The sequence below is a fragment of the Hydrogenophaga sp. NFH-34 genome (assembly GCF_021401345.1).
Classification (GTDB): Bacteria; Pseudomonadota; Gammaproteobacteria; order Burkholderiales; family Burkholderiaceae_C; genus Hydrogenophaga; species Hydrogenophaga electricum.
This window is the reverse complement of sequence record NZ_JACBGE010000028.1, coordinates 1-57,671: the sequence shown is the minus strand read 5'-3', so window position 1 is coordinate 57,671 and position 57,671 is coordinate 1. Positions and strand designations below refer to the sequence as shown.

Below are 57,671 nucleotides of genomic sequence, written 5' to 3'. Positions count from 1 at the left end.
GGCCGCCCTCGGTGCGCTGGTGGCGCTCAGCCCCTGGATCGCGGTCTGGCTGCTCAACCGCTTGCTGCCCGGCCTGTCACGCCGTCTCGGCAATGGCCAGCTCATCGCCCTGCCCCGCTTTCACACCGCCGTGGCGGTGGCCTGCGGCTTCATCCTGTGCTTCTTCGTCTTCGGCGTCATGCTCAAGCTGCAGGCCCGCTACCTGTTCGGTGTCAGTGAGGGCGACGTGCTGACCCTCACCCTGATGTTCACCTCGGCCTGGATTGCTGGCTACCTGCTGCCGGGTGCGCCAGGTGGCCTCGGCGTGCGGGAAGCCCTGGTGGTGGCCTTGCTGGGCTCGGTCGTCGGCACCGGCACCGCCATCGGCCTGAGTGTGACCATGCGGCTGGCCACCGTGCTCGGAGACGGTCTGGCGTTCCTGGTCGGCCTGTCGCTGCGCTGGCTGTCGCCCGCCGACACCGCTCCCGCGGCCCCATCCGCACCCCGCCCATGAGCGCCGCTGCGGCACGCGAGACCTGGATCGACGCCCTCAAGGGCTGGGGCATGCTGCTCATCGTGATCGGCCACGTCTGGTCGCTCAGCGATGTGCCGGTCTGGTACATGTGGATGTTCTCGTTCCACGTGCCGCTGTTCTTTTTTGCTTCCGGCCTGACCCTCAAACCCGACACCCTGCCGCTGGGCAGCTTCCTGCGCCGCCGGGTCGGCACCGTGCTGGTGCCCTACCTGTTCTACGCCCTGGTTGGCTATGGCTTCTATCTGGCCGGGTACTTTGCCGCTGCGGCAGCGGGCAAAACGGTCGCGCAGTTCGCCTACGGGCTCTGGTGGCCGCTGTTTGGGGTGTTCTACGGTTCGGTGGGCGATGGCCTGCTCGTCAACAGCCCACTCTGGTTTCTGCCCGCCCTGTTCCTCGCCCAGGGCGTCGTCTACGCCCTGCACCGCCTCGGCTGGACCTGGTGGGCACGCTACGCCGCCCTGCTGGTGCTGTTCGCGATCACAGCCACCATCGAAGAGCGCATCAAGCTGCCCATGAGCCTGCTGCCGGCCATGGGCGCTGCGGTGTTCGTGCAGATCGGTCTGGATTTCCGGCGCTGGCGGGCCTGGCCGCATTGGTCGCGCGCCACCCACTGGGGCTGGCTGGCCGGGTTGCTCGCCCTGTCGCTGCTGTCTCCCCTCAATGGGGCGGTCGGGCTGGCCGGGCCGACGGTGAACCAGCCGGTCCTGTTCCTGCTGTTCGCGCTGATCGGTATCGGCTTTTCGGTGCAACTGGCCCGGCTGCTGGACGCTGCTCTGCCCTGGCTGGCGGTGCTGGGTCGGCACAGCATGGGCATTCTGGTCACCCACATGCTGGCCATCAAAGGCGTGAAGGTGCTGATGAGCCTGGCCACGGGCATTTCGCTGGACACCATGGAGCACAGCAACGCCTGGAGCCTGGCGGTGCTCGCCATCGCGGCCGTGCTCATGGTCCCGGCCATCTGGGTGATCGAACGCTGGCTGCCCTGGACGCTGGGCAACCGCCGGCCCGCAGCGGCCGGCGCGGTTACTGGATCGCGCTGAGCGGGAACGGCCGCCAGCCACACTTCAGCGCCGTCACCGCGCTGCCGGTGCTGTCCAGGCCCACGCGGTGAAACACCCGCTCCCGGTTCATGCGGTCGCCCCAGCCACTGGTCGTGAAAAACAGGTCCACGGCTTCGCGCGTGCGCTCGTAGAACGCGGGTGTGATGCCCCGGTTCTTGTACGGAAACGCGAAATAGCGGTAGTCGAGGCCGAAGGTTTCGGTCACGTGCCGCATGCTGTCCCGCGTCTGCCGAACCTGTTCGTCCAGCGAGATTTCCCAGTAACGCGGGTGGTCGCAACTGTGCGCCCCGAGACGGAAACCGCGGCGCGCCATGTCGGCCGCCTCCTCGCGCGTGATGTAGGGTCGGTCCTGCCGGAAGTACGCGGCCAGATCGATGCCCAGGCGCTCGGCCACGGCGTCGTAGACCGCCCCGTCAGCCAGACGCACCGACATCAGCGCCTCGGCCAGGTCGGCCTGACCATACCCCGCGCCCCCCAGAATCCGGGCCACCTCGGCGCGTTCGGCCGGGGTGCGCCCGTCCAGGCACTCGACCAGCAGGCTGGCCTTGAACTTTTCCTCGACCTGAGAACCTGCCTCGCCAGCGAGAAAGTCCGTGATCAGGAAGTGGATGGCCGGCACCCCCTTGCGCTCCAGGATCGGCAACGCCACTTCGTAGGACGAGCGCAGGCCGTCGTCGAAGGTGACGAGAAAGCGGTCGGCGCCCGCGTTGGCGATGCCTTCGGGCGACAGGTCTTCGAGCGGCTTGAAATGGCGCAGCAGTTCGTCGAGCACCTGCTCGAAGCTGGCCGGCGTGTGGTAGTCGTACAGGTGTTTGATGTACGGCTTGGGCGCTTCCTCCACGGCATGGAAGATGACGATGGGCAAGGTGCGCGCCGACACGGCGCGCGAAACCCCCAGCGGGATCTGGCGCATGGTGGCGCGCAGCGAACGCGAAGCCAGTCGGAAGGCGATTTCGGAAAGGGAAGCCATGAAGTTCAGGTCCGGTAGGCGTGAAGGTGCCGGGACAGCAGCCCGGACAGCGCCACCGCCCCGGCATAGGTTCCGCGCGAGGACAGGGCCACGCCCATGACCACCGCCTTCTCCAGCCAGCGCGAATGGCGCGACTGGAGAAAGGGCCAGAGACCCTGGCGGATATTGCGCTGGATGGCAGCCAGCAGCGCCGGCTCCTGCGTGCGCGAAAGCACCATCTGGAAGAACAGGCGCAGGCTGGAGCGCGCCTGCCGGAAGCCGACGAAGTGTTGCTGGTACGGCTGGGCCGGGTCGACGTGCCGCGTCATGGCGGCCACCGCCAGCAGGATGCTGGCCGTGCGCTCGTTGACCTTCTTCTGCGCAAACCCGGCCTCGGTGGCCGACACCTCGTTGAAGCGGTAGTGGTAGAGCACCCGGGCCACGTTGAAGGCCCGCTGGCAGCGCTGGAAGTACTGCATCAGGAACAGCATGTCTTCGCCCACTGCGATGCGGGTGTCGAACCGCAGCCCCTGGCTGCGGATGATGTCCAGGCGGAACATCTTGTTGCAGCACCCGCCGCCGATGAGCTGGGTACACAGCGTGTGTTCGTACAGCCGTTCCATCGGCAGGGAGCCTGTGCCCGCCAGCACGAAGTCCTGGCTGGCATCGGGGCGAACCCGGTCGTAGCCACACACGGCCACCTCATGGGTTTCCATGGGCACACGCAAGGCCTCCAGGAAGTCCGGCTCGACGTAATCGTCGGCGTCGATGAAGGTCAGGTACGTGCCCCGCGCCCGCTCCAGCGCCAGGTTGCGGGCGGACGACACCCCACCATTGGGTTGATGGATGACCCGGATGCGGTCGTCGGCGGCCGCAAACCGGTCACAAATGGCCGCGCTGCCATCGATCGAGCCATCGTTGACCAGCAGCACCTCCCAGTCGCGCCGGTGCTGGGCCTGCACAGAGCGCAGGCACTGTTCCAGATAGGCCTCGCAGTTGTAGACCGGAATGACGATCGAAATCACGGTTCCAAGCCCCCGCCTGCAGGCGCCACCGTGTCATCGCGCCCCAACGCGCAGGAAAAAACGAACAATGCCATGCGTTATCATAGTGAGCGGCCTGCCACAGGGATCAGGCCTTTTGCCACAGCGCCAGGGCGCTTCCTGGCCGGCACCCGTTCCCGGGCACGATCCGGACACCCTGACCGATAAAAAAAGCGGCACTTTCGGCCCGAGCCGGCCCGGATCCAACCACCCACAACATGAAGATTCTTTACATCGCCGGACGGGAAGAAAGCTACTCGCGCACCCGGATCGTCATCCGTGCCCTGGAGATGCGCGGACACGAAGTAGTCAAGTGCCTGCCGCCCGACAAAGCCTTCAAGCATTATCCGCGATTGCTGCTGGATGCCCTGCGCAAGGCGCCATCCTGCGACATCGTGCTGACGGGTTTTTATGGCCAGTTGCTCACGCCGGCGATGCGGCTGCTGACCTGGAAGCCGATCGTCTTCGACATGTACATCACCACCTACGACACCATGGTGTTCGACCGTGCCAAGGCCAAGCCGGGCTCGTTCAAGGCCAAGGTGTACGCCTGGGGCGACTGGCTGTCGTACAAAGCCGCCAGCATCTCGATCCTCGACAGCGACCACGTCATCCAGCATTTCGGGCGCTATGCCCGCACGGCCACCGACAAGATGCGCCGGCTGTTCCTGGCGGTGGACAACACGGTGATCCACCCGCGCCCCCGTCAGCGCACCGACGACCGCTTCCTGGTGCACTTTCACGGGGAGTTCATCCCCTTCCATGGCGTGCGCCACATCCTGCGCGCGGCCAAGCTGCTGGAAAACGAAGGGGTCGACTTCCAGATCATCGGCCGCGGGCTGACCTTCGAGCAGGACATGGCTCTCATGAAGGAGCTGGACCTGCGCAACGTGCGCATCCTCGATCCGGTGCCCTACGCCGGCCTGGCGACGCACATGGCCGAGGCCGACATCTGCCTGGGCATCTTCGGCGAGAACGAACGTGCCGAACTGGTCATCACCAACAAGGCCAACGAAGCCATCGGCATGGGCAAACCGCTGATCACCCGGCGCAACGCCCCGGTGCAGGAGTTGCTGACCCACCGGGAAAGCGCCTACTTCGTGGAGCCCGCCAATCCGCAGGCCATCGCTGACGCCATCCTGGAGCTCAAGCGCGACCCGGCGCTGCGCCAGCGCATCGCCGAAAACGGCCACCGCAAGTTCCTCGAATACGGCACGGTGGAAAAGCTGGGCGAGGGCCTTGAACGTATTCTTCTGGAGGCCTTGGGCCGTCGAGCCTGAGCCCCGCCCTTCACGAGAGCCCTGCCATGCGACGGATCGCCCCCATCCACTGGCTTGCCCTGCTGTTTTTCCTGCAGGCGCTGTTTTTTGCCTGGTTCGTGACCCCGAACGGGGACATTCCCGATGAAAGCGGTCACTACGCCTACGTGGTGGACGTGGCCAAGGGCCGCCCCCTGCCGGTGCTGGGGCACATGGACAACGACCGCGGCATCATCTCCAACAACCTCTGGCGCGACTGGGGTGTGGAAGATGGCAGCCGGCCCAACTACATCGTCCAGCATCCGCCCCTGTACTACGCGGTCGCGGCCATTCCCTACCGGATCGCCAAAGCGGTGACGAAAGACCGCTTCCTGTGGGCCAAGGCCACGCGCATCGTCTCTGCCCTGAGCCTGGGCCTGCTGATCCTGGTGATGTTCAAGTCGCTGGTGGCGGCCCGCGTCGACGACCGGCTGGCCTTGCTGCTGGCATCCCTGTTCGGTTTTGTCCCCACGGTGACGCACCTGTCTTCAGGCATCACCAACGACATCTTCCTGACCCTGATGTGTGGCCTGGCCACCCTCTATCTGGTGCGCTTCGTGCAGGGCGAGCGCATGGCCGATGCCTACTGGTGCGCCTTCTGGCTGGCCTGCGCCGGGGCCACCAAGATGACCGCCTGGGTGCTGATCGCGGGGTTTGTCGGCATCCTGCTGTATGAAATGCGTCAGCGCTGGCTACCCTGGCTGCTGCACAGCGCCGCCCTGAGCCTGCTCTCGTTTTCGTCCGCCCTCTGGTGGATGCGCCGCAACTACTACTTCTTCGGCAACCCGTTCTACATCTCGGGCTCCGATGCCCCGCCCCTCGTGCCCGGCTACACCCGGTTGAACTACCTGGAGCAGCAGCCCTTCTTCGACTGGCTGTTCCAACATTTCTACGCCTTGGTTGGCTTTTCGGGCTACTGCAACTCGGCCGCCAACGTCGACATCCTGGTGCGCTATTGCAAGGGCGTGAAGGTGGCGGTGGTGCAAGGCCCGTCCTACTACGTCTTCATCTGGGTCAGCCTCGCCTTTTCCGCCCTGCTGCTGTGGGCGGTGCTGCGCCACACTTGGCGGCTGGCCCGCTCGGCGCCCGAGCACAGCATCGCACTGAGCGCTGCAGGGTCCGTGCAATCCGGGGTGCGCCGCGTTGCGGAGACTCTGCGCGCTCCGCGCTGGCTGCCCGCGCTGCTGACCATCGGCGGTGTGGCGGCCACAGCCTACGGATTCATCCACGTGCTCAAACTGGACCCGCGCTACACCCAGCAGATCCACACCGTCTTTGCCTTCATGACGGTCGCCGCGCTGGTGTCGCTGGCCCTGGTGGCCACCGGACGAACTGGCGATGACCGCCTGCTGGCCTACGGCCCGATCCTGATCGCGCTGTTCAGTCTGCTGCTGTTCCTCCAGGGCCACAAGGCCTACGTGATTTCCGAACGCCCGGCAGGTATCCAGGGCCGCTATCTGTTCCCCTTCATTCCGCTGCTGCTGGTGTCGTTCGGTATCGCCATCCGCGGCTACCGCTGGGCGCTGCCCGTGGTCGCGATCGCCACCGTGCTGCTGGCCTGGGCGCACACCAACGGCTACATGAACACCATCGTGCCCTGGTTCAATTCCGTACGCCTATGAAACGCCGCCTGCTCCAGTTCGCCCTGTATCTGGGCCTGCCGTTGGGGCTGGCCGTGGCCCTGTACGCGGCCACCAAAGGCAACTTCGAATCGCACTTCCAGAACTCGCTGGCCGACCAGACGGCGATGGCGTCGATCCACACGGTCATGCTCGACTCGGGCTTCACGCTGCGGCAGCCGATCGACACCACCGCCCTGAACATCCAGCGCGATGGCATTCGCGAAGCGCCCGTGTGTTTCTGGATCCGCATCGAATACGACCGAAAGCACTGGAAAACACGTGGCACCGTGCTGCTCACCCTGGTGTCGGGCGACCGCTCATGGCAGGGCCAGATCCGGTCCGAGCAGATCACCACCTACTTCCAGCCGGTCTGCATCGCGGGCTCGCGCACGCAGGACATCGAGGACCGCCCGACCCATCTGGACATCACGGTGGCCGAACCCGGGCTCAAAGGTGTGGCCATGCTGGCGCTGGGTCCCGGCAACGGCCAGAACAACGCCATCATCAATGGCCAACCCTCGGACCACACGCTGAACTACCGCCTGACGGCCAACCCCGGTCCACGGCGCGGCGACATCGTGCAACTGGGCCTCATCTTTGCTCTGGCCTGCGCCCTGCTGTTCACCGTGCTGGGCCCGCTGGTGCGGCCTCCACGCGGCTGAAACCGCCCCTTCTCATTCACCCAATCACGCCCCTTCCATGATCCTTGTTACCGGAGCGGCCGGCTTCATCGGCGCCAACTTCGTGCTCGACTGGCTGGCCCAGTCGGATGAACCCGTCATCAACCTCGACAAGCTCACCTACGCCGGCAACCTGCAAAGCCTGTCCAGCCTGGATGGCGACGCCCGCCACGTCTTTGTGCACGGCGACATTGGCGACCGCGCTCTGGTCGACCGCCTGCTGGCCGAACACCGCCCTCGCGCGGTCGTGAACTTCGCCGCCGAAAGCCACGTGGACCGATCCATCCATGGGCCCGAAGACTTCATCCAGACCAACGTGGTCGGCACCTTCCACCTGCTCGAATCGGTGCGTGCCCACTGGGGCACCCTCGAAGGCGAGGCCAGGGCGGCGTTCCGCTTCCTGCACGTCTCCACCGACGAGGTCTACGGCACGCTCAAGCCCACCGACCCACCGTTCACCGAAAACCACCCCTACGAGCCCAACAGCCCGTACTCGGCCAGCAAGGCCGCCAGCGACCACCTGGTGCGTGCCTACCACCACACCTACGGTCTGCCGGTGCTGACCACCAACTGCTCCAACAACTACGGGCCCTACCACTTCCCCGAGAAGCTCATCCCGCTGATGATCGTCAACGCGTTGGCCGGCAAGCCGCTGCCGGTGTATGGCGATGGCATGCAAGTGCGCGACTGGCTGTTCGTCAAGGACCATTGCAGCGCCATCCGCCGCGTGCTGGAAGCGGGCACCCCGGGAGAAACCTACAACGTGGGCGGCTGGAACGAGAAGCCGAACATCGAGATCGTCAACACCGTGTGTGCCCTGCTCGACGAGATGTCGCCCCGCGCCGACGGCCAGGGTTATGCCACACAGATCACCTACGTGAAAGACCGCCCGGGCCACGACCGCCGCTACGCGATCGACGCCACCAAGATCCACCGGGAACTGGGCTGGAAGCCGGCCGAGACCTTCGAAACCGGCATCCGCAAAACAGTGCGCTGGTACCTGGACAACCAGGCTTGGGTGCAGCAGGTGCAAAGCGGCGAGTACCGCCAATGGGTCGACAAGCAGTACGGAGCCAAGGCATGAGCGCGCCGACGATCCTGCTGACCGGCCGCAACGGCCAGGTGGGCTTCGAGCTGCAACGGGCCCTGGCCCCGCTGGGCAAGGTGGTGGCCGTGGGCACAGCCGACTGCGACCTGGCCGACGGTGCCGCCCTGCGCGCCCTGGTGCAATCGGTCCAGCCGGCCCTGATCGTGAACCCTGCGGCCTACACCGCCGTGGACAAGGCGGAAACCGACAGCGACAAGGCGCGCGCTGTCAACGCCGTGGCACCGGGCATCCTCGGCGAGGAAGCGGCGAAGCTGGGCGCAGCGGTCATCCACTATTCCACCGACTACGTGTACGACGGCCGCAAGGCCGGCCCTTATACCGAAGCCGACGCCACCGGACCGCAATCGGTCTACGGGCAGACCAAGCTCGATGGCGAGCAGGCGCTGGCGGCGGCCACGCCGCAGCATGTGGTGCTGCGCACGAGCTGGGTCGTGGGCGCGCACGGCGGCAACTTTGCCAAGACCATGCTGCGGCTGGCCGGCGAGCGTGAAGAACTCAAGGTGGTGGCCGATCAGTTTGGTGCGCCAACCTCGGCCGCGCTGATCGCCGACGTCACCGCCCACATCGCACACCGCTACCTGCAGCAGGGGGCCACCGGGTTTCCGTTTGGTACCTACCACCTGGCCGCCGAGGGCGAAACCAGCTGGCACGCCTACGCCCAGTTCGTCATCGGCGAAGCGCTGCGCTGCGGCAAGGCCCTGAAAGCCAGCCCGGACCGGGTGCACCCGATCCCGGCCTCCGCCTACCCCACCCCGGCCCAGCGCCCGACCAATTCCCGGCTCGACACCGCCCGCCTGCGCCAGACCTTTGGCCTGCACCTGCCACCCTGGCAGGATGGCGTGCGCCACATCCTGCAGCAAATCCTCTGACACGCATTCCCATGGCACGCAAAGGCATCATCCTCGCCGGCGGCTCCGGCACACGGCTCTATCCCGTCACCCAGGCGGTGAGCAAGCAGCTCATGCCGGTGTACGACAAGCCCATGATCTATTACCCGCTGAGCACGCTCATGCTGGCGGGCATCCGCGACATCCTGGTGATCTCCACGCCGATGGACACCCCGCGCTTCAGCGAGCTGCTGGGCGATGGCAGCCAGTGGGGCCTGAACATCCAGTACGCCGTGCAGCCCAGCCCGGACGGCCTCGCCCAGGCCTTCCTCATCGGCGAGCAGTTCATCGGCAACGACCCGTCGGCGCTGGTGCTGGGCGACAACATCTTTTACGGCCACGATTTCGCCGAGCTGCTGCGCCGCGCCAACGAGCGCGACAGCGGCGCCACGGTGTTCGCCTACCACGTGCACGATCCGGAGCGTTATGGCGTGGCCGAGTTCGACGCCCAGGGCCGCGTGCTCAGCCTCGAAGAAAAGCCCACCCAGCCCAAGAGCAGTTTCGCGGTGACGGGCCTGTATTTCTACGACAGCCAGGTGGTGGGTCTCGCTCGGGACCTGAAGCCTTCGCCGCGCGGTGAACTGGAAATCACCGACCTCAACCGCCTGTACCTTGAGCAGAACCAGTTGCAGGTGGAATTGATGGGCCGGGGCTACGCCTGGCTCGACACCGGCACCCACGACAGCCTGCTCGAAGCCGGCCAGTTCATCGCCACCCTGGAAAAACGCCAAGGGCTGAAAGTGGCCTGCCCGGAAGAAATCGCCTTCCGCCACCAGTGGATCAGCGCCACCCAGCTCGAGACACTCGCCAGACCCCTGGCCAAGAACGGGTACGGCCAGTACCTGTTGCGCACGCTCAAGGAAGCCCATCCCGGCGCGCCCCGCTGAGCCGATGGCAAGCGCCGGGCTTCCGCACCTCGCCCCAGCCTACCGCCCGGACATCGATGGCCTGCGCGCCATCGCGGTCGGGGCCGTGGTGCTGCACCACGCCTTTCCCCAGGCGTTTCCCAGCGGCTTTGTCGGTGTCGACATCTTCTTCGTCATCTCCGGCTACCTGATCAGCTCGATCATCATCGGCCAGTTGCAGGCCGGCCGTTTCTCGTTCCGGGATTTCTACGCCCGGCGCATCCGGCGCATCTTTCCGGCCCTGCTGCTGGTGCTGGTGGCGTGCCTGGGCACCGGCTGGCTGATGATGACCGCCGCCGAGTTCAAGGCGCTGGGCCGTCACGTTCTGGCCGGCACCCTGTTCGTGTCGAACTTCGGCTTTTGGCAGGAGGCCAACTACTTCGACGAATCCGCGATCTACAAGCCGCTGCTGCACCTGTGGTCGCTGGCGATCGAGGAGCAGTTCTACATCGCCTGGCCCCTGCTGCTCCTGGTTGCGTACCGTTGGCGCGCCCTGCCCTGGCTGATCGCCGGGCTGCTGCTGGCCTCGCTGGCGCTCAACCTGTGGCTGGTGCGCACGGACACCACCGCCGCGTTCTACAACCCGGCGGCCCGGTTCTGGGAAATGATGATGGGCGCCGGGCTCGCCGCCCTGCAGCTTCGCTCTGGCCATCCAAGCGCGGCCAGGCCCCACTGGCTGGTGCATGTCACCGGCGCCGCCGGTCTGGCGCTGCTGGCCGTCGTGTTCTGGCGCCTCACCCCGGCCCACGCATTCCCGGGCAAGTGGGCGCTGGCGGCCACCCTGGGCACCACGCTGCTGATCGCCGCAGGACCGCAGGCCTGGCCCAACCGGATTCTGCTGGCCTGGCGCCCCATGGTCTGGCTGGGCCTGATCAGCTACCCCCTGTATCTGTGGCACTGGCCCCTGCTGTCGCTGGCGCACATCGAGGTCGGCCGCGACCTGCCCACCCCGCTGTTGCTCGGACTGGTCGGGCTGTCGGTATCGCTGGCCACCGCGACGTATCTGGGCCTGGAACGGCCAATCCGCCGCCACGGACACCGTCTCGGCCGGCCGCTGGTGGGCGTGCTAACGGCCCTGATGGTCGCCGTGGCCGCCGCCGGCGGATGGGTATACCAACAGTCGCTGAAAGTGGACACGCTGCCGGCGCTGCTCACCACCTTGCAGACCAAGGGCGGGCGCAGCGCAGTGGCCGAAGGCTGGCGCGACGGCGACTGCATGCTCGACTACAACCTCCCGCCGAGCGCCTACAAGGCCCATTGCGTGGAAGAGCGCCGTCCGCTGATCTTTCTCTGGGGCGACTCGCACGCCGGCTCGCTCTACCCCGGCTTCAAGGCGCTGCAGGACAGCGGCCGCTACAGCTTCGGGCTCGGCGAACGGACCGGTGCCATCTGTCCGCCGATTCTGGGCCACGATCCCCGCCCCGGCTGTCAGGCCCTCAACGACGACACCATCGCGCTGATCCGGCGGACCGTGCCGGACGTCGTGGTGCTCTACGCCTGGTGGCATGAAAAGGCGGTCTACGGTCGCTACGACATCAGCGGCCTGGAAGCCACGGTGGCCGAACTCCGCAAGGCGGGCGTGCCCCGCATCGTGTTGCTGGGAGCGGTGCCTTACTGGAAAGAGAACCTGCCACGCATCCTGCTGCGCCTGTCGCGCCAGCTCGACCGGCGCGGCCGTCTACCGCTGCGGCTGGGCGACGACCACCTGGACCCCCATGTCAAGCAGGCCACGGCCGAGATGCGGCAGCGGGCGGCGGCCATGGGCATCGAATTCATTTCGGGGATGGATTACTTCTGCAACGCAGAAGGCTGCCTCACCCGCCTGGACGAAAATGCCACCGAGCCGCTGAGCTACGACTATGGGCACCTGAGCGTGCCTGCGGTCACGTACTACGTGGAGCAGATCGCACCGCAGATCCTCGGGCAGCGCTGAAGCGATTGCCATGCGGGCAGCGTGCCCGCGCGCCTGCGGCGCAGCGGCTCAGCCGGTGCTGGCGTCCGCCAGCGGTGCTGCCCGCAGGCGCCCGTCGTACAGCCGTTTGTGCATCACCTGGCGCGGCACTGCCTGGGTGTCGTGCATGAGGAACGCGAGCAGGAACTGCAGCCCCATGATCATGGGCAATGCAGCCAGCATCACCGTGCCCGGCGACGCCAGCACATGGCGCAGCGCCGACACGCTCCACTCGTAAACGCCGAAACCGATGCCGAACAGCATCAGGAACACCCCCAGCAGCAGATGCAGGGAAGCGGCCGACATGTCGCGCAGGAAATAGCTGTAGAAGATGCGCTTGCCGAAGTTGCGCAGGTGCTTGCTCAGGAACTCGCCCAGGATCGCGCGCACCTTCAGGTTGCTGACCTCGTCGGCGTAGTGCGCGTCCATCGGGATGTCCATCACCACGGCCTTGACCGTGTTGAGACGGAACAGCATGTCGCTCTCGAAGAAGTAGCGCTTGCTGATGCGATCAAATGGCAGGTGGGCCGCGACCTTGGCATGGATGGCGGTGTAGCCGTTGGTGGGATCGAAGATATCCCAGTAGCCGGTCGACACCTTGGCCATGAACGACAACGCCGCGTTGCCAATCATGCGCAGGCGCGGCATGCGGCCGATGTGGGCGAGGTCGTAGAAACGGTTGCCCTTGGTGTAGTCGGCCACCCCTTCCAGAATGGGGGCCACGAAGTGGGCAACGAGCTCCGGCGCCATCTGGCCGTCGCCGTCCACCTTGACCAGCACGTCGTGCCCGTCGGCGATGGCGGCCTGGTACCCCGCCATCGTGGCGCCCCCCACCCCGAGGTTCACGGCATTGCGGACCACGCGGACGCGGTGATCGGTGTTGTGGGCTTCGACGAAGTCCCCCGAGCCGTCAGGACAGCGGTCGTCGACCACATAGATGGCCGACACCTCGGGACCGATGCGCGCCAGCACCCCCATGATGTGCCGGGTCACCTTGTAACAAGGCAGTACCACCGCCACGGAAGGTTCATGCAGCATCAGAGGCTCCCAAAGAAAAACGTCCTGGCCAGCGGCGCCGGGCAGCGGCCAGCCCCTCCCGCACCAGGCTGGACAGAAAGGCCATGGCCATGACCACACCGACCACCACGTAGGCCGTGTAGTAGCGCGGCTGGAAGAAGTAAGGGAAGTCGGTGAACATCAGGTACACCGCCAGTGCCACCGGCAGCACCACGAACGCCGCCGCAGCGCCGAAAAACAGTCGCGCCGCGAGACTGGCGCGCCAGCGCCGGAACTCGACCACCAGCAGGTACGGGACCACCACCGCCAGCATGGTCAGGATGAAAGGGTGAAAACGCAGGAACAGCCAGGGCAGGTTCCAGTCGACCAGCGTGCGCCAGTGCAGACTGGCCGTGCTGCGGGTGAACGCGGTCCAGATGGCAACCACCCAACCGCGCCAGCCCCGCGTATCACCGAAGCCCAGCAGATAGTCGCGCATTTTGCCGTCGCTCGGATGGACCCCGCGCCACTGGTTGATGCCCACGGTGCACAGCAGGTACACCAGCACCACCACCGCCGAAAACGCCCCCACGCGCCACAGGCGCTCTCGCCAGGGCCGGGGCGATGCCAGCAACTCGGCCATGACCAGCATGACCGGCAACAGCAAGGCCGTGGGCTTGATCGTCAGGCAGATACCGGCCACCAGCCCACTTTCCAGCGCAAAGCGCCAACGACCGGCATCGGCCGTGCGCCGCACGTAACCGATCAAACCGGCCAGGCAGAACAGGAGCACAAACATCTCCTGGTTCAGCGTGATCGCGGCAAACACGAACGCCGGTGTCTGCGCGACCGCAAACACCAGGACGGCACACAGCAGCCAGGGCACCTGCAAGGCCCGCGCCAGCCAGGCGATCAACACCAGTGCGATCAGGCCCCAGGCCAGGTTGGCCAGCTTGGCCAAATGGAACAGGTTGTGCGTCTCGACCACCTGGTCGAGCAACCAGGCCATCGCCGCGGTGGCGGCATAGAAGGTGGGCAGGTAGTTGCTGGCGGTGTTTTCGTGCTCCGAGGCGCCCTGCCCCGAAGACTGGCAGTAGCCGCCGTCGACACGGTCGCCATAACAACCCCAGATGCGGAGCGACTCGTGCTGCATCCGGTCATACACCCCGGGCACGGTCTGCTGCGCGTAGATGCGCCACCAGTAATCGAAATGGGTGTGCTCGTCGAACGGCGAACGGAACTCCGGATCGAACCGGGACAACAGGTTGTACCCGCCGAACAGCAGCGACAGGGCCAGCGCCACCTAGCCCAGCCACCGCGCCCCGCACCCCCACCAGACGCCCCAGCGACGACGGCTGGCGGCTCCACAAGACTGCACACCCGAATCCACCGTCATCGTCTGTTCGTCCATCCGCTCTGGTGACGGCAACTAGCCTGCGAAACGATCATCGCCACTCAGCCTGTGCGCGCCGAATCGGCCAGGTTGACGATGAGCACACCCGCACTGATCATGCCCAGGCCCAGCCACTGCCAGCCGTTGAGCTTTTCCGAAAACACCAGCCAGCTGGCCGCAGCCATGAGCAGGTAGAAAAAGGAGCCCGAAATCGCAAAAGCCACCGAGAGCCGGGCCTGCGTCAGCACGAAGAACCAGAGCACGTAGCCCAGCACCTGCAGGCACAGCGCCCCCAGGACCCAGGGCGACATCGCCGCCGACATCAGAAAGGGCACGACGCCTTCCTGGCGGAAAACCGGTGCGATCTGGTTGATGCCGCTCTTGAGCAGGAGCTGGCTGCCAATGGTGCAGGACGACACCAGAAAAATCAGGACCACGACGTTCACGGGCGAGCGCTTCGTTAAAGGGTTGGATGGGGAACAGCCCGACAGACCTCAGGCCATCACAAAGGCGTGGCGCAGCAAGCCGGGGATCGACGCCCGCCGCCCTTCGCACAAGGCCACCAGCGCCATCACCAGGGCATTCAGGCGGGACGTGACGTGCCAGTGCGCGGCCCGCTCGGAGCGGCGCCAACCCAGCGCAGCGGCCTGCCCGCCAGCGCGAGCAAAGCAGCGCTTTTCGTCCGAAAACCGCCGGCCGTCGAACAAATTGGCATTGGAGGCGCTGCCGGAATGGCGGCGGTAGGAGAAGCACACCTCGGGCACGTACACCAGCGACTGGCCCGCAAACACCAGGTCCAGCACGAAGCCCAGATCGTGGGTCAGCTTCATGTCGTCCTGGAAATCCACCCCCGCCAACCGGTCGCGCCGGAAGCACAGCGAAGGCCAGTACAACCAGTTGCCGTGCAGCAGACCGGCCGCCAGGGCATCGCCCGACAACGCCACCGTCTGCCCGCCACCGGGCGTGAACCACTGCTGCTTCACGCGGTCGGCCAGCGTCCGCACACGCTGGCCCCGCTCGTCAATGACCTGCACGCCCGGCTGGATGACGGCCGCGTCGGGGAACTGGCGGTGCGCCTCCCGCACCACCCGGACGTACCCGGGCAGCATCACGTCGTCGCAGCCCAGCAGCACGACCAGCTCGCCCTGCGCCTCCCGCAGGCATTTGCGGTAGTTGTTGACGATGCCCAGGTTGGCCGGGTTGCGGACATAGCGGATGCGATCGTCCCCGAGGCTGGCGATCCAGTCGCCGGCCCAGGTGTCGGGGTAGGCGTCGTCCAGCACGGTCAGGCGCCACTCGGGACAATCCTGGTGCTGCACGCTGACAACCGTTTCGCGCAGCAGGGCCGGATCGCCCCAGTACGGCACAAAAATATCGATGAACATGGGTTTGGAGGGAGCCGCCAGTGCGGACGACCGCGGGTTGCGGCGAGCTGGCTGCAGCCTGTATGAGGCCAACGGGACAGCTTAGGATGATAACAACTCCGCCCTTTTATAATGCCGGGCTGATCTTCATCCCGGCCGCCAGCGCCACCGGCAAGCCCTGCCGCCCACCGCACCACCCCATGAAAGCCACCCCCCTCGCGATCCCTGAAGTCATCCTGTTCGAGCCCAAGGTGTTTGGCGACGACCGGGGCTTCTTTTTCGAGAGCTTCAACCACGCCCGCTTCGAGGAAGCCATTGGCCGGCCGGCCCGCTTCGTGCAGGACAACCACTCCAAGTCGGTCAAGGGCGTGCTGCGTGGCCTGCACTACCAGATCCAGCAGCCCCAGGGCAAGCTGGTCCGCGTGGCGCAAGGTGCGGTGTTCGATGTCGCGGTCGACATCCGCAAGTCCTCGCCCACCTTCGGGAAATGGGTCGGCGCCTTGCTGAGCGCCGAAAACAAGCACCAGCTGTGGGTCCCGGAAGGTTTTGCCCACGGGTTTGTGGTGCTCAGCGACACGGCCGAATTCCTCTACAAGACCACCGACTACTACGCCCCGGCCTTCGAGCGCAGCATCCTCTGGAACGACCCGGATCTGGCGATCGACTGGACCACCGACGTCACGCCCATCCTCTCGGGCAAGGACCAGGCGGCGGCCACCCTGAAAACGGCCGACCTGTTCGACTGACCCCTACCGGCCAGCTGATGCCCCGGGTCCCCGGGGTGGCGGCGTGTTTCCCGCGTCCATGAAGGTCCTGCACGTCTACCGCACCTACTACCCCGATCCGCCCGGCGGCCTGCAGCAGGCCATCCGGCAGATCGCGGCGGGGTGCCAGACGCTGGGCGTCGAGTCCCGCATCTTCACGCTCTCGCCCCAGCCGCAGCCCCCGGTGATCGACCGGCCCGAAGGCGCGGTGCACCGCGCCCGTTCGTATGCAGCCCCCGCCTCCTGCGACCTGGGCGGCCCCGAAGCCTTCTGGCGTTATGCCCGCAACGTGCGCTGGGCCGACATCGTGCACCTGCACTATCCCTGGCCGTTCGCCGATCTGCTGGATCTGCTGAGCCCGCAGGGCAAACCCCGGGTGATGACCTACCACTCGGACATCGTCAAGCAGAAGGTGCTGGGCAAGCTGTACCACCCGCTGATGCGCTGGACCCTCGGCCGCATGGACGCGGTGGTGGCCACCTCGCCGCGCTACGCCCAGACCAGCCCGGTGCTGACGCGCTTCGTGCGGCCCGAACGGTTGCACGCCATCCCCCTGTGCATGGCCGATGCGACGGCCGAACCCGAACTGGCCGCGGACACCGACATCCTGCAGCGGCTGTCGCTGCAGGGCCGGCCGTATGTGATGTCGCTCGGCGTGCTGCGCTACTACAAGGGCCTGCATGTGCTGGTGGAGGCCGCGCGGCAGATCCAGGGCGCCGTGGTCCTGGCCGGCAATGGCCCGGAAGAAGCCGCACTGCGCGCCCAGGTCGCGGCCCTGGGACTGGACAACGTGCACTTTGCCGGCCTGGTCAACGAAAGCGACAAGCACACGCTGCTGCGCCACTGCACGGCCCTGGCGCTGCCCTCGCACCTGCGGTCGGAAGCCTACGGCATGGTGCTGCTGGAAGCGGCGATGCACGGCAAACCCCAGGTCAGTTGCGAAATCGGCTCCGGCACGTCCTGGGTCAACCAGGACGGCGTGAGCGGCTTCGTGGTCCCCCCCGAAGACCCGGCCGCGCTCGCCACCGCCCTCAACCGCCTGCTGACCCAGCCCGCCCTGGCGCACACCCTGGGCGCGCAGGCCCGGGAACGCTACCTGCGCGACTTCACCCCGGCCGCCATGGCGCAGGCCTATCGCGGCCTCTACGAAACCGTCGCCGCTGGCTGAGCGGTACCATTGCGGGTTATCCCGCCCGGAACCTAGGATTCATCTCGCATGCCCTCTCCTCTCGTCCCCGTGGTGCTTTCCGGCGGCACCGGCTCCCGCCTGTGGCCGGTTTCGCGCGAAGCCCATCCCAAACCCTTCATGGCCATGCCCGACGGCGAAAGCCTGTTGCGCAAGACCTACGCCCGCGCCGCCCTGGCCAGCCAGGGTCAGGCCCCGCTGACCGTCACCAACCGCGAGTACTTCTTCCTCAGCCGCGACACGCTGCAGGAAGCCGGCGTCACCGGCGGCGATTTCCTGCTGGAAGCCAGTGGCCGCAACACCGCCGGCGCCATCGCCATGGCGGCCCTGCACCTGGCGCAGACACGCGGCGCCGACGCCGTGATGCTGGTGCTGCCCGCCGACCACCTGGTGCAGGATGTGCCGGCTTTCCAGGCCGCCGTGGCCCAGGCCCACTCCCTGGCCGAACAAGGCCATCTGGTGACCTTCGGCATCGTGCCGGACCGCCCCGAAACCGGCTTCGGCTACATCCAGAAAGGCGCCCCGCTGGCGAACGGCCACGCCGTCTCGCGCTTCGTGGAGAAGCCCCCACTGGCCCAGGCACAGGCCTATCTGGCCTCGGGCGAATACCTCTGGAATTCCGGCATGTTCTGCCTGGGCGTGCGCACCGTCCTCGACGAGCTGTCCCGCCACGCCCCGGACGTGCTCGAAGCCTGCCGCCGCTGCGCGACCGACCTGAAGTCGCGCGAGTTGGGCGGCGTGCACGGGCTGGAAATCCCTGATGCCGCCTACCAGGCCGTGCCCTCGATCTCGATCGACCACGCCCTGATGGAGCGCTCCGACCGCGTGGCGGTGGTGCCGGCCGACATCGGCTGGTCCGACATCGGCTCCTGGACCGCGGTGCGCGACCTGTCGCCCGCCGATGCGCGCCAGAACCGCGCCACCTCGGACGCGGTGTTCGTCGACGCCGACAGCACCTACGTCCATGGCGAACAGCGCGTGGTGGCCGCCGTGGGCACACGCAATCTGGTCATCGTCGACACGCCCGATGCCCTGCTGGTGGCCGATGCCGACCGCGTGCAGGACGTGCGCGAGGTGGTGGCCCAGCTCAAGCAGCGCCAGCACCCGGCAGCCCAGTTCCACCAGACCGTGGCCCGCCCCTGGGGCACGTACACCGTCCTGGGCGAGGGCGAGCGCTACAAGCTCAAGCGCATCGAAGTGCTGCCCGGCGCCAGCCTCAGCCTGCAGCTGCATCACCACCGCAACGAGCACTGGATCGTGGTCAGCGGCCTGGCCGAGGTCACCAACGGCGACCGCACCTTCCTGCTGCACGCCAACGAATCCACCTACATCCCGGCCGAACACCGGCACCGCCTGACCAACCCGGGCCAGGAACTGCTGGTGATGATCGAAGTGCAAAGCGGCGCTTACCTGGGCGAAGACGACATCGTCCGTTTCGAGGACAAATATGGCCGAACTCCTGCAGCCTGAAGGGGCCACGCCCGCGCAGGCCCCTGCCCATCAGATCCCGGAAGTGCCCGAGGACTGGTACCACCACGATGGCCGCACCGACATCTGGGTCGCCATGCGCAACGTGCACGTCTGGGGCGTGCTGGGCTGGCACGACATCCGCCAGCGCTACCGCCGCTCGGTGCTGGGCCCGTTCTGGTTCACGCTCAGCACCTTCATCATGATCGGGGTGCTGGGCTTCCTGTACTCCGAACTGCTCAAGCAAGAGATTTCGCAATACCTGCCCTTCCTGGGGGTCGGTCTGGTGCTGTGGCAATACCTGTCGACCAGCATCACCGAAGGCTCCAACGCCTTCATCAGCGGCAGCTTCCTGATGAAGCAGATCCGCATGCCCGCGACCATCCACGTCTGCCGCATCGTCTGGCGCAACTTCTGCATCCTGCTGCACAGCCTGCCGCCAGTGATGATCCTGTCGCTGGCCCTGGGCAACCGCCCGAATGCCGACTTCATCCTCATCATTCCCGGGCTGTTCCTGCTGCTGCTGACCGCCACCTGGATCGGCATCGTGCTGGGCATTCTGTGCCTGCGCTACCGCGACCTGCTGCCCATCGTGGCCAACATCCTGCAGGTGGCGTTCTTCTTCACCCCCATCATGTGGGCGCCCACGCTGCTCAAGGAGCGTGCCTGGATTGCCCACTACAACCCGCTGTACCACCTCATCGAGATCGTGCGCGCGCCCATGATCGGTGAGCCCATCGACCCCATCTCGTGGGTCTGGGCCATCGGCATGGTGGTGGTCGGCTTCGCGATTGCGCAGGCCCTGATGAAGACCGCCCGCCACCGCCTGGCCTACTGGATCTGACATGACCGCGAGCATTTCCGCCCACAACCTGTTCGTCGAATTCCCGATCTTCGAGAACTCTCACCGGTCGCTGAAAAAAGCCGTGCTGAACCTCTCCACCGGCGGGGTCATCGGCAAGGATGCGGGCAACCACCCGGTGGTGACCGCGCTCAACGACCTGAACTTCGAGATCCGCGACGGCGACCGCATCGGCCTGGTGGGCCACAACGGCTCGGGCAAGACCACCCTGCTGCGCGTGCTCACCGGCATCTATTCGCCCACGCGCGGCCGGCTGGACGTGCAGGGCCGCACCGCTTCGTTGCTGGAAGTGTCCTCCGGGGTCGACCCCGACGCCACCGGCTTCGAGAACATCTACCTGCGCGGCATCATGAGCGGCCTTAAACCTGCGCGCATCAAGGAACGCATCGACGAGATCGCCGAGTTCACCGAACTGGGCGACTACCTCAACCTGCCGGTGCGCACCTATTCCAGCGGCATGCTGCTGCGCCTGACCTTTGCCATTTCCACCAGCATCGACGCCGACATCCTCATCATGGACGAGTGGCTCAGCGTGGGCGACGCCTCGTTCCGCGACAAGGCGGCCAAGCGCCTCAAGGATTTGGTCGACAAGGCCTCCATCCTGGTGATCGCCTCGCACAACCCCGAGCTGATTCAGTCCATCTGCAACCGCAAACTGCAGCTCGAGCACGGCCGCATCATTGCCGACGAACCGGTGGTGGCCCCGCCGCCGGAGGCGGCACCCGCCGAGTTGGCGCAGCCCGCCGAGCCCGTGGTCTGACGCGGCCGCGCCCGAAAAGCCCATGCCCCTGAACCTCAAAGCCGATCACCCGGCCCTGCCCTACCTGGAGTGGGTCGGTGCCCGGCAGCCCCTGCGGGCGGTCAAAGGCCTGATCAGTGCCCACCTGGCTTACCCCGTGGCCGAGCACATGGAGCGGCGCGAGGTCCGGCCCAAGCTGACCGAGCTGCAACGCCACTACCGTGTGCCCTTTGCCCAGCGCCTGCAGGGCGTGCGGGACCGCGTCGCCGACACCGTGGCCTTCGCGATGCAGGCCGTGCCCTACTACCGGGACACCTTTTGCGCGCTCGGCTTCGACCCCGACAAACTGCGCCAGGACCTGCGCTGGCTGCAAGACCTGCCCTGGCTGACCAAGGACATCATCCGCGAACAGGGCGATCGCCTGCTCTCGCGCCCGCTGGCCGAGGTCCGCCACCACGCCTGCAAGACCGGCGGCTCGACCGGCCAGTCCTGCGTGATCCACTACGACCAGCCCGCCGCCGACCATTCGGCCGCGGTCACGCTGTACTGCCGCCAGCGTGTGGGCAAGACCCAGCGCAAGCCCGAGCTGCACTTCGCCTGCCGCTTTCCGGGCGACCTGGTCCCGCCCTGGCCCTCGCGCGAAGACTTCAAGTGCTTCGCGATGAACCGCAGCAACATCTTCTTCGGCGCGCTCGACGACGCCGGGCTCGAAGAGATCTGGGCCACGCTGCTGCGCCGCCGCCCCTACCTGATCCACGGCCACCCATCGACCATCTACGCCCTGGCCTGCCACATCGAAAAGACCCGTGGCAGCGCCCGGGCCTTCCGCATCTTCGAGTCCAGCGGCGAACTGATGGAAGACTACCAGCGGCACAAAATCGCGCAGGCGTTGCAGTGCCGCGTGGTCAACCGCTACGGCCTGGCCGAGCTGGGCGTGGTGGCCTACGAGCTCGAAGAAGGCATGCCGGGCATGCAGTTGCTCGACTCCGAGGCCTGGTGCGAAATGGCCCCTGTGGACAACGCCACTGTGGGCAGCGACCGCGGTGAACTCACCTTCACGGCCCTTCGCAACCGGCTCATGCCGCTGATCCGCTACCGCAGCGGCGACCTCGGCCGCGTCGAACAGCGCGAGACGGGCGTCTACCTGACCGAAGTGATCGGGCGCATCCACGACATGGTGCCCATCAACGGCGTGCCCCACGCCACGCACCACATCCAGGACGTGCTCGACCACCGCGTGGGCGGCATCCAGGAATTCCAGATCGACCTGCGCAGCGCACCACCGGTGCTGCGCATCGTGGTCGACACCCACGGCAACGCCGAACAGATCACCGAGCGCGTGCAGGCGTACTGGCCTGGTGCCTTCGACCTGCAGTTCGTGCAGCATGCCGACCTGGTGCGCGTGGGCAGCCGCGCCAAGTTCCGGCACGTGGTCACGGGCTGACGCGGCGCGCATGCTTCACGTTCTCGCTCCCGGCCCCTACCAGGACATCGCGCAACTGGTGCTCTCGGCCTGGCTGCGCAGCGGTGGCCAGGGCTCGGCCGCGCTCGGCAGCCTCGGTGCGCTCGCGGACCCGGCGCACGCGCTCCACGTGGTGATCCACCCCCGCGAGGAATGGACCGAGGCGCTGCTGGCCCTGACGCGCCGGCCCGCCAAACTGCTGCTGCTGGGCCGCCTTTCGCACGGACTGGCCACCGCCCTGGGCGTGCAACTGCCCGCCGAATGGCCGGCCGACTGGGCCGGCCACACCCTGTGCCCGCCCGCCACCGCCGGCGGGTATGCGGAGAGTGTGGCGCGGGTGGTCTATCCGGCCAATGCCCCCCGCATCGCCGGCCAGGCACCTGCCATGGCGGTGCGCCCGTTCCGGCGCCACGACTTCGCCGACGAATGGAACAACCTGGGCTACGGCGCCATCACCGCCGACGGCACGCCCTGGAGCATTGCCCAGAACGCCCAGTTGCCCACCGCTCACGAACTGGCCGCAGCACGCCTGGGCGACCTGCCCCTGTGCGGCTACGCGGGACTCTGGGACCTGCCCGGCGCCAGCGTGCTCTGGTTCAACCGCGCCGCCGGCCCGATCGACTCGCAGGAATGGCGCCTGGTGGAGGATTTTTTCTCCTGCCACCGCGCCGACACCCTGCCTTGCGCCCCGGTGCTGGCCGAGGTGCCGCACGGCTTCGACAGCGCCGTCACCATGCGGCTGGACTGCGACGAAGACGTGGAATCGGCCCGTGCGCTGTGGGATCTGCACCGCGCCGAAGACGTGCCCTTCAGCCTCGCGCTGCACGCGCGCGTGCTGGCCGATGCCCGCCACCACGCGCTGCCCCGCGAAGTGCTGGCCGGCGGCGGTGCCCTGCTCTCGCACACCGCCACCCACGCGCCGGACTGGGGTGGCAGCTACGACGCAGCGTTCCACGAAGGGCGGCAGTCGGCCGACGTCATCGAGGCCCACACCGGCTACCGCGTGCGCCATGCCGTCTCGCCCTTCCACCAGACGCCGCTGTACGCCCGCCTGGGCCTGGCCGATGCCGGCTACACCGGCTGCATCGGCGGCATCATCCGCAACGACCCGGACTTCCTCACCGCCCGCGCCGGCATCCCGCCCGGCTCGGGCCAGGGTTTCATCGGCCACAGCCAGCAGTGCATGCTGCACGGCGACTGCCTGCTGAGCGACGGTGAACCCCTGCGCGTCTTCCACGAAGCCTTCCGCCTGGCAAGGGTGGGCGGCGCGTTCTTCGGCTATCTGGACCACCCGTTTTCCGAACGGTATGCCTACGGCTGGCGATCGGAGGCCGAGCGGGTCGAGGCGCATCGCCGCTTCATCGGGCATATCCGCGAAACGGGTGGCCGCGTGCTGTGGGCCAACGCCAGCGACGCACTCGACTTCCTGTCCGACCGCGCCCACACCACCGTGCACGCCCTGGCACAGGGTCATTGCATCACCCGGCCCAGCGCCACACACCGCTGGCCGCTGGCCGTGCGCCACCGCGGCCAGGTCGTGTCCGTCACCACCCAGGAAACCCTCGCATGAAGCTCATGATCGTGTTCGGCACCCGACCGGAAGTGATCAAGCTCGCCCCCGTGGCCGCAGCAGCCCTGGACATGCCGGGCATCGAGCGCGTGGTCTGCTCCACCGGCCAGCACCGCCAGATGCTGGACCAGGCGCTGGCCTGCTTCGGCCTCCGGCCCGACGTGGACCTGGACCTGATGCGCGCCAACCAGACCCTGCCCGCGCTCACCGCACGCCTGATCGAGGGCATGACCGAAGCCCTGCAGGCGCACCAGCCCGATGTGGTGATGGTGCAGGGTGACACCACCACCGCCTTCGCCGCGGCACTGGCCGCGTTCTACCAGCGCATCCCGGTGGCGCATGTCGAAGCCGGCCTGCGCACGGGCGACCCTTACAGCCCGTTCCCGGAAGAAATGAACCGGGCCATGATCAGCCGCCTGGCGCGCTGGCACTTCACGCCCACCGAGCCGGCCACCCGCAACCTGCTGGCCGAAGGCATCGCCGCATCGGCCATCACCCAATGTGGCAACACCGTGATCGACGCGGTGGAACTGATCAAGCGCCAATGGCAGCAGCGCCCCTACAGCGGTCCGGCAACCGCCTGGTTCCCGGACCGCGACCTGGTGCTGGTGACCACCCACCGCCGTGAAAACTTCGGCCAGGGCCTGGAAAACATCTGCGATGCCCTGCTGACCCTGTGCCGCGAATACCCCACGCTGGGCTTCGTGTTCCCGGTGCACCTGAATCCGCAGGTCCAGGCCATCGTCCGGCCTCGGCTGGCGGGTGTCGACAACCTGCGGCTGCTTGAACCCGTCGACTTCGAGACCAGTCTTTACCTGCAAAGCCGCTCGGTGCTGATCCTCACCGACTCCGGAGGCATCCAGGAAGAGGCCCCCTCCTTCGGCGTGCCCTGTGTCGTCATGCGCGAACACACCGAACGCCGCGAAGGCGTGGATGCCGGGTTTGCCTCGCTGGTCGGCACCGACCGGGCGGCCATTGTGGCCGGAGCGCGTCATTGGCTGGCGCAACCGGCGCTGCGCCAGCAACTGGCAACCAGGGCCAACCCGTATGGCGACGGACGGGCATGCACCCGGATCCTCGAAACACTGGCAGAGCCCCGCGCGGCCAGTGCCTGAAGATAAACTGCGGCGCATGGAGAATCCGCCCCCTCCGCGCGTCGGACTGATTGCGATCGTCAAGAATGAAGCGCCGTATCTGGTCGAGTGGCTGGCACATCACCGGCTGATCGGCATCGACCGTTTCTAGAGCATGCTGCTGGAACGCCACCGGGACGATGCGGAGTGGCTGGCACTGATCGACGCCGACGAGTTCATCTGGCCGATGAGCAACGACTGGAGCCTGCTCCGGTTTGTGCAGCGATTCGAACAGCAGCACCCGGAAGTGGGCGCCATCGCGCTCAACTGGGCCACCTATGGGTCCGCGGGTCAGGCCGTGTTCGAGGACGAGCTGGTGACCAAGCGCTTCACCTGGCACGCACCACATCACGACGTCATCAACCGGGGAATCAAGACGCTGGCCAGGACGCGGGCGGTATCGTCGGTTCTGACATCGCACAACGTAGCCCTGCACCCTGGTGCCCAATACCTGCACACACAGGGCGCGCCACGCACCTTTTCTCCCGACCTGTTCCCTGCGAACACGGCACTGGCGCAATGCCTCAGCCATGCCATCCAGTGGGACCATTTCCGGGTCAACCACTACATCGTCAAGTCCTACCAGGAGTTCATCCAGAAGAAGCAGGCGCGAGGGCGCGCCATGACTTCGACACCACTGGACGACGTGTTTTTTCTGGGACACGACAAGGGCGGCACACAGACATGCCCCGATCCGCGCTACCTGCAGGCGCTGGAAGCGGAAATGCTGCGCATTCGGGCAGCCACTCCCGAGGTCGACCACGCACAGTGGACGCGCGAACTGCTGACCCAGCGCCGCTCATTTCAGGACCAGACACCGGCACCACACGTCGGTTGCGTCGACCACATCCGGACAGACCCTGCGTCGGTCCTGCTGACCGGCTGGCTGCTGGTTCATGGTGACCACCCGGTCACGCGACTGGAGCTGTCCGTCGACCAGACGGAATGGTTGCCCTCGCACACCCTGCATGCCCAGGCGCGACCCGACGTGGCGCAGCACTTTTCGCAGGCCCCCCACGATTGCGGCTTCATCGCCAGCTTCCGGCAGGCCGCCCCGATGTCCCAAACCTCTGCCATTGCGGCCCGCGCCGTCCTCGCGGATGGCCGATGGACACGCCCCATCGAACTGGGTCGGTACGCACGCAAGGACCTCTGACGCGGGAGACCGCCCCTGCGTGGTGCCGGAGCGACTCAGAGCCCGACCGGCCTCACCAGGCTGTCCCTTACGACGAATGCCCCCAGCGGCAGCGATTCCGGCTCGACACCGGCCAGCGGCGGCACGTCGACCCGCAGTGCCTGCAACGGCACCGCCGCCTGAGCAGCCTCCAGGCGGATCACAAAGCCACAATCCAGAGGAGCCCTGGGGTGGTGCAAGCGCACGTCCGGTCGCGCCATCCGCACGCACTCGGCCACCGGCCAGCCCACCCCGTTGACATGCACCTGCATGTCGAGCGGAAAGGTACTGCGTCGCACCAGCGCCCAGCCCTTCAGGCAGAGGGTGCCCGCTTCCCACCAGACCTCGTCCACACACCCGGTCACCAGACCAGGGGGAGGTTTGAACCCCTGCAGCTGCAGCTGGTTCGCATCGAAGCGTTCCAGCAGGCCCGGCGCGTTCCGCGCCACCATCTCGCGAATCCACGCGGCTTCGCGCCGCACCCGCTCCTGGTGGGCTTCGGAGGGCGCATCCTCCACGTCGTTGTGATCGTGAAAGTAGAAAAAATCGGCTTGGTAAGCCCCCCCGGCCCCGGCGGCACTGCCCCGGCTGGATTTTTTGTAGAAGTACTCCACCCAGGATTTGATGACGTAATGGTTGACGCGGACCGGCGACCAGCACAACCGCTGGGAAAGGCCATCTCCCGACTGGTCCTGGTAGTGATCGCGCACCCGAAAGTCCTGGCCATCGGCCTGCAGGTACCGGAATCCGGGCCGCAGCGACGAGGTGTGGGGCCGGACGTTGTCCGACAGCGCCGTCAGCCGCAGGATCGACTTGACGTGATGATGGGACTCGAAAGACGCGGGTGCACGGAACCGGAAGCGCGATTGCACCGGCCCGTCGTCCGCGTACACCCGCCCGGATGAGCCGTACACCGCCCAGTTCAACGCGACGGCCCCCACGTCCGGAGCCGCCAGCGCACGGAACCAGCCCGCGAGATCGAAGCCCTCCTCGGCGGGCATCAGGAACTCGTCCGCATCCATGAACGCCAGCCAGTCGGCATGGGCACCAAAGGCCTCCAGGATCATGCGGTAGCCCGCGCCCTGGGGCGATCCCGCACTGGTGGGCACGTGAACAAAGCGCACGACCCCGGCCTGCTGCAGGGCCTGGAGATGGCTGCGATGCCGAAGGGAAACGAGGTGGTGGGGCTCATGGTCGATAGGGTCCTGCAAAGCGCCGCCAGATTCTAGAGCAGCCCCTGCCGCGCCAAGCCGCCACGGCCCAGGCGCGCCGAGGCCCCCACGGTAAAATGACCGACTCTTTCCGGTGGTGCTTTTCTGAGCGTTTGATGCCACGCCAAGACCCTATGAACACAGCCTCCGGCAGCAGTGCCACGTCCCCAGGCGCCTGCCTCCTGTTCGCCACCGCAGACTGGGACACCCCCTACTGGACCAACAAGCAGCACACTGCCGATCACCTGGCCAAGGCCGGGTGGCAGGTGCTCTACGTGGAGAGTGTCGGGCTGCGGGCTCCCCAACTGGGCAGCGGCACCGACTGGCACCGGCTGTGGCGACGCCTGGTGCGCGGCCTGCGTGGTCCGCGCCGCGTGGGGGCCGGCCTGTGGGTGCTGTCCCCGCTGGTCATTCCCTTCAAGCACCATCACCCCTGGGTCCGCGCCTTCAACCAGGGCTACCTGGCCTGGACACTGAGCCGCTTTCTGCGCCGGCAGGGTCTGGCCCATCCCATGGTCTGGACCTACCACCCGTTTGTGCTGGAAACACTGGACCGCCTGCAGGCCCGGCACAACGTGACCACCGGCCCGCTGGTCTACCACTGCGTCGACGACCTGGCCGCCATTCCAGGGATCGACGCGACCGCGTTCAATGCCGAGGAGCGGCGGCTGCTGACCCGCGCCGATGCGGTGTTCACCACCAGCCAGGCGCTGTTCGAAAAGTGCGCCCCACACAATCCCCATGTGCACGACTTTCCCAACGTGGTGGACCTGGAGCATTTTGGCCAGGCTTTCGATGCCGGGCCCTTGCCCGCCGATCTGCAGGCCATCCCCGAACCCCGTATCGGCTACGTGGGCGCCCTCTCCGACTTCAAGGTCGATTTCACCCTGTTGCGCGAACTGGCCCAACAACGCCCGTCGTGGCAGTTTGTGCTCATCGGCGATGAGCGGGAAGGCCAGCGCGACCCGGTGCTGGCCGACATGGCGCGACTTCCCAACGTGCACCGGCTGGGCCACAGGCCCTATCAGCAACTGCCCCTCTACCTGCGCGGTCTGGCGGTCGGGCTGCTGCCCACACGCATCAACACCTACACCCGCAGCATGTTCCCGATGAAGTACTTCGAGTACATCGCCAGCGGCGTGCCTGTCGTGTCCACCCGCCTGGCCTTTACCGAAACCGAACATTCGCCGTTACTGCAGGTGGCTGACGACGCGACAGCCTTTGGCCAGGCCATCGCTGCGCACCTGGCGGCCCCCCGGCCCGACCGGCCCCTGTGCGAGCGCCTGGTGGCCAAAAACACCTGGAAATCGCGGCTGGCCGGCATGTTGGCCCATGTATTCCCGGTCACCGCCGACCGCTGATCCACAATGCGGGCGGCGCCATCTGCCGTTCAATTCCTCGCGTCCATGCAAGTCCTTTTTCAAAACCCCCAGCTCCGTCCGGGCGTTCGTGCGGCCTTCTGTGTTTTTTCGCACTACGACCCCCATGGCACGGTAGAGCCCTATGTCCGCGGCTATCTGGCAGAACTGCAGCGTTGCGGCTTCCAGGTCGTCTTCGTGTCGACCAGCCCCCGTCTGGACACGGAAAGCCAGGAAGCGCTGCGCGAACTGACGGCTGCGGTGATCCTGCGCGAGAACATCGGCTACGACTTCGGCTCCTACAAAACCGGCATCCTGTTCCTGCGACACATGCAGGCCGAACCGTCGCGCCTGCTGCTGACCAACGACAGCGTTTTCGGGCCGCTGCAGCCCCTTGCCCCCCTGCTGCCGGCGCACGATGATTTCGGCCTGTTCGGCATGACCGACTCGTTCGACTTCAGCTACCACCTGCAGAGTTTCTTCATCCTCTATGGCACACCCGTGCTGCGCAGCCCGGCATTCGCCACGTTCTGGGACCGGGTCGAACTGCTTTCGCCCGAAGTGCCGGGCTTCAAGCAGAAAATCATCCTCGACTACGAGGTCGGCGGCTCCCAGTATTTCCTCAACCACGGCTTTCCCGTTGCTGCGGCTTTTCCGTTCCGCAAGACCCTGGCCACCGCCATGGATCACTACGGAACGCTGCTCGCCGCTGCCGAAGCCCCTGGCGGTGTCGCACCCGCCCCGCTCAAGGTGCGCTTCAATGCCACCCACAGTTTCTGGGAAGAGCTGATCGAGCTGGGTTTTCCCTTCATCAAGCGCGAATTGCTGCTGCTCAACCCCACCGGAGCCGACATCTACCGCTGGCCCGACATCGTGGCCCAACACTCGGATTACGACATCGGACAGATCCTGGCAGCATCGTTGAGCTTCTCTGGCAACAACGACGTGTTCTTCACCACCGCACCGGCGGAAATCGCCGCCCGGATGAACGAAGCCGGCGAACTGGTACTGCCGGTCAACCCGACCCTCCAACCCTGGCAAGCCCGGTTCGGCGTTCCCGATGAGCGCTGCTTCGTTTTTGATGAATCCGTCTACATGGACGCCCATCCCGACATCCGTGTGGCGGTACAGCAAGGCAAGCTGGACAGCGCACGCGCCCATTTCAAGAAGCAGGGGCACCGGGAAAGCCGCCGCGTCCCCCTCAAAGCCATCCCCCCGCTGTCTTCCTGAACGCCCACGGGCGTCCACCTCCGGCCGCATTCCGCATGAAAGCCCTGTTCGCCACCTACCCCATGGCCTTCCACACCCCCGGCGGCGGTGAGGTGCAGTTGCTCGCCTACCGCGACCACCTGCCCGCCGCCGGTGTCGACGTGACCCTGTTCGACCTCTGGAACCCCCGCTTCGCCGAACACGACGTGGTGCACTTCTTCTCCTGCGTGGGCGGCTCGGTGCACTTCTGCCACTTCGTCAAGAACCTGGGCAAGCCGCTGGTGGTCACCTCCAGCCTGTGGATCACCGAGACCACGCAGCACCAGTACCCCATGGACGAGATCCGCGCCCAGTTGTTGCTGGCCGACCGCATCGTCACCAACTCCGAGATGGAGAGCGACACGCTGGCCCGTGTGTTGCGCATTCACCGCGATCGCTTCGCGTCGGTCTACAACGGCGTCGACGCGGTGTTCCGCCACCGGCCCGATGCCAGCCAGTTCCGCCAGGCTTTCGGCGTCAAAGGGCGCTTTGTGCTCAACGTCGGCAACATCGAGCCGCGCAAGAACCAGGCCCGCCTGGCGCAAGCCATGGACGCGCTGCCCGACCACCAGCTCATCCTGATCGGCCATGTGCGCGACCAGGCCTATTTCCAGCAGATGATGGACGCGGCGCCGCCCGGCCGCGTGCGCTATCTGGGCCCGATCCCGCACCACGACGACCTGCTGCGCTCGGCCTACCAGGCCTGCGACCTGTTCTGCCTGCCCAGCACCCTGGAAACCCCGGGCCTGGCCGCGCTCGAAGCCGCTACCCAGGGCTGCCGTCTGGTGATCACCGCCGAAGGCTCGACCCGCGAATACTTCGGCGAAGCGGCGGTCTATATCGACCCGCTCGACGTGGCAGCCATCCGGCAGGGCCTGCGCGAAGGCGCCGAACCGGCAGCACCCCGGCCTGTGCCGGAAGCGATCTGGGAGCGCTACGCCTGGCAGCAGGTGGTGCGCAAGCTCCGGCAGGTCTACGAAGGCGTCTGCTGACGCCGCCACCGCCGCCCTGGAGCGCCTGGCGCCAGCAGCGATAATTGAGCCTTTGCGCCGCTTGCGGCCTCGACGCCCGGTTTCTCCGGGCCCCTGCGCGCCCTCCCGTTCATGAACGATCCCAAGACCGCCCAGACCGCCTCCGCCCAACCCGCCTGGTTCTACGAGGACGTGCCGACCCCGTCGGGTTACCAAGTCCCGTACTTCTTCACCGTGCTGAACGCCTTCTGGCCGGACCTGGAAGAAAACCGGGGTGCCCACTTCAAGACGGAAGCGGGCTACGTCAGCGCCATGGCCTTCTGGGAAAACCCGCTGCGCGGCGCTTCGCCCGACATCGTGTGGCCGCCGGCCGGTGTGTTTCCCCCGGTGCTGTTCGAGCCTGACACCAGCATCGAACAGGACACCGTGCTGCCCCTGACCAAGGGCATGGTGGGTGCCTGGCGGGTGCGCCCCGACATGCACCACTTCGACCTGACCACGCCGCTGGGCCGGTTGCAGATGCTGCACTGGCGCCTGTCGCTGGGGTGCCGCGAATACCGCTTCCTGGCGGTGACCGGCGAAGAGGTCCGCTACCTGCAAGAACCCAGCACCGCCCACGGCGGCCGCATTGCCCACCTGCCCCGGCTCGCCGAGCTGGCGCCCGTGCTGGTGGCCAACCAGCCCGACCTGGTGGCGCGTCTGGCGGCTGGCGAGCCCGAAGCCTACGACTATTGCTGGACCCCGCTGCAAAAGCCGCTGGAAGATCTGCTGGCCAACGCCGTTCGCCGTGCCCCGGCCTACGAGGCCCAGCCTGTGGCGGCGATTGGCACGGCCGAGCCAGGTGGCATCAACATCGTGGGTTTCGCCACCGGCCAGTTCGGCATCGGTGAGGACGCGCGCACCGCCACCCGCGCCATGCTCAAGGCGGGCATCCGTCCGACCGTCTACGAGCCCCCCATCCCGCTGGCCTGCGCGGTCATCAAGGACGGCTGGATCAACGAACACATCCGGCCTGCGCCGGTGCACCGTTTCAACCTGCTCACGATGCCGGCGCCCGACACGCTGCGCCTGTTCTTTCTGCAGCAGCGCGGCGTGCTGCAGGGCCGCTACAACATCTGCGGCTGGCAGTGGGAACTGCCCCACTGGCCCCGGCACTGGCACCCGCTGATGAACATCCCCGACGAAATCTGGGCCCAGTCGCGCTACGTGCAGCACATGTTCCAGGAAGTCACCGACAAGCCCGTGACCTACATGCCCCTGGCGGTGGAGATGCCCAGCTTCACCCCCCGCACGCGCGAGTCTTTTGACCTGCCCGAACAGCCGTTCACCTTCCTGTCGGTGTTCGACTGCAATTCCTGGTACCAGCGCAAGAACCCGATGGGTGCCATCCGCGCGTTCCAGGCCGCGTTCCCGCCCGGCAATCGCGACGTGCAACTGGTGGTCAAGATGATGAACACCCGCTACGACATGGCCGAATACAAGGAGCTCATGCGCCTGGCGGCCCAGGACGCACGGGTCTTCGTCATCGACGAATTCCTCTCGCGCAACGACATGCTGGCCCTGCTGGACGCGGTGGACGTGTTCGTGTCGCTGCACCGGTCGGAAGGCTTCGGCCGCGTGGTGGCCGAAAGCATGATCCTGGGCAAACCGGTCATTTCCACCAACTACTCCGGCAGCGTGGACTTTGCCCACGAGGGCACGGCCTACGCCATCGACGGCCCGCTGGTCGCGCTGAAAAAGGGCGACTACTCCGAGTACGAGGGCCAGCACTGGATGGACCCCGACATCGGCCTGGCTGCCGAAGCCATGCGCCGCTGCGTCGAAGACCGCAGTGGCACGCAGGCCATGGCCGAGCGCGGACGCCAGATCATCATCGACAACCACAGCATCGACGCCATTGCCCGCCGCTACGCGCAACGCCTGCGCGAGCTGGGCGCCATCGCGGCATGAGCACCCTGCGCATCGTCGCTCCTGAAATCCGCGCGGGCGATGCGGTGGGCAACCACTGCCTGTACCTCGCGCGGGCGCTGGCCCGGGAAGACCGCCCCGTCGCGCTGCACGCCCAGCGCCATGACGTGGGCCCGGACGTGGCCGTGCAGAACTACGATGCCCTGTTCGCCCAGCACCAGCCGACCGATGTGCTGCTGCTGAGCTATTCCACCTACCAGCCCTGGTTGCCGCGCCTGATGGCGCTGCCCGGCCGCAAGGTGGCCTACTTCCACGGGGTCACCCCGGTGGAACTCCTGCTGGAGCACGACCCGGTGGCTGCCTACTGGTCCGCCAAGGCCATCACCCAGTTGCCGCGTCTGGGCGAATTCGACCACCTGATCGCCAATTCGCGCTGGAACCTCGACGACCTGGCCAGGCACCTGCCGCGGCCTCTGGAAGCCGGACGCACGTCGGTCATTCCCCCGATCACGCCCGACATGCCCCTGATGCGCCGCCCGGCCCGTGCCGTGCACGCCTGGCAGCCACCACTGTCCCTGCTCACCGTCGGCCGCCTGGCACCGCACAAACGGGTGGAAGACGTGATCCGGATCGTGGCCAGCCTGGTGCAGCAAGGCGTTCCGGCCACGCTGACCCTGGTCGGCGGCGCTACCAGCGACGACTACCTGCAACACCTGCGCGACACGGCCGATACCCTGGGCGTGCGGACACAGGTCACGTTCTGTGGCCATGTCAGCGACGAAGCCCTGGATCGCTGTTACGCCGACGCCGACTTGCTGGTCTCGGCCAGCCTGCACGAGGGCTTTTGCATCCCGGTGCTGGAAGCGATGCAGCAAGGGCTGCCGGTGCTGGTTCGACAAGGCACGGCGGCCACCGAGGTGGCCGGGAGCGGTGGGGTGGTATTCGGGACCGCGGATGAGGCCGCAGACTGGATCGTTCGGCTGCTGGCCGATCCGGCGCAAACGGCACAGCTTCGCCAGGCCGGGATCGCCAGGGCGGCGGACTGGGTCCGTCAATCGTCCGTGGCGGGCATTGCGACCAGCCTGGAGCCCCGGCACTGACCACCTGCGCGCTGCGCACGCCGCCCACAAGAACGACCACCCATGACGACTTCCCCCCGGATTCTGCTGACCACCTACCATCAGGCCTACCTGAAAAAGGGGGGCGGAGAGTTCGAGCTTTTCTCGGTATCGGAAAAACTCAAGCGGCACGGATTGATCGCAGACCTCTACGGCCCCTGGTCCCGGGCGCTGGAGCACTACGACGTCGTGCTGCACTTTTCTGTGCATGGTGGTGGCCTGGACCTGCTGCATCAGGTGCGCGACAAGGGCGTCCCGATCGCCCTGTGGCCCAACATCTGGCTCAACGCCCCGGCCCCGCAGCTCGAACAGCTCGTGCACGAGCACACCGAAGTGGCCGACGTGGTCATCTTCAAGTCGCGCGCCGAGCAGGACATGTTTGCACGCTTCTTCGATCTGCCCGCCCAGAAGGTTCGCAGAGTGATCACGCTGGCCGACAGCATCTATGCACGACCGGCCCCCGAAGGATTGTTCAGGACGCTGTACCAGCTCGACCGCTACGCCATGGGCATGGGCATCATCGAACCCAACAAGAACCAGCTTTCGGTCATCCGGGCCCTCAAAGGCAGCGGCATGAAGCTGGTGCTGGTCGGTGACCATCGAGACGTTGCCTACTACCAGGCCTGCAAACAGGAAGGTGGCGACGAGGTGTTGTTCATCGACGCGCTGCCAGCGCGCTCGGAGATCCTGCGCTCGGCGCTGGGTGAAGCCGAGGTGTTCATCGAATGCTCCCACGAGCCGCCGGGACTCTCGGCCATCGAAGCGGGACTGAGCGGTGCCCGCTTGGTGCTCAGTGACTCCGCCTGGACCCGTGAACATTTTGGCGAGCTCATCGACTACAGCGATCCCGATGACGTGGAATCGATCCGCACCGCCATCCGGGCGGCGCTGAACCGCCCCCGGTCGCCCTCCCCGCTGATTTCCCACCTGGCCCCCCATGGCGCGGACAGCACCATTGGTGCACTCGCGCACATCCTGCAGCAAACCACCACGTCATGAGGCTGACGCTCATCCGGCATGGCCAGTCCGAGGCCAATGTGCAAGGCCTGGTCACCGGCCTGAAAACGTCCGATGGCCTGTCGGCGCAGGGCATTGAACAGATGCGTTGCACGGCGGGTTTGCTGCAGCGTGCTGCGTTCAGGGCAGCGCGGCTGTACACCAGCGATTTCCGGCGCGCGCAACAGAGTGCGGCGCTGGCCTGGCCCGGAGCGACCTTCACCGTCGACGTCCGCCTGGGCGAAACCGATGCCGGTGACGTGGCGGGCTGGCCTCTGGCGAAGTTCCTCGCACAGTGGCCACATTTCTACCGGGACCCCGCCCACTGCTACCCCGGTGGCGAGTCCCACGAAGCCCTGAACCAGCGCGTGCTGTCGTGGCTGGCCGATGTGCGCGCCGCGGACGATACCGACGTTCTGGCCGTGACCCACGCCGGCCCCATCACCTGCCTGCTGCAGCACGCCCTGGGCATCCCGATGAGTGCCTTTCCCGCCCTGCTCGCGCGCAACGCCAGCCTGTCCATCATCGAGTATGCGAGTGCAGACGATCGTGGCAAGGTGCTGGCTTTTTCGCTGTTGCCGGAAGCGTCGCTGTCCGCCTTGATACGCCCCGCACCATGACCCGAAAACTCCGTGTGCTGGCCCTGCAGCGAGAATCGCTGGTGGCGCCGGGCGTGCCATCCCTGTCGGTCGCGGCGCGTGTGACCGAAGTGCTGGACTATCTCCAGGCCGAGGGCCGGGTGGAATACACCTCCATTTCCGAAAACGACCCTGCTGCCAACAACGGCGTGGCCTGGGCGGATGTGCTCATGCTGAGCAAACACGCTTCCGTGGCCGCCCGCGACCTCATCGTCCGGGCCCGGCAACTGGGCAAACGGGTCGTGTACGACCTGGACGACTGGATCTTCTCGTTCCCGAGATACAGCGGCGGCCAGTTGGCGAACGACAAGTCGCGGCTGATCCTGGACATCCTTTCGCAATGCCACGTGGTGACGGTGGCCAACCAGCGCCTCCAGCAGAAGGTCGCGCACCTGGTCCCGGACACCCATCTGGTACCCAACGGCATGTGGGTTGAAAAATACGCGCCGCAGGGGCTGCCAGCCTGGAGCGAAGTGGCCGACAGCAAACGGATCGTGTTCACCAATGCGGACTTTCTCAAGATGGAGAAGTCCAAAGAACTGCTGCTGACCGCATTGCAGGTGTTCTTCATCCGGCACCCGGCGTTCGTGCTGGACTTCTACGGTGACCCGTTCCCGGAAATCGTGTCACTGCCTTTCCTGCATTTCACCAACCGCATGCCCTACGAGCAGTACGTCGGCGCCCTGATCTCGGGCCGGTACCGACTCTCCATCACGCCGCTGGGCGCGGATGAGGACCCCGAGGCGGCAGAATTCAATGCCTGCAAGAACCCCTTCAAATTCCTGAACTACGGAACGGCGGGCGTGCCTGGCATCTACTCGGCATCGCCGATCTACACCGGGTGCATCACCGACCTGGACACCGGCGTGCTGGTGGACAATACGCTGCAAGACTGGATATCGGCGCTCGACAGGCTGGCTTTTGACAGCGCCTTGCGGCAGACCATCCGCACCCAGGCCTTCGAGGACATCCACACCCATCACCATATTCGCTGCAGCGCGCGAAAGCTGCTGGATTGCGCCATTTAGACCCAATCCCACCACACCCATGCCCGACGCGTTTGCTTTGTTTGAATGTCTCTACCAAGAGCGCCAAACGGTCAGCGAGAAGTCATTCACACCGCTTCGCATTCACAACCGGCACCCCGAACGGCGCGAACTGCAGGCCTATGTCGAGGCCTACCGCCAAGGGCGGCACCGGGCGGCCGAAAAAACCGGCCTGTTCTCGCCGAAATTCGCGCTGAAGACCCATCTGACGGTGGCACAGTTCCGGCAGTTTGCGCTCCAGCACGCCGACGCCGACATCTGCCTGGTCAACCCGTTTCCGCAGTTGCGCTACTGGTCCTACAACGTATGGATGCAGGGTGAGCACGCGCACCCTGGCCTGCTGAGCCGCGCCCAGGCCCTGCTCGACGCCGTGGGCCTGGATATCGATCTCCGGAGCGTGCCTCGGCATGGCGCCGAGCTGCTGGCGTACAGCAACTTCTGGGTGGCGACCCCGGCGTTCTGGGAAGCGTACATCGGCGGCTGGCTGGTGCCGATCTCGGACTTCCTCGACCGGCATCCCGACCACCCCGCGGTGGTGGCCATCCTGCAGGGCACCGACCACACCCAGGCCGCTCCCTTCCTGCCCTTCATGGTCGAGCGGCTGCTGAGCAGTTGGCTGTCGCTGCACCCCGACTGGCGCGTGGCGGCCTACCCGATCGAAGCCTCGGCCGTGCGCGAGCAGTACTGCCTGAGTCGGTTCGAACGCCTGCTGTTCGACCAGATGCGCGACGAGGTGGACCGCTGTGACCGGAATGGGCACTTTCCCGACGAAACCCTGTGGCGCATGAACGGTATGTGCGCGCTGTACCAGCAGCATTGTTTCGACTACTACGTGCATCAGCCGCACCCGCACACAGGCCAAGTCGTCAAGCGCCTCGTCCATCCGTCCGATCAGTCCTTCCCCCCTCCGCGCTAATCCCATGTCCGCCAGTGTCCCCCCAGTCAACCGCCTCCGTCGCCTGTTCATCCGGTGCGCCACCCGCGTCCGCCGGGCGCTGGGCATCGGATCGCCGATTCCGGTCGTCGACACGGCCCGGTTGACCGAGGGCTACCACGCCTACCAGGACAACCCGCCCGTCGATCCCTGCGTCAAGGTGCTGGCCTACTACCTGCCCCAGTTTCACCCGTTCCCGCAGAACGACGCCTGGTGGGGCAAGGGTTTCACCGAGTGGTCCAACGTCGGCAAGGCGCAGCCCAACTACGCCGGGCACTACCAGCCGCACTGCCCGATCCACCTGGGTTATTACGACCTGCGCCTGGTCGACAACATGATCGAGCAGGCCCGGCTGGCCCGCAACTACGGCATATACGGCTTCTGCTACTACTTCTACTGGTTCAACGGCACGGTGCTGATGCACCAGCCGTTGGAGCAGATGCTGGCCGACCCGCGTGTCGACATGCCGTTCTGCCTGATGTGGGCCAACGAAAACTGGAGCCGGCGCTGGGACGGCAAGGACGATGACATCCTGATCGCCCAGGAGCACTCGCGTGCCGATTCGCTCGCTTTCATCCGCCACCTGGGCCGGTATTTCCAGGACGATCGCTACGTGCGCGTCAACGGGTTGCCCGTGCTCATCGTCTACCGGGCCAACCTAATTCCCGACATCGCCGAAACCGGGCGTCTCTGGCGCGAAGAAGCCCTGCGCCTCGGCCTGCCCGGCCTCTACCTGGTGGCGGCCCAGTCTTTCGACATCACTTCCCCCGCGCCGTTCGGCTTCGATGCGGCGGTGCAATTTCCGCCCCATCCGTTCCGCCAGTATCCGGACCACCAGCCCGAAGTCACCATCACCAATCCGGCCTTCACCGGGCGGATCCATGGTTACCCGGATGTTGCGCAGCGCTTCGTGCAACGCGCCGATGAACCGTACAAGGTGTGGCGCGCCTGCATGCTGTCCTGGGACAACACGGCCCGCAAACAGGATGGCGCCACCATCTTCAAGGACTTCAGCCTCCAGGGCTACCAGCAGTGGCTGTCCCACAACCTGAACGTCACCGCCCACGACCCTCGGCTGAACGACGACGAGCGCCTGACCTTCGTCAACGCCTGGAACGAATGGGCAGAAGGCTCGCACCTGGAGCCCGACCGCCGGTTCGGCTATGGCTACCTCCAGGCCACCTACGACGCCGTTCAGGACCTCGACAGCCGCTGGGGCATCGTGCCCGGTCACCCCTGGACGCGTCGGCACGACGTGGCCGTGGTGCTGCACCTGCACTATGCCGAGGTGGTCGACCCGTTGCTCGACCAGATCGACCAGGCGTTTCCGGACGGCCAGGTCGATCTGTATGTCACCACCACCGCCAGCGCGCACGGCGCCCGGGTGCGGCAGCGCTGGCCACAGGCCCAGGTGCGTCTGGTGGAAAACCGAGGCCGTGACATCCTGCCCTTCGTGGAAGCCTACCGCCAGATCCATTCGCTCGGTCATCTGGCCGTCTGCAAGGTGCACACGAAACGCAGCGCCTATCGCCCGGATGGCGAACGCCTGCGCCAAGGCCTGCTCGCCCCCTTGCTGGGTTCCGTCGCCACGGTGCAAGCCGCGCTGACACGGTTCCGGCAGGACCCGAAGCTCGGCATGCTCGTGCCCGGCCCCTTCCTGATTCCGGCCACGCGGCGCAATGCCTCGTCGAATCTGGCCAACCTCGACCGGCTGGAGTCGCTGACGGGCGTGCCCTACGGCTACACCGACCTGGCCGCCGGCACCATGTTCTGGTTCCGCCCCGCCTGCCTGAGTCCCCTTCTGACCCTGAAGCCCCAGGATTTCGACCTGGAAAGGGGCCTTGCCGACGGCACGCTGACGCACGCGGTCGAACGCATGATGACCTCCTGGGCCCGCGCCGAGGGCTACACCGTCGCCACCTGCTGAGTCATGCCGCCGCTCGCCCGGCAGCGCTCCCGGGTCAGCGGCGACACACACGGCGAGCACCGGGTGCTGCCATGCCGGACCGGCCGGTCTACAATTTCCGGTTGCGCCCGCAGGCGTTTCCGTCCACCGACCGGTCACAGAAAAACACCGTGAAGCTCATCATCCAGATCCCCTGCTACAACGAAGCCGCTACCCTGGGCATTGCATTGGCGGCCTTGCCGCGGGAGGTCCCGGGGTTCGACAAGGTGGAATGGCTGATCATCGATGACGGCAGCCAGGACGACACCGTCAAGGTGGCGCTGGAAAACGGTGTCGACCATGTGGTGCGGCACACGCGCAACCAGGGCCTGGCGCGCGGCTTCATGAACGGCCTCCAGGCCTGTCTGGAGCAGGGCGCCGATGTCATCGTCAACACCGACGCCGACAACCAGTACAACGCCGACGACATCCCGCAGCTGACGCAGCCGATCGTGGACGGCAAGGCCGACATCGTGGTCGGTGCCCGCCCGATCCAGGCGATCGAACACTTCAGCCCGATCAAGAAGTTCCTGCAGAAGCTCGGCAGTTGGGTGGTGCGCGTGGCCAGCAAGACCAACATCCCGGATGCCCCCAGCGGTTTCCGCGCCATGAGCCGGGCTGCCGCCCAGCGGCTGGTGGTGTTCAGCGACTACACCTACACGCTGGAAACCATCATCCAGGCCGGCCAGAAAAACATGGCCATCACCTCGGTGCCGATCCGTGTCAACGGCGACCTGCGGCCTTCGCGGCTGGTCAAGAGCATCAGTTCCTACGTGCGCCGCAGCATCGTCACCATCATCCGGGTGTTCGCGATCTACCGGCCCTTCCGCTTCTTCGGCTCCATCGGGCTGGCCTTCTTCACCGCCGGCTTCCTGATCGGGTTGCGCTTCGTCTACAAGTGGCTGACCAACGAGCACGGTTACGAAGGGCATGTGCAGTCGCTGATCCTGGCCAGTTCGCTGCTGATCATCGGCTTTCACACCATCCTCATCGCCTTCGTGGCCGACCTGCTGGCGGCCAACCGCAAGCTGATGGAAGAGGTGCGCACCCTCACGCTGGAAAACCGCGACCGCCGCTCCTGATCATGCTGGCCGTCACGGGTGCCACGGGCTTCGTGGGTCGGGCATTGCTGGGACGGCTGGTCCGCGACGGGCGGCCCGTCCGAGCCCTGACACGCTCGGGACCGTCGGCCCCGGGCCGGGTCTGCATCGGCGACATCGGCCCCGACACCGACTGGCGCGCCGCGCTGGCAGGCGTTCGCTGCGTGGTGCACTGCGCGGCGCGCGTGCACGTGATGGCCGACCGCCACCCCGACCCGCTGGCGGCCTACCGCGCTGTCAACACCGCCGGCACCGAACGGCTGGCCCGGCAGGCGGCTCAGGCCGGGGTCCGGCGCCTGGTGCTGGTGAGCACCGTCAAGGTGCTGGGCGAACGCTCCCTGCCGGGCCGGCCGCTGTCGGCCAACAGCCCCGCACAGCCTGAAGACCCCTACGGCCAGTCCAAGCACGAGGCCGAACAGGCCTTGTGGGCGGTGGCCCGCGAATCCGGCCTGGAGGTGGTGGTGGTGCGCCCGCCGCTGGTGTACGGACCGGGCGTCGGCGCCAACTTCCGGGCCTTGATGCGCTGGGTCGCGCAAGGGCGCCCGCTGCCGCTGGGCGCCATCCGCAACCAGCGCTCGCTGGTCGGGATTCACAACCTGGTCGACCTGCTGGTGCGTTGCACCGACCATCCGCAGGCACCTGGCCGTGCCTGGCTGGTCTCCGACGGCCACGACCTCTCCACCCCCGATCTGGTCCGCGCCATGGCCGCTGCCACCGGGCGGCCGGCGCGGCTGTGGCCCGTCCCGGTACCGGCACTGCAACTGGCCGGGCGCCTCACCGGCCGTGCCGCTGCCGTGGCCCGGCTGACCGAGTCGCTGCAGGTCGACATCAGCGACACGGTGCGGCAACTGGACTGGCGTCCGCCGTATCCGGTGGACATCGAACTGGCCCGCACCGCCGAGGCCCTGGCATGAAGCGCGCATTCGACCTCGCCCTGGCGCTGCCGCTGGCGCTGCTGCTGGCCGTGCCGGTGGCGCTGATCGCCTTGGCCGTGCGCCTGACCTCACCCGGTCCGGCCATTTACTGGAGCGACCGCGTGGGCCGGCACAACCGCCTCTTCCGCATGCCCAAGTTCCGGTCGATGCGCATCGACACGCCGGCCGTGGCGACCCACCTGCTGACCGACCCGCAGCTCTACCTCACGCCCATCGGGCCATTCCTGCGCAAAAGCAGCCTGGACGAGCTGCCCCAGCTGTGGAGCATCCTGGTCGGGGACATGAGCTTCGTTGGCCCCCGCCCGGCCCTGTTCAACCAGGAAGACCTGATCGCCCTGCGCACCGCGGCCGGCGTGCACGAACTCGTGCCCGGCCTCACCGGCTGGGCCCAGATCAACGGGCGCGACGAGCTGCCCATCCCGGTCAAGGTGCGCTTCGACGCCGAATACCTGGAGCGCCGCTGCCTCGCCTTCGACCTGAAGATCCTGTGGCTCACAGCGGTGCGCGTGCTCAGCCGCGCCAACATCACCCACTGACGGACGGCCTCAGAACCATGATGCGCCGCCGCCAGCCCTTGCGCCCTGCCGAAGCCGCGCCCCCGGGCGATGGCATTTCCATCGTGATCCGGGCCCTCAACGAAGGCCAGCACCTGGGCACCTGCCTGCAGGCGATCGGGCAGCAGTTGATTCACCGCCCCGTCGAGGTGGTGCTCGTCGATTCCGGCTCCACCGACGCCACGCTCGACATTGCCCAGGCCCACGGCTGCCGGATCGAAACCCTGGCGCCGGGCGCTTTCAGCTTCGGGCGCGCGCTCAACCTCGGGGTGCGCGCCAGCCAGCACCCCATCGTCGTGTCGCTGAGCGCCCATTGCGTGCCCGCCGACGAGCGCTGGTTGTCCTGCCTGGTCGCTCCGCTGCTGGAAGGGCAGGCTGCCATGGCTTTTGGCAGCCATGTGGCCCCCGCCACCAGCCGCAGTTCGGAAATGAACTACTTCGCTTGGAAGTACCGCGGGCCCAGCGGCCTCACCCGGCGCCCGTTGATGAACAACGGCAACGCGGCCTTTCTGCAGGCGCTGTGGCGGCAACACCCGTTTGACGAAGCGCTGCCGGCCCAGGAAGACATGGCGTTCTGCCAATGGCACCAGCACCATGGCCAGCGCCTGTTCTATGTCGCCGAAGCGCAGGTGACGCACCACCACAACGACCGCAACCACGCGCTGTACCGCCGGCTGTACCGCGAACTGGCGGTCGAATTCCACCTGGGAGAACGCTCGCGCAAGGACTTCTTCCTGTTTCTGGCCGCCATGCCCGTGCATGTGGTGCAGGACCTGGCCACCTCCCGCCGCAAACGCGCCATGCTCAAGGCGCTCAAAGGCATCCTGGCATTCCGCGGTGTGCAGGCGGCCGCCTACTGGCGGGCCTGGCAATCGTTCGACCGCTTCATCCACCCCGACCGCTGACGTGACCCTGGGCCTTTTCGAGCTGTTCTACGAGCCGGGCCAACAGCCGCGGTTGCCGGTCCCCTTCCAGCCCTTCGACGCCCGTGGCGTCAACCGCGCCGAGTACCGCGAGCTGCAGGCTTTTCGCCTGTTCGCCAACAGCGACACCTGGGCGGGCCTCGGCCAGAGCGGCCTGTTTTCGCCCCGGTTTCTGGACAAGATGGGCATCGCCATCGATGACGTGCTGCGCTTCGTCGCCGCCCACGGGGAGGCAGATGTCTGCCTGTTCCACCCCTATCCGCGCGAACTCTCGCTGGCGAACCACTTCCTGGAACTGGCCGAACTCGAACACCCGGGCATCACCGACACCCTGCAGTGGGTCTGGAACCGGGTCTTTGATTCTCCCCTGCCGCGGGTGGATGCCTCGGCCGATGCCTTCCTGTGCTGCCACTGCAACTATGTGCTGGGGTCGCCGCGCTTCTGGCAAGGCTATGCACCGTTCGTCGATGCCTACATGCGGCTGCTGGATGCCCCCTCCGGCAACCCCCTGCAGCAACCGACGCCCTACACCCTCACCCGCACCGGCGATCGCACACTGCCGCTGGGGGTGTTTGCCTTCGAACGGGCCCTCAGTCACTACCTCAAACAGTGCGGCACCGGGCTGAAGGTGGTGAACTACGCCTTCAGCGGCCTTTCGTGGCAGGCCCCCGAACTCTTTGCCGGCGAAGCGGCGCTGGTGGACCGGTTGCAGGCCGGCATCCGGACTCCCGCGGGCTCCGGCGAACCCGAAGCACAACGCCGCCGCCAGGCGGTGCGGCATTATTTCGAGCACCGACGGGTGGCTTTTCAGCCCGGATGACCCCTGTGGTGGCGTCACCATACAACGCCTGACCGCGACCAAACGGTCAAAAAATAGGGCCGGGAGAGGCTGCAGGCGTAAAATCAGCCAGCTTCACGACACACCTGCCCATGCCCATCCACCGGCTCGCCCTGCCCATCCTGGGCATGCCCCGTGCGGCCAAACGCATCGTGGTCCTGGCGGTAGATGCCTCCCTGTGCATCCTGACCGTCTGGCTCGCCTACTACCTCCGTCTGGGCGAATGGATCACGCTCTCGGGTGATCCCGTCTGGCGCCCCATGTGGGCCGTCGGGGCCTCGCTGCTGCTGGCACTGCCCATCTTCATCGTCAACGGCTTTTACCGGGCCATCTTCCGGTACGCCGGCCTGACCGCGCTCATGACCGTGGTCAAAGCCATTGGCGTCTACGGTCTGGTCTACGCCACCATCTTCACCGCTTTCGGCATACCGGGTGTACCCCGGACCATCGGCCTGATCCAGCCCGTGCTGCTGCTGGTGCTGGTGGGCGCCTCGCGCATGCTGGCGCGCTTCTGGCTCGGCGGCATCTACCGCGACCAGTTGCGCACGGCCGCACTGCCCAAGGTGCTGATCTACGGCGCGGGCAATGCCGGCCGCCAGCTCGCAGCGGCCATGGCCAACAGCCACGAAATGCGCGTCATCGGTTTTCTCGACGATGACGACCGCCTGCACGGCCACGTGCTCAATGGCCTGGCGATCTACAGCCCCGCCGACCTGCCCAGCCTGGTCAACACCCTGAAAGTCAGCACCGTGCTGCTGGCCATTCCGTCGGCCAGCCGCCACCGCCGCAACGAACTGATCACGCGCATGCTGCAGGCCCATGTGCAGGTGCGCACGCTGCCCAGCGTGAGCGAGCTGGCGCAGGGACACGTGGGCACGTCCGACCTGCGCGAGCTCGATATCGACGACCTGCTCGGCCGCGAGCCGGTGCCGCCCAACCACATCCTGCTGGGCAAGAACATCGCCGGCAAGGTGGTGATGGTGACGGGTGCCGGCGGTTCGATCGGCAGCGAACTGTGCCGCCAGATCCTGGCCATCGAACCGGCGGTGCTGCTGCTGATCGAGCAGAGCGAATTCGCCCTGTACGAGATCCACCAGGAGCTGGAAAAACGGATCACGGCGGCCAGCAGCCCGGCCCGTCTGGTGCCTTTGCTGGCCTCGGTGCGCGACGAAGAGCGGCTGCGCGAGATCATGGCCGCCTGGCAGCCCCAGACCGTCTACCACGCCGCGGCCTACAAGCACGTGCCCCTGGTCGAGCACAACCCCATCGAAGGCATCCGCAACAACAGCCTGGGCACCCTGGTGGCGGCCCAGGTCGCGGCGCAGGCCGGCGTGAGCGATTTTGTGCTGGTGAGCACCGACAAGGCTGTGCGCCCCACCAATGTCATGGGCGCCAGCAAGCGCCTGGCCGAGATGGTGCTGCAAGCCCTGACCGAGACCCACCCCCGGACCCGGTTTTCCATGGTGCGGTTCGGCAACGTGCTGGGTTCGTCCGGCTCGGTGGTGCCCAAATTCCGGCAGCAGCTCCGAGATGGCGGCCCGATCACGCTGACCCACGAGGGCATGACCCGGTATTTCATGACGATTCCCGAGGCCGCCCAGCTCGTGATTCAGGCCGGCGCCATGGCGCGGGGTGGCGACGTGTTCGTGCTGGACATGGGTGAGCCCGTGCGCATCATGGATCTGGCCCGCCGGATGATCGAGCTGTCGGGCCTGACCGTGCGTGACGCGCAGAACCCCGAAGGCGACATCGCCATCCAGGTCACGGGCACCCGTCCCGGCGAGAAGCTGTACGAAGAACTGCTGATCGGCGACAACCCGCAACCGACCTCCCACCCGCGCATCATGAAGGCGCACGAGGAGTTTCTCGCCTGGGAGGTGCTGCAGCCGCGCCTGCTGGCGCTGCAGGAAGCCCTGGACCAAGGGCAGGTGCAACTGGCGCGCGATCAGTTGGCAGGTCTGGTGACCGGTTACACCCCCGACCGCGAACTGGTGGACTGGGTGCTGCTGGCCTCGCGCCGGCAAGCGACAGCCGGACACTGACGGCACACGGTCAGGCCCGCCTCAAACGCTCCCGGCACATCGCCATCGTGGGGCGCTCAGCGGGGTCTGTCTGCAGGCAAGCATCGGCCAGTTGCTGCAAAGACGCGCTGGTGGCGCTGTCCAACACGCCCGATGCCAGTTCCTCCACCAGGCAACCAAACGCACGCACCTCAAGGGCCATCATCTTCCCGGCCAAGTCGGGGCAATGCATGGGCAGGCGCGTGGCCGCCCCCAAATCGCAGAGGATGGCCTGGCCGGTGGCGGAGTCCCAGCGGATATTGTGGGCGTACAAATCACCGTGCATCACCCCGTGTGCATGCAGGTGCGCGACCGCAGAAGCCACGTCGCCAGCGAGGCGCCAGGCTTGTGCAGCCCCGATCCGCCACGGCACGGGGTAGACATCGCGCGTGCAGCGCTCAAGGCTGGGTGGCGCGGCCAGGTCTTGCCATGCGGCCGGCAGCAACGGCATCAGCACCCCCTTCCGGTGTTCCGGATGCCCCTGAAGCTGCGCCACGGGCGTCATCACGGCAGGATGGGCAGCCACACCAGCCCCCACCAACAGCTCATCGTCCGGCAAGCCATCGCTACCCATGGTGCCCTTGAACAGTTTCAGCGCCAGATGGGGCCGACAGCCGGCACGGACTTCGAACACCTCGCCAGAAGCCCCTTCGCCCAACCGATCGCGCACAGCGAGTTCGGACCAATCCACCTTCGGCAAGGCATCGCTGGCGGAGCCGGCCTCGCTACACGGATTGCCGGCCAGCGCGAGCCAGGCCAGACGGGGCAATTGCCCCAATTCGGTGGGCCAGCGACCCAACTGGTTGGCGGCCAGACGCAGCAGCTCCAGCGCCGACGCTGCGGCCAACGTCTCGGGCAAACCACACAGGCGGTTGCCCGTGAGCATGAGCTTCTGCAGATTCGGCATCAGCCCCAGGCGCTCGGGCAACCGTTCGAGCAGGTTGTCGGTCAGCACCAGGGAACGCAGCGAAGCGGGCAAGCTGGCCGCCGGCACCAGGCCAATCCGGTTGGCCCGGAATCCCACGGTTTCCAGGGAGGGGCAATCGCCCAGGGATTCCGGCACAACCGTGAACCGGTTGTTCGAGGCGAAGAGCACGCGCAGGCGCTTCAGCCGTCCCATGTCGGGCGGCAAGGCGTCCAGGTGATTGCCCGTGAGGTTGAGCACCTCCAGGCTGTCGGCCAGATCAAACACTTCGGCCGGCACCTGCGTCAAGCCGCAGGCCAGATCGAGACGGCGGGTCCCGGCCAGGGCACCACTGCGCAGTTGTTCGAGGGTGTGCATCAGGTCAGCCGGCAGGCGCTCTCAAGGACAGCACAGACCGACAGCCTGAGCAGCGGTGTCAACCCGAGGCTCAAGCGCCATGGGCCGTTGGCTGCCGATCGCCTTGTAGGTTCTGCGAGGAGCCTGGCGCAGCCGAACACCCCGGACTCATGGGCTGTGCGCCTTCGGCACTCGCTTCGGCGGCGCGCGGCTGCGCCGCGTGCAGAACCATCGCCGAATCGGGCGGCGCGGCCAAATCGAAGACCGCGACAAAACCACAATCCAGGGCGGCCAGCGGGTGGCAGGCCTGCACGTCAGGCCGCTCCACGCGCTGCAGCATGTGCGCTTCGACCACGAGGGAGCCGCTGCGCAACCACAGCCGCTCGGCCGGCTGGCAGCGATCCAGCAGCACCCAGCCTTCTGCCTGATAACGGCCATCCCGCACACGAACCTGGTCGACATGCCCGGTCATGCGGTTCGGAACCTCCGTTGCGCCCATGGCCAATGGAGACGTGTGCCCCCCACAAGCCGGAATGCCCCGCACCGACCACGGCCGCTCCAGAGACAGCGCGGCCACGTCCAGGCTGGCGACAAAACCACAGCCCAGGTCGCCATCCGGGTAATGGTCGAGCACATCGGGGCGCGCCACGGCGTTCACCAGCGGGACCGTCAACGCCGTCACCCCATCACTCACCAGCAGGGCCGACACCGCCTGCTGATTCCAGGCCAGCGCCCACCCGCGCAGCATGACCACATCCCGCTCAATCCAGAGATCATCCACCTGACCGACCGCCGGCCATGTCACGGACGTGGGTACCGAGCCCGATGGCAAGAGACGAAGCACGCCGGCCAGACCCGACAAGACCTCTGTGCACGTCGCCAGTTCGTGGTCAAGCTGCCGACAGAAGCTCACGTGGAGGTAATCCCTCATCACGCCAGTCCCCAGGGCCCCCGGTTTTTGCGCGGCCGAGCGGACCCCAGGGTCCTTCAAATGCAGCAAGGCCTGGCTCTTCATGAGTTCCAGCAGTTCGTGCACAGCATCAACGGCCTCGGGCGACGGCGGCCGACGGAGGAATCGCGACAGCATGCCCTCATAACCCACCAGGCAGCCCAGGTAGTTGGACAACGTCGAGCGGGAGGTCATGATCGAGCCCGGCCGGACACGGCGGCGGAACCATTTGTGCGGCAGCTCGCGCACCCGCTGCGCCGCCAGGCACACTTCGAAGGTGAACAGATTGTCTTCGTGCAAGCCTGCTTCCGGATACCGGATCGCGGCCGTTTCCAGCAATTCACGCCGAACCAGGTAGATGCAAGGGGAACACCTGTACTGGCCTTGCGCGACCTTGCGCGCCAGAAACCCCTCGCCCGTCATCGTCTCCGTCGGACCATGCTCGCCGTCGAAATAGGTGAACATCTGCGGCCGTTGCGCCCGCATTTCAGCATCACCGAACGACGAAGCCCCGAACCACAGGGCGTCCAACTGGTGCTCATCGGCTTCGGCCACGGCCTGCGCCAACGCCTCGGGAGCGAGCAGATCGTCGCTGTCAAAGCAGTAGACATACCGGCCACGGGCCACCGACAGGCCGGCATTGCGCGCGGCACCGGGTCCGCCATTGGCCTGCCGGATGACACGGATCCGGGGGTCTTCCGCCTGAAAGCGCGCCAGGATGTCGGGACAGGCATCGGTCGACCCATCGTCGACGCACAGCAGCTCAATGTCCTGCAGGGACTGCCCGAGTATCGACTCCAGCGCAGCCGGCAGGTACGGCGCAGCATTGAACACCGGCATGATGACGGACACGAGGGGCACAGAGACTCCGAAAACAAGAGATGGGACCGCCCGGCAGCGTTGGGGGCGAACGGCGATATTGTCGCTTTTCTCGCCCCTCGAGCAGCCCTCAAAAGGCCAGGGGTTGCGCACCCGCCAGCCGGAAAGGCCCGTCCGGTTCTGCGATGATCGGGCCTCTATCCGCTTCCATTGCGCTGCGCCATGAACACCCGTTTGTTTGCCCTGTCCCTTTCTCTGGCAATGGCCTTGGGACTGTCCGCCTGCTCGCGCGAAGAGTCCGGCAGTGCTGCCACCGCCCCAACCATCGCCACCCCGCAAGCCTACGAGGCCGTGGCAGCGCAAGGCAAAGGCTTTTCGGTCGGCGCCCTGATGAGCGCCCAGACCGTGTACGTGCTGTTCGACCCACAATGTCCGCACTGCGCCCACCTGTGGCAGGCCGCCCAGCCGCTGCTGGGCCAGACGCGCTTTGTCTGGATTCCGGTGGCCATTCTGGGACCCAAGAGTCTCCCCCAAGGTGCCGCGCTGCTGCAGGCTGCGGATCCGCAGGCCACCATGACGGCGCACGAACAGTCGGTGCTGGGCGGCAGCGGTGGCATCGCGGCATCGGCCAGCATCCCGGCCGAGGTGGAACAGGCCATCCGCGCCAACACCACCCTGCTCGGCCAGTTGGGAGCCGATGCGGTGCCGTTCATCGTGGCCCGCCACCGCCAGAGCGGACAGGTCGTGACACAGGCCGGCGCCATGGCCACCGATGCGTTGGCCCGGTTGATGGGCGCGACGCCCTGACCGGGGCGCCTGCCGCCGTCAGAGCGGGACCGCGTCCCGCCAGTGTTTGAGCACCGTCCGCAGGGCGTCGGCATCCACCGGCTTGTGCAGGACACCGAGCGAACGGATGCCATGGGCCCGCAGCAGGTGTTCCGCCGCCACAGGCAGGCGTGAGCGGGCACTGCACAGCAGCACGACCGCGCCTTCAAAGCGCCGTTCACCCAGGCAGCGGATCACCTCCAGCCCGTCCATCTGCGGCATCAGCAGATCGAGCAGCAGCAACACCCGGCGGGTATCGGTGGGCGGCAGGTGCTCCAGCAGATCGCTACCGCGCAGGAAAGTCTGCGGCAGCGGCCCTCCCACAGCCTGAAACGCCGCCAGCAGGCCCGTCAGCACAGACGGTTCGTCGTCCACACACAGGACCGATTCGGTGCTCGCAGGCCCCAGCAAGGGTTCGACCCGCTCGCGCAGGCGGGCCACCGCACCCGATACCTGCCCGGCCAGTTCGGCCGCCACGTCGGAGCGTCCCTCGCGCACCGCCGCCTCCAGTTGTTCAAACAGATCGCCCAGTGCCATGGCCCCGGTGGCTCGCGCCGACGACTTGACCCGGTGCGCCGTGGCACCCACCGCTTTCCAGTCCTGCGTTTCAACACCGCGCTCCACCTCGGCGAGCGCCCGGTCCGCGTTCGCCATGAACTGTTGCCGCAGCTCCTGCAGCACCTGGGGGTCGTCCCCCACCAGGCGGGGCAGAACGGCGGGGTCATACACCTTGTCCGGCCGCTCGACGACAGCCTCGGCCGTGGGCATTGCTCGTCCCTGCCCACCCATGTCGCGGGCAAAAACCCCGGCCATCACCTGCTGCAGGCGCTCCATGGCCACCGGTTTGGTGAGGTAGGCGTTCATGCCGGCTTCCAGACAGCGCTCACCTTCGCTGCCCAGCGCGTTGGCCGTCAGCGCGACGATGGGCAGTGGCTCGCGGACGGAGCGCGCCGCTGCCTCTTCGGCCCGGATTGTGCGGGCCAGTGTCAGGCCGTCCAGCCCCGGCATGTACAGGTCGGTCAGCAACAAGGCATAGCGCGCGGGCTCGCGGCGCCAACAGGCCAGGGCCTGCTGCCCGTCGGAGACCACTTCGCTGCGCAGCCCCATGCGGTCCAGCTGGTGGCGCACCACCTTCTGGTTGATGTCGTTGTCTTCCGCCACCAGCACACAGCGCTCGCCCACCAGCGCCTGCAGATCGAGCAGGCCGGCGTCGAGCAGGTTCTTGCCGCCCTGACCCGCATCGCTGTCACCGACGCCAGTGGCCGGTTGCCGGCCACTGGCCATGGCGACAGCCTGCACGAGATCGTCCCGGTGCAGGCCATCGATGGACAGTGCCACCCGATCGTCGGCGAGCCGCCGGGGCAGATCGCGCGGCTGCCACCGGAGCAGCACCGTTGCCATCCCCGGACCGGGTTTCTGCCACAGGCCCATGGACTCCGGAACGATCAGCACTTGCGAGGGTGCCGGCGCAGCCGGCCAGGTGGCGGTATCCGGCGCCATCAGGTGCACCTGCGCGCCGGCCGCGTGCAGGTAGGCGGACCAGTCGGCCAGCACCTCCGTGTCGTCGTACAGCAGGTGGCACTGCACACCCGTCAGATCGGCCAAAGGTGGTTCGGATTCAGTCACCAAGGGCTTGAGCGGCAGATCGACGATGAAGCTGGACCCTCGGCCCGCCTCGCTCTGCACCACGATGCTGCCCCCCATCGCCCCCACCAGCCGCTGGCAGATGGCCAGCCCCAGCCCGGTGCCGCCGTACTGGCGCGTGGTGGAAGCCTCGCCTTGCACGAACGGGCGAAAGATCCGCTGCCGCACTTCGCCCGACATGCCGATGCCGTTGTCGCGCACCAGCAGCCGCAGGCCACCGCCCGGCGCCGGCTGCGCCCGCAGCGACACCCGACCCGGCCGCTCCAGGCCCGACGAGAACTTGATCGCATTGCCAACCAGATTCAGCACGATCTGGCGCACGCGCGAGGCATCGCCCATCCAGCGGGGATCCAGCCCAGGGTCGACAAAGGCGTGCAGCCGCACCCCCCGGGCCGACGCCACAGGCTGGAGCGCGTCGCAGGCTTTTTCGAGCACGCGGCGCAGCTCGAAGGGCGCCGGGGCCAGCTCCAGCCGGCCGGCTTCGATCTTGGAGAAATCGAGGATGTCGTCGATCAGCGTGAGCAGCGCCTGCGCCGACTCGCGGATCGTGTCCACCAGATCCTGCTGGTGGGCGTCCAGCGTCGACAGCTGGAGCACGTCGGCAATGCCGATCACCCCGTTCATCGGGGTGCGGATTTCGTGGCTCATGGTGGCCAGGAACGCGCTCTTGGCATGGCTGGCGGTTTCGGCCATCTGCTTGGCGCGCTCAAGCTCCTGGGTCCTTTGCGCCACCAGCTCGTCCAGGTGCTCGCGGTAGCGGCGCAGGTCCTCGCCCATGCGGCGCTTTTCGGTGACGTCTTCCTTGACCGCCAGAAAGTGCGTGATCCGCCCGGCCGTGTCCCGCACCGGGGTGATCACCGCAAACTCGATGTAGTGCGAGCCGTCCTTGCGCCGGTTGTTGAAGAAACCCCGCCAGGGCTTGCCCGCCATCAGGTTCAGCCAGAGGTCGCGGTAGCGCGAGGTGGGCGTCAGCCCCGACTGCAGCAGCCGCGAATTGCGGCCGATCAGTTCGTCCCGGGCATACCCGGAGGTCACCACCATGGCCTGGTTGACGTACTCGATGTTGGCCGCAAGATCGGTGATGACGATGGCCTCCGATGCCTGCTCGGCGGCCTGGGACAGCCGGCGCAGCCAGTTGCTTTCGTCTCGCCGGTGGCTGGTGTCGGTCAGCACCACCACCTCCACCCCGTCGGCGAGGCGCTGGCGGCGCTCCTCGATGGCCCTGAGCCGCCCGGCCGGGTGCCAGTAATCCCACTCCACCACGCGCCCGTCCCCCAACGGCCGACGCAGCCCCCCAGGCATCGAAGCATCACCGGCCCTCAGGGCCGCCAGCTCACGCCCCTGGAGCTGCACGCGTGTCAGCCCGAGCAGGTGCTCGGCCTGGAAATTGGCGTCGGTGATCGCCCCCTCGGCGTCCAGTTGCAACACCGCCAGCGGCAGTGCCCGGAGCACCGAATGGGCCGACACCGCCTCCGATGTCAGCGCCTCGGTCAGGTCCAGAATCACGCCCTGCAGGGTGCCACCCCGCTCCTCTCCGGCCGGCACCGGCCCGCCGCTGTCGCGCACCAGGCGCCAATGCCCGTCGCCGGCCCGCAGGCGGTAGCACAGATCGAACGGCTCGCCGGCCCGCCGGCAGCGCGCCAATTCGTCCAGCACGCGACCGCGGTCCTCGGGATGCAAGGCATCGGCCCAGGCCTCGGGCTGGGCCAGCCATTGCTCGGGCTCATAGCCCAGCCGCCGCAAACGGGAACTGACGTACAGCATCGACCGCGTGGGATCGAGCGCTGCCCGGTAGACGATACCGGGCATCTGGTCCAGCAAGGCCCGGTGCTCGCGCTCGCGGTGGCACAGCTGCAGCCACTCCCGTTGCCGAAGGAACCACTGCGCCACCCCGTCGGCCAGGTCGGTCAACAGGCGGACTTTCGACGGATCGGGGGATCGCGGTTGCGGGGCACCCAGGCACAGCGTGCCGACCACATGGCCGTCGACACGGATCGTCGCACCGGCAAAAAACCGCAACGACCAACCCGCAATCCATGGCACCTGTTCCCCCAGCACGGGATCGAGGGCCACATCCCGCACCACCAGCACGCCCCCCTGGCGGGCGGTCTGTACGTGAAACCGCAGGTCCACCGGCAACACGCCCGCTTCGACCCCGTGCACCGCCACCGCCCAGTGCCGGTCGGGGCCCTCGACGAACACGGCCGCCACGGGGCAGTCCCAGGCATGAGCAGCCAGCCGAACCAGGCCTTCGAGCGTGGCATCGGCATGAGGCTCCAGAGGCGCCAGCGACCGCAGGGTGTTCAGGCGATCGTGTGCTTCGGCAGCAGACGGAAGGTCAGACATGAAATGAAAGCGGCCAGCCTGCACAGGTTCCGCCCATGCCGACGCCCCAACGATAAGAATGGTGGCCGGCGCCTGAACGCCGCCCGAATAGTTTCAATCCGTAACAACTGCAAGGATGCCACACCTGCGCCCCCTGTGCGCAACACCGACGAGCGCACCGGCAAGGATCGGGCAAAAACAGCGTTCGGAGGCGGACCGCGGCGCGCCGTGCAGGCGGATCAGGCCGTCATCAAAGCCAGTGATTCGTCCAGCAACCGGTGCAAGGCCTGCACACGCTCAGGCCCGAGCGTGCTGTTGACACTTTCCTGTGCCGCGCGCCAACGGCGCTGGGCCTCCGCCCGTTTGGCCGCACCCGCGGGCGTGGCTTCGATCAGATGGCTGCGGGCATCGGTGCCCTGCCCTGTCTGCAACCAGCCGGCGGCCAGCAAAGGCTGAAGATTGCGCGACAGCGTGGACGGACTCATGCGCATGAGATTGGCCAGATCGACCGCCTTGAGCGGCCCGCTTTTGACAACGCAGGACAGCAGGGCGTACTGCGTGGCCTTCAGGCCCGCCCCGGACAGCGCCACGTCGTAGCGCTGCGTCACCACCCGCATGAGCTGGCGCAGTTTCAGATTGGTGCAGCCGGTTGGCCGGGCCCCGGATGCCAGCGTTTCCGACCCTGACACGGTGGAGACAGTGTTCATCGGATTTATTGTATCTACAATGAATGCATATGCAACTTATTGATCACACATGACCACCGCCCTGCTCGACACCTGGCTGCACGAAGAAACCGAGACCAACCGCCTTCTGGCCGCCGGCCCCGGACCGGGTGTGGCCACGCCGGCCCAGGTGGCCGGGCGCAATGGCCTCGAACTCATGCAGGCCATGCTCCGTGGCGAACTGCCTTACGCCAGCATCGCGCGCACGCTGGACTTCATGCTGATCAGCGTCGCCGAAGGGACTGCCGTGTTTCAGGGCATACCCGGCCCCCACCTCCTCAACCCCATGGGCACCATCCACGGCGGCTGGTTTGCCACCCTGCTCGACTCGGCCCTGGGATGCGCCGTGCACACCCGCATGCCCGCCGGCCGGGGCTACACCACCGCCGAGCTGAGCGTGAACATCGTGCGCGCGCTCACCCCCCAGGTCCCGCGCGTGCGCGCCATCGGCAAGGTCCTGCACTGCGGCCGCCAACTGGCCACCGCCGACGCCCAGCTCGTGGGACCCGACGGCACGCTCTATGCGCATGCCACAACGACCTGCCTGGTCTTTGATCTGCCCAGCCGCCCCGCCAGCGCCACCGCCCCATAATCGCGCCTTTTCCTTCCCGACAAGGACACCACGATGCGATTTCTGCACACCATGCTGCGCGTGGGCAACCTCCAGCGCTCGATCGACTTCTACACCCAGGTGCTGGGCATGCAACTGCTGCGCACCTCGGAAAACCCCGAATACCAATACTCGCTGGCATTCCTCGGTTTTGAGGGTGGCAACCCGGGCCAGGCCGAGATCGAGTTGACCTACAACTGGGGCACCGAGAGCTATGACATGGGCACGGCCTACGGCCACATCGCCCTGGGCGTGCCCGATGCCTATGCAGCCTGTGAAAAGATCAAGGCGGCCGGTGGCAACGTCACCCGCGAAGCCGGCCCGGTCAAGGGCGGCACCACTGTGATCGCCTTCGTCACCGATCCCGACGGCTACAAGATCGAGCTGATCCAGCGCGACGACCAGCAGACCGGGCAAGGGCTGCGCTGAGCCCCCCCGCTGCGGTTGACGCAAAAAAAGCCCGGCAGTTGCCGGGCTTTTTTCTGGGAGCGCTGCAGCTTATTCAGCGATCAGCACTTCCACACGCCGAGCCTCGGCCGCGTTGCCCGATCCGGTGGTCTCTTCGGGCTTGCGCAGTTCGACGCTGGACTCGGGAACGCCCGCGGCCACCAGCGTATCGCGCACCGCCTGGGCCCGCTGCTTGGCCAGCTCGGCGTTCTGCGCCTGGCTGCCCGTGCTGTCGTGGAAACCGGAGATCACCAGCTTCTTGCCTGCTTTGGCTGCAGCGATGGCATCGGCCAGCGCGTCCACGGCGCCCGCCGCCAGATCGGCCTTGCCGGAGGCGAAATAGAACTTCACCACGCCGTTTTCGATCACCACGGCCGCATCGTCACCCACCGCCGCCGGGGCCGGAGCCACCACGGTTTCCGTCACGACCACGGCCACCGCGGGTGCAGCCTCGGCACCGGCGTCCGCCGCCGCCCCACCCGAGCGGACCTTGTGAATACCCACACCGACCGCCAGGCCCACCGCCAGCAAAATGGCCGAAATCAGCACCACGGCGACAACGCGGATGTCCTGATCGTTATCTTGGGAAGACATGCAGAAAACTCCTTGCAGAATAATGAGGGCAGCAGGACTCCCGCTGCGGAAAACACCCGATCCGGCGAACCCGCCGAACCTGCCGCCCATGAATAAAAAAGTCTGACGGCCAACCGGCGATTGTAAATGCCCGCATCCGACACCCTTCGTGCCCCACCCGCGCCGCGCCAGCCCCGCCCCATGACCTGGGTGCCTGCCGAACGCGACGGCGCGGCGATGATGGCGCAGACCCTTGCGCAATGGCGCAGCCTCGGGCCGCGCGCCGACCTGTGGGTGTTCGGGTACGCCTCGCTGGTGTGGCGCCCCGAGTTTGCAGCGGCCGAATCGCGCATGGCCCGTGTGCATGGCCACCACCGCTGCCTGCAGATGTGGAGCCGCGTCAACCGCGGCACCCCCGACTGCCCCGGCCTGGTCTTTGCCCTGATGCCCGGCGGCAGTTGCACCGGCCTGGCGCTGCGGCTGCCGCACGACGAGGTGGAAGCGACCATGCCCCGGCTCTGGGCCCGCGAAATGCCCAACCCGGTCTACGACCCCAAATGGCTGCTGTGCGACACGGCACAAGGCCCGGTGCGCGCGCTGGCGTTCACGCTGTCCCGCCGCAGCCCGAGCTACACCGGTCCGCTCGACAGCGAGCAGTACCGCGACATCTTCGCCCGCGCCCGCGGCCGCTACGGCTCCACGCAGGAATACGCCCGGCGCACCCACGAAGGCCTGCTCGCCCACGGCATCGAAGACCGGGCCCTGGCCCGCCTGCTGCAACTGGCTGAACCGGCCACCCCCTGACCGCCCTGCACGCTCACCATCACCTGCCATGAACATCGCCGATCTGCGCAAAAGTTACGAAAAAGCCGAGCTCAGCGAGTCCGCATCCCGTGCCGACCCGCTGCAGCAGTTCGATCAGTGGTTGAACGAGGCCATTCACAGCGAGGTGCCCGAACCCAATGCCATGACCCTGGCCACCGTGGGTGCCGACCTGCGCCCCAGCACCCGCGTGGTCCTGATCAAGGGTTACGACGCGCGGGGCATCGTCTGGTACACGAACTACCAGAGCCGCAAGGGCCAGCAACTGGCCGGCAACCCCTACGCCGCGCTGCAGTTCCACTGGGCGGAGCTGGAACGTGTGGTGCGCATCGAAGGCCTGGTCGAAAAGGTCGGCGCCGAAGAAAGCGACGCGTATTTCCAGAGCCGCCCGCTGGACAGCCGGATCGGAGCCTGGGCCAGCCCGCAAAGCGAGGTGATCGACAGCCGCGCCGTGCTGGTGAGCAACGCCGCCAGATACGGCGCCCAGTTCCTGCTGCAACCGCCGCGCCCGCCACACTGGGGCGGCTACCGCCTGGTGCCCGATCGCTGGGAATTCTGGCAAGGCCGCAAGAGCCGTCTGCACGACCGGCTGCGCTACACCCGCCAGGCCGAGGGCAACTGGCTGCGCGAGCGCCTCGCGCCCTAACAGGCTGTTGAAATTCAGCGTTTTCGAGTGAAAGCACTACCTTCCGATCAGCGTCTGCGGCAGATGACTTGTTTGGTTGGCACTTGAAGCAGCCTTGCAGTGCGAGCAATCGCT

General features: G+C 66.9%; 52 protein-coding genes (1 of these 52 running past the window's edge). 40 read left to right on the top strand and 12 right to left on the bottom strand.

Going from position 1 to position 57,671, the window contains the following annotated elements; genetic code table 11:
- Together L0977_RS21865 and L0977_RS21860 are read left to right on the top strand one after the other, a co-directional pair.
- Positions 1-493, top strand: the 3' portion of a protein-coding gene (locus L0977_RS21865) for a lysylphosphatidylglycerol synthase domain-containing protein (protein ID WP_234267013.1). Its footprint begins 491 nt before the window's first position; the window shows 493 of its 984 coding nt (coding positions 492-984); its start codon lies beyond the left edge, outside the window; it ends in the stop codon at positions 491-493.
- The gene (locus L0977_RS21860) at positions 490-1,554 is read left to right on the top strand and encodes an acyltransferase family protein (protein ID WP_234267012.1); all 1,065 of its coding nucleotides are present in this window, start codon (positions 490-492) and stop codon (positions 1,552-1,554) included. The genes L0977_RS21865 and L0977_RS21860 overlap by 4 nt, the downstream gene beginning before the upstream one ends.
- Here the strand turns inward: L0977_RS21860 and L0977_RS21855 are convergent.
- Both L0977_RS21855 and L0977_RS21850 read right to left on the bottom strand, forming a co-directional pair.
- A complete protein-coding gene (locus tag L0977_RS21855) occupies positions 1,538-2,545 on the bottom strand; it encodes a polysaccharide deacetylase family protein (protein WP_234267011.1) in 1,008 nt (335 codons plus the stop codon). The genes L0977_RS21860 and L0977_RS21855 overlap by 17 nt on opposite strands.
- A gap of 5 nt (positions 2,546-2,550) precedes the next feature.
- A complete protein-coding gene (locus L0977_RS21850) occupies positions 2,551-3,549 on the bottom strand; it encodes a glycosyltransferase family 2 protein (protein WP_234267010.1) in 999 nt (332 codons plus the stop codon).
- Positions 3,550-3,785: 236 nt separating this feature from the next.
- Here L0977_RS21850 and L0977_RS21845 point away from each other — a divergent pair, with 236 nt between their 5' ends.
- From L0977_RS21845 to L0977_RS21815, 7 genes are read left to right on the top strand one after another with little or no spacing between them, the layout of a single operon-like run.
- Positions 3,786-4,847 carry a glycosyltransferase gene (locus L0977_RS21845; protein WP_234267009.1) on the top strand — a complete coding sequence of 354 codons (1,062 nt, stop codon included), beginning with the start codon at positions 3,786-3,788 and terminating at the stop codon, positions 4,845-4,847.
- Between the two features lie 26 nt (positions 4,848-4,873).
- A complete protein-coding gene (locus L0977_RS21840) occupies positions 4,874-6,487 on the top strand; it encodes an ArnT family glycosyltransferase (protein WP_234267008.1) in 1,614 nt (537 codons plus the stop codon).
- On the top strand, positions 6,484-7,149 hold the full coding sequence (locus tag L0977_RS21835) for a hypothetical protein (protein ID WP_234267007.1): 666 nt from the start codon (positions 6,484-6,486) through the stop codon (positions 7,147-7,149). Before L0977_RS21840 ends, L0977_RS21835 begins: the two co-directional genes overlap by 4 nt.
- A 37-nt stretch (positions 7,150-7,186) precedes the next feature.
- A complete protein-coding gene (rfbB, locus tag L0977_RS21830; RefSeq protein ID WP_234267006.1) occupies positions 7,187-8,251 on the top strand; it encodes a dTDP-glucose 4,6-dehydratase in 1,065 nt (354 codons plus the stop codon).
- Positions 8,248-9,144, top strand: coding sequence for a dTDP-4-dehydrorhamnose reductase (rfbD, locus tag L0977_RS21825; protein ID WP_234267005.1), 897 nt, complete (start codon positions 8,248-8,250; stop codon positions 9,142-9,144). Before rfbB ends, rfbD begins: the two co-directional genes overlap by 4 nt.
- Before the next feature lie 11 nt (positions 9,145-9,155).
- The gene (gene rfbA / locus L0977_RS21820) at positions 9,156-10,049 is read left to right on the top strand and encodes a glucose-1-phosphate thymidylyltransferase RfbA (protein ID WP_234267004.1); all 894 of its coding nucleotides are present in this window, start codon (positions 9,156-9,158) and stop codon (positions 10,047-10,049) included.
- 4 nt (positions 10,050-10,053) lie between these two features.
- On the top strand, positions 10,054-12,000 hold the full coding sequence (locus L0977_RS21815; RefSeq protein ID WP_234267003.1) for an acyltransferase family protein: 1,947 nt from the start codon (positions 10,054-10,056) through the stop codon (positions 11,998-12,000).
- A 48-nt stretch (positions 12,001-12,048) separates the two neighbouring features.
- Here L0977_RS21815 and L0977_RS21810 read toward each other — a convergent pair whose 3' ends face one another.
- The 4 genes from L0977_RS21810 to L0977_RS21795 form a co-directional block, all read right to left on the bottom strand.
- The gene (locus L0977_RS21810; protein ID WP_234267002.1) at positions 12,049-13,056 is read right to left on the bottom strand and encodes a glycosyltransferase; all 1,008 of its coding nucleotides are present in this window, start codon (positions 13,054-13,056) and stop codon (positions 12,049-12,051) included.
- Positions 13,046-14,317 (bottom strand): hypothetical protein, encoded by a 1,272-nt coding sequence (locus tag L0977_RS21805; RefSeq protein ID WP_234267001.1) that lies wholly within the window; start codon positions 14,315-14,317, stop codon positions 13,046-13,048. The genes L0977_RS21810 and L0977_RS21805 overlap by 11 nt, the downstream gene beginning before the upstream one ends.
- Positions 14,318-14,469: 152 nt before the next feature.
- Positions 14,470-14,853: a hypothetical protein gene (locus L0977_RS21800; protein ID WP_234267000.1), complete on the bottom strand. Its 384-nt coding sequence runs from the start codon at positions 14,851-14,853 to the stop codon at positions 14,470-14,472.
- Positions 14,854-14,901: 48 nt separating this feature from the next.
- Positions 14,902-15,792, bottom strand: coding sequence for a glycosyltransferase family 2 protein (locus L0977_RS21795; RefSeq protein WP_234266998.1), 891 nt, complete (start codon positions 15,790-15,792; stop codon positions 14,902-14,904).
- 179 nt (positions 15,793-15,971) lie between these two features.
- Here L0977_RS21795 and rfbC point away from each other — a divergent pair, with 179 nt between their 5' ends.
- From rfbC to L0977_RS21745, 10 genes are read left to right on the top strand one after another with little or no spacing between them, the layout of a single operon-like run.
- Positions 15,972-16,517: a dTDP-4-dehydrorhamnose 3,5-epimerase gene (gene rfbC, locus L0977_RS21790; RefSeq protein ID WP_234266997.1), complete on the top strand. Its 546-nt coding sequence runs from the start codon at positions 15,972-15,974 to the stop codon at positions 16,515-16,517.
- 58 nt (positions 16,518-16,575) lie between these two features.
- Positions 16,576-17,703, top strand: coding sequence for a glycosyltransferase (locus L0977_RS21785; protein ID WP_234266996.1), 1,128 nt, complete (start codon positions 16,576-16,578; stop codon positions 17,701-17,703).
- A gap of 48 nt (positions 17,704-17,751) precedes the next feature.
- Positions 17,752-19,191: a mannose-1-phosphate guanylyltransferase/mannose-6-phosphate isomerase gene (locus L0977_RS21780; protein WP_234266995.1), complete on the top strand. Its 1,440-nt coding sequence runs from the start codon at positions 17,752-17,754 to the stop codon at positions 19,189-19,191.
- Entirely contained in the window at positions 19,169-20,032 is an 864-nt protein-coding gene (locus L0977_RS21775) for an ABC transporter permease (RefSeq protein WP_234266994.1), read from the top strand. Before L0977_RS21780 ends, L0977_RS21775 begins: the two co-directional genes overlap by 23 nt.
- A gap of 1 nt (position 20,033) precedes the next feature.
- Entirely contained in the window at positions 20,034-20,810 is a 777-nt protein-coding gene (locus L0977_RS21770; protein ID WP_234266993.1) for an ABC transporter ATP-binding protein, read from the top strand.
- Between the two features lie 22 nt (positions 20,811-20,832).
- A complete protein-coding gene (locus L0977_RS21765; RefSeq protein ID WP_234266992.1) occupies positions 20,833-22,233 on the top strand; it encodes a phenylacetate--CoA ligase family protein in 1,401 nt (466 codons plus the stop codon).
- Positions 22,234-22,243: 10 nt separating this feature from the next.
- Complete coding sequence (locus L0977_RS21760) at positions 22,244-23,821, top strand: polysaccharide deacetylase (protein ID WP_234266991.1); 1,578 nt, start codon at positions 22,244-22,246, stop codon at positions 23,819-23,821.
- Positions 23,818-24,936: a non-hydrolyzing UDP-N-acetylglucosamine 2-epimerase gene (gene wecB / locus L0977_RS21755; protein WP_234266990.1), complete on the top strand. Its 1,119-nt coding sequence runs from the start codon at positions 23,818-23,820 to the stop codon at positions 24,934-24,936. The genes L0977_RS21760 and wecB overlap by 4 nt, the downstream gene beginning before the upstream one ends.
- 16 nt (positions 24,937-24,952) lie before the next feature.
- Complete coding sequence (locus L0977_RS21750; RefSeq protein ID WP_234266988.1) at positions 24,953-25,066, top strand: glycosyltransferase family 2 protein; 114 nt, start codon at positions 24,953-24,955, stop codon at positions 25,064-25,066.
- 3 nt (positions 25,067-25,069) lie between these two features.
- The gene (locus L0977_RS21745; protein WP_234266987.1) at positions 25,070-26,110 is read left to right on the top strand and encodes a hypothetical protein; all 1,041 of its coding nucleotides are present in this window, start codon (positions 25,070-25,072) and stop codon (positions 26,108-26,110) included.
- 35 nt (positions 26,111-26,145) lie between these two features.
- On the opposite strand, the gene L0977_RS21740 is transcribed toward L0977_RS21745, so the two are convergent.
- Positions 26,146-27,195 carry a hypothetical protein gene (locus L0977_RS21740; protein WP_234266986.1) on the bottom strand — a complete coding sequence of 350 codons (1,050 nt, stop codon included), beginning with the start codon at positions 27,193-27,195 and terminating at the stop codon, positions 26,146-26,148.
- A 278-nt stretch (positions 27,196-27,473) separates the two neighbouring features.
- Between L0977_RS21740 and L0977_RS21735 the strand changes: the two genes are divergently transcribed.
- The 16 genes from L0977_RS21735 (at position 27,474) to L0977_RS21660 (ending at position 45,893) form a co-directional block, all read left to right on the top strand.
- On the top strand, positions 27,474-28,700 hold the full coding sequence (locus L0977_RS21735; RefSeq protein ID WP_234266985.1) for a glycosyltransferase: 1,227 nt from the start codon (positions 27,474-27,476) through the stop codon (positions 28,698-28,700).
- Positions 28,701-28,745: 45 nt separating this feature from the next.
- Positions 28,746-29,927: a rhamnan synthesis F family protein gene (locus tag L0977_RS21730; RefSeq protein ID WP_234266984.1), complete on the top strand. Its 1,182-nt coding sequence runs from the start codon at positions 28,746-28,748 to the stop codon at positions 29,925-29,927.
- 35 nt (positions 29,928-29,962) lie between these two features.
- Positions 29,963-30,937 carry a glycosyltransferase gene (locus L0977_RS21725; RefSeq protein WP_234266983.1) on the top strand — a complete coding sequence of 325 codons (975 nt, stop codon included), beginning with the start codon at positions 29,963-29,965 and terminating at the stop codon, positions 30,935-30,937.
- Positions 30,938-31,048: 111 nt separating this feature from the next.
- Entirely contained in the window at positions 31,049-32,866 is a 1,818-nt protein-coding gene (locus L0977_RS21720) for a glycosyltransferase family 4 protein (protein ID WP_234266981.1), read from the top strand.
- On the top strand, positions 32,863-33,924 hold the full coding sequence (locus L0977_RS21715; RefSeq protein ID WP_234266980.1) for a glycosyltransferase: 1,062 nt from the start codon (positions 32,863-32,865) through the stop codon (positions 33,922-33,924). The genes L0977_RS21720 and L0977_RS21715 overlap by 4 nt, the downstream gene beginning before the upstream one ends.
- A 42-nt stretch (positions 33,925-33,966) precedes the next feature.
- Positions 33,967-34,941 carry a mannosyltransferase gene (locus L0977_RS21710; RefSeq protein ID WP_234266979.1) on the top strand — a complete coding sequence of 325 codons (975 nt, stop codon included), beginning with the start codon at positions 33,967-33,969 and terminating at the stop codon, positions 34,939-34,941.
- Positions 34,938-35,558, top strand: a complete 621-nt coding sequence (locus L0977_RS21705; RefSeq protein WP_234266978.1) for a histidine phosphatase family protein — start codon at positions 34,938-34,940, stop codon at positions 35,556-35,558. The genes L0977_RS21710 and L0977_RS21705 overlap by 4 nt, the downstream gene beginning before the upstream one ends.
- On the top strand, positions 35,555-36,604 hold the full coding sequence (locus tag L0977_RS21700) for a glycosyltransferase (RefSeq protein WP_234266977.1): 1,050 nt from the start codon (positions 35,555-35,557) through the stop codon (positions 36,602-36,604). The genes L0977_RS21705 and L0977_RS21700 overlap by 4 nt, the downstream gene beginning before the upstream one ends.
- Before the next feature lie 19 nt (positions 36,605-36,623).
- Positions 36,624-37,538, top strand: coding sequence for a hypothetical protein (locus tag L0977_RS21695; protein ID WP_234266975.1), 915 nt, complete (start codon positions 36,624-36,626; stop codon positions 37,536-37,538).
- 4 nt (positions 37,539-37,542) lie between these two features.
- Positions 37,543-39,483: a glycoside hydrolase family 99-like domain-containing protein gene (locus tag L0977_RS21690; protein WP_234266974.1), complete on the top strand. Its 1,941-nt coding sequence runs from the start codon at positions 37,543-37,545 to the stop codon at positions 39,481-39,483.
- A gap of 149 nt (positions 39,484-39,632) precedes the next feature.
- A complete protein-coding gene (locus L0977_RS21685) occupies positions 39,633-40,583 on the top strand; it encodes a glycosyltransferase family 2 protein (protein WP_234266973.1) in 951 nt (316 codons plus the stop codon).
- A 2-nt stretch (positions 40,584-40,585) separates the two neighbouring features.
- Positions 40,586-41,515, top strand: coding sequence for a UDP-glucose 4-epimerase family protein (locus tag L0977_RS21680; RefSeq protein ID WP_234266972.1), 930 nt, complete (start codon positions 40,586-40,588; stop codon positions 41,513-41,515).
- A complete protein-coding gene (locus L0977_RS21675; RefSeq protein WP_234266971.1) occupies positions 41,512-42,072 on the top strand; it encodes a sugar transferase in 561 nt (186 codons plus the stop codon). The genes L0977_RS21680 and L0977_RS21675 overlap by 4 nt, the downstream gene beginning before the upstream one ends.
- Before the next feature lie 17 nt (positions 42,073-42,089).
- Positions 42,090-42,995 carry a glycosyltransferase family 2 protein gene (locus L0977_RS21670; RefSeq protein ID WP_234266970.1) on the top strand — a complete coding sequence of 302 codons (906 nt, stop codon included), beginning with the start codon at positions 42,090-42,092 and terminating at the stop codon, positions 42,993-42,995.
- Between the two features lies 1 nt (position 42,996).
- The gene (locus L0977_RS21665) at positions 42,997-43,833 is read left to right on the top strand and encodes a hypothetical protein (RefSeq protein ID WP_234266969.1); all 837 of its coding nucleotides are present in this window, start codon (positions 42,997-42,999) and stop codon (positions 43,831-43,833) included.
- Between the two features lie 110 nt (positions 43,834-43,943).
- On the top strand, positions 43,944-45,893 hold the full coding sequence (locus L0977_RS21660; RefSeq protein WP_234266968.1) for a polysaccharide biosynthesis protein: 1,950 nt from the start codon (positions 43,944-43,946) through the stop codon (positions 45,891-45,893).
- 10 nt (positions 45,894-45,903) lie between these two features.
- Here L0977_RS21660 and L0977_RS21655 read toward each other — a convergent pair whose 3' ends face one another.
- A complete protein-coding gene (locus L0977_RS21655; protein WP_234266967.1) occupies positions 45,904-47,193 on the bottom strand; it encodes a leucine-rich repeat-containing protein kinase family protein in 1,290 nt (429 codons plus the stop codon).
- A 70-nt stretch (positions 47,194-47,263) separates the two neighbouring features.
- Positions 47,264-49,093 (bottom strand): glycosyltransferase family 2 protein, encoded by a 1,830-nt coding sequence (locus tag L0977_RS21650; RefSeq protein WP_234266966.1) that lies wholly within the window; start codon positions 49,091-49,093, stop codon positions 47,264-47,266.
- Positions 49,094-49,162: 69 nt separating this feature from the next.
- Between L0977_RS21650 and L0977_RS21645 the strand changes: the two genes are divergently transcribed.
- Entirely contained in the window at positions 49,163-49,747 is a 585-nt protein-coding gene (locus L0977_RS21645) for a DsbC family protein (RefSeq protein WP_234266964.1), read from the top strand.
- Between the two features lie 18 nt (positions 49,748-49,765).
- On the opposite strand, the gene L0977_RS21640 is transcribed toward L0977_RS21645, so the two are convergent.
- Positions 49,766-53,755, bottom strand: coding sequence for a response regulator (locus L0977_RS21640; protein ID WP_234266963.1), 3,990 nt, complete (start codon positions 53,753-53,755; stop codon positions 49,766-49,768).
- A gap of 218 nt (positions 53,756-53,973) precedes the next feature.
- Entirely contained in the window at positions 53,974-54,441 is a 468-nt protein-coding gene (locus L0977_RS21635; protein ID WP_234266962.1) for a MarR family winged helix-turn-helix transcriptional regulator, read from the bottom strand.
- A 49-nt stretch (positions 54,442-54,490) separates the two neighbouring features.
- Here L0977_RS21635 and L0977_RS21630 point away from each other — a divergent pair, with 49 nt between their 5' ends.
- Positions 54,491-55,051: a PaaI family thioesterase gene (locus L0977_RS21630; protein WP_234266961.1), complete on the top strand. Its 561-nt coding sequence runs from the start codon at positions 54,491-54,493 to the stop codon at positions 55,049-55,051.
- Positions 55,052-55,084: 33 nt separating this feature from the next.
- On the top strand, positions 55,085-55,498 hold the full coding sequence (gloA, locus tag L0977_RS21625; protein WP_234266960.1) for a lactoylglutathione lyase: 414 nt from the start codon (positions 55,085-55,087) through the stop codon (positions 55,496-55,498).
- A 69-nt stretch (positions 55,499-55,567) separates the two neighbouring features.
- On the opposite strand, the gene L0977_RS21620 is transcribed toward gloA, so the two are convergent.
- Complete coding sequence (locus tag L0977_RS21620) at positions 55,568-56,110, bottom strand: OmpA family protein (RefSeq protein WP_234266959.1); 543 nt, start codon at positions 56,108-56,110, stop codon at positions 55,568-55,570.
- A gap of 180 nt (positions 56,111-56,290) precedes the next feature.
- On the opposite strand from L0977_RS21620, the gene L0977_RS21615 reads away from it, so the two are divergent.
- Together L0977_RS21615 and pdxH are read left to right on the top strand one after the other, a co-directional pair.
- Entirely contained in the window at positions 56,291-56,893 is a 603-nt protein-coding gene (locus L0977_RS21615) for a gamma-glutamylcyclotransferase (protein ID WP_442786661.1), read from the top strand.
- Positions 56,894-56,921: 28 nt separating this feature from the next.
- The gene (gene pdxH, locus L0977_RS21610; RefSeq protein ID WP_234266958.1) at positions 56,922-57,557 is read left to right on the top strand and encodes a pyridoxamine 5'-phosphate oxidase; all 636 of its coding nucleotides are present in this window, start codon (positions 56,922-56,924) and stop codon (positions 57,555-57,557) included.
- Positions 57,558-57,671 lie beyond the last annotated feature (114 nt).

Coding starts and splice junctions, on each gene's coding strand:
- L0977_RS21860 (WP_234267012.1), top strand. CDS start 490: ATGAGCGCCGCTGCGGCACGCGAGACCTGGATCGACGCCCTCAAGGGC.
- L0977_RS21855 (WP_234267011.1), bottom strand. CDS start 2,545: ATGGCTTCCCTTTCCGAAATCGCCTTCCGACTGGCTTCGCGTTCGCTG.
- L0977_RS21845 (WP_234267009.1), top strand. CDS start 3,786: ATGAAGATTCTTTACATCGCCGGACGGGAAGAAAGCTACTCGCGCACC.
- L0977_RS21840 (WP_234267008.1), top strand. CDS start 4,874: ATGCGACGGATCGCCCCCATCCACTGGCTTGCCCTGCTGTTTTTCCTG.
- L0977_RS21835 (WP_234267007.1), top strand. CDS start 6,484: ATGAAACGCCGCCTGCTCCAGTTCGCCCTGTATCTGGGCCTGCCGTTG.
- rfbB (WP_234267006.1), top strand. CDS start 7,187: ATGATCCTTGTTACCGGAGCGGCCGGCTTCATCGGCGCCAACTTCGTG.
- rfbD (WP_234267005.1), top strand. CDS start 8,248: ATGAGCGCGCCGACGATCCTGCTGACCGGCCGCAACGGCCAGGTGGGC.
- rfbA (WP_234267004.1), top strand. CDS start 9,156: ATGGCACGCAAAGGCATCATCCTCGCCGGCGGCTCCGGCACACGGCTC.
- L0977_RS21815 (WP_234267003.1), top strand. CDS start 10,054: ATGGCAAGCGCCGGGCTTCCGCACCTCGCCCCAGCCTACCGCCCGGAC.
- L0977_RS21810 (WP_234267002.1), bottom strand. CDS start 13,056: ATGCTGCATGAACCTTCCGTGGCGGTGGTACTGCCTTGTTACAAGGTG.
- L0977_RS21795 (WP_234266998.1), bottom strand. CDS start 15,792: ATGTTCATCGATATTTTTGTGCCGTACTGGGGCGATCCGGCCCTGCTG.
- rfbC (WP_234266997.1), top strand. CDS start 15,972: ATGAAAGCCACCCCCCTCGCGATCCCTGAAGTCATCCTGTTCGAGCCC.
- L0977_RS21785 (WP_234266996.1), top strand. CDS start 16,576: ATGAAGGTCCTGCACGTCTACCGCACCTACTACCCCGATCCGCCCGGC.
- L0977_RS21780 (WP_234266995.1), top strand. CDS start 17,752: ATGCCCTCTCCTCTCGTCCCCGTGGTGCTTTCCGGCGGCACCGGCTCC.
- L0977_RS21775 (WP_234266994.1), top strand. CDS start 19,169: ATGGCCGAACTCCTGCAGCCTGAAGGGGCCACGCCCGCGCAGGCCCCT.
- L0977_RS21770 (WP_234266993.1), top strand. CDS start 20,034: ATGACCGCGAGCATTTCCGCCCACAACCTGTTCGTCGAATTCCCGATC.
- L0977_RS21765 (WP_234266992.1), top strand. CDS start 20,833: ATGCCCCTGAACCTCAAAGCCGATCACCCGGCCCTGCCCTACCTGGAG.
- L0977_RS21760 (WP_234266991.1), top strand. CDS start 22,244: ATGCTTCACGTTCTCGCTCCCGGCCCCTACCAGGACATCGCGCAACTG.
- wecB (WP_234266990.1), top strand. CDS start 23,818: ATGAAGCTCATGATCGTGTTCGGCACCCGACCGGAAGTGATCAAGCTC.
- L0977_RS21750 (WP_234266988.1), top strand. CDS start 24,953: ATGGAGAATCCGCCCCCTCCGCGCGTCGGACTGATTGCGATCGTCAAG.
- L0977_RS21745 (WP_234266987.1), top strand. CDS start 25,070: ATGCTGCTGGAACGCCACCGGGACGATGCGGAGTGGCTGGCACTGATC.
- L0977_RS21740 (WP_234266986.1), bottom strand. CDS start 27,195: ATGATCCTGGAGGCCTTTGGTGCCCATGCCGACTGGCTGGCGTTCATG.
- L0977_RS21735 (WP_234266985.1), top strand. CDS start 27,474: ATGAACACAGCCTCCGGCAGCAGTGCCACGTCCCCAGGCGCCTGCCTC.
- L0977_RS21730 (WP_234266984.1), top strand. CDS start 28,746: ATGCAAGTCCTTTTTCAAAACCCCCAGCTCCGTCCGGGCGTTCGTGCG.
- L0977_RS21725 (WP_234266983.1), top strand. CDS start 29,963: ATGAAAGCCCTGTTCGCCACCTACCCCATGGCCTTCCACACCCCCGGC.
- L0977_RS21720 (WP_234266981.1), top strand. CDS start 31,049: ATGAACGATCCCAAGACCGCCCAGACCGCCTCCGCCCAACCCGCCTGG.
- L0977_RS21715 (WP_234266980.1), top strand. CDS start 32,863: ATGAGCACCCTGCGCATCGTCGCTCCTGAAATCCGCGCGGGCGATGCG.
- L0977_RS21710 (WP_234266979.1), top strand. CDS start 33,967: ATGACGACTTCCCCCCGGATTCTGCTGACCACCTACCATCAGGCCTAC.
- L0977_RS21705 (WP_234266978.1), top strand. CDS start 34,938: ATGAGGCTGACGCTCATCCGGCATGGCCAGTCCGAGGCCAATGTGCAA.
- L0977_RS21700 (WP_234266977.1), top strand. CDS start 35,555: ATGACCCGAAAACTCCGTGTGCTGGCCCTGCAGCGAGAATCGCTGGTG.
- L0977_RS21695 (WP_234266975.1), top strand. CDS start 36,624: ATGCCCGACGCGTTTGCTTTGTTTGAATGTCTCTACCAAGAGCGCCAA.
- L0977_RS21690 (WP_234266974.1), top strand. CDS start 37,543: ATGTCCGCCAGTGTCCCCCCAGTCAACCGCCTCCGTCGCCTGTTCATC.
- L0977_RS21680 (WP_234266972.1), top strand. CDS start 40,586: ATGCTGGCCGTCACGGGTGCCACGGGCTTCGTGGGTCGGGCATTGCTG.
- L0977_RS21675 (WP_234266971.1), top strand. CDS start 41,512: ATGAAGCGCGCATTCGACCTCGCCCTGGCGCTGCCGCTGGCGCTGCTG.
- L0977_RS21670 (WP_234266970.1), top strand. CDS start 42,090: ATGATGCGCCGCCGCCAGCCCTTGCGCCCTGCCGAAGCCGCGCCCCCG.
- L0977_RS21660 (WP_234266968.1), top strand. CDS start 43,944: ATGCCCATCCACCGGCTCGCCCTGCCCATCCTGGGCATGCCCCGTGCG.
- L0977_RS21655 (WP_234266967.1), bottom strand. CDS start 47,193: ATGCACACCCTCGAACAACTGCGCAGTGGTGCCCTGGCCGGGACCCGC.
- L0977_RS21645 (WP_234266964.1), top strand. CDS start 49,163: ATGAACACCCGTTTGTTTGCCCTGTCCCTTTCTCTGGCAATGGCCTTG.
- L0977_RS21640 (WP_234266963.1), bottom strand. CDS start 53,755: ATGTCTGACCTTCCGTCTGCTGCCGAAGCACACGATCGCCTGAACACC.
- L0977_RS21635 (WP_234266962.1), bottom strand. CDS start 54,441: ATGAACACTGTCTCCACCGTGTCAGGGTCGGAAACGCTGGCATCCGGG.
- L0977_RS21630 (WP_234266961.1), top strand. CDS start 54,491: ATGACCACCGCCCTGCTCGACACCTGGCTGCACGAAGAAACCGAGACC.
- gloA (WP_234266960.1), top strand. CDS start 55,085: ATGCGATTTCTGCACACCATGCTGCGCGTGGGCAACCTCCAGCGCTCG.
- L0977_RS21620 (WP_234266959.1), bottom strand. CDS start 56,110: ATGTCTTCCCAAGATAACGATCAGGACATCCGCGTTGTCGCCGTGGTG.
- L0977_RS21615 (WP_442786661.1), top strand. CDS start 56,291: ATGACCTGGGTGCCTGCCGAACGCGACGGCGCGGCGATGATGGCGCAG.
- pdxH (WP_234266958.1), top strand. CDS start 56,922: ATGAACATCGCCGATCTGCGCAAAAGTTACGAAAAAGCCGAGCTCAGC.